At 60.8% G+C, this 57,671-nt stretch carries 52 protein-coding genes (1 of these 52 running past the window's edge); 36 read left to right on the plus strand and 16 right to left on the minus strand.

Features of this window, described 5'->3' with window-relative positions; genetic code table 11:
* Positions 1-140: 140 nt before the first annotated feature.
* Complete coding sequence (locus JTJ32_RS20645) at positions 141-1,634, minus strand: CoA-acylating methylmalonate-semialdehyde dehydrogenase (protein ID WP_099227015.1); 1,494 nt, start codon at positions 1,632-1,634, stop codon at positions 141-143.
* Between the two features lie 81 nt (positions 1,635-1,715).
* Positions 1,716-3,062 (minus strand): omega-aminotransferase AptA, encoded by a 1,347-nt coding sequence (locus JTJ32_RS20650; RefSeq protein ID WP_210043142.1) that lies wholly within the window; start codon positions 3,060-3,062, stop codon positions 1,716-1,718.
* Between the two features lie 112 nt (positions 3,063-3,174).
* Here JTJ32_RS20650 and JTJ32_RS20655 point away from each other — a divergent pair, with 112 nt between their 5' ends.
* From JTJ32_RS20655 to JTJ32_RS20695, 9 genes are all read left to right on the plus strand, one after another.
* Positions 3,175-4,095 (plus strand): LysR family transcriptional regulator, encoded by a 921-nt coding sequence (locus JTJ32_RS20655; RefSeq protein WP_099227017.1) that lies wholly within the window; start codon positions 3,175-3,177, stop codon positions 4,093-4,095.
* 198 nt (positions 4,096-4,293) lie between these two features.
* Positions 4,294-5,691 carry a uracil-xanthine permease family protein gene (locus JTJ32_RS20660; protein ID WP_210043144.1) on the plus strand — a complete coding sequence of 466 codons (1,398 nt, stop codon included), beginning with the start codon at positions 4,294-4,296 and terminating at the stop codon, positions 5,689-5,691.
* A gap of 84 nt (positions 5,692-5,775) precedes the next feature.
* A complete protein-coding gene (locus tag JTJ32_RS20665) occupies positions 5,776-6,438 on the plus strand; it encodes a TetR/AcrR family transcriptional regulator (RefSeq protein ID WP_099227019.1) in 663 nt (220 codons plus the stop codon).
* Between the two features lie 32 nt (positions 6,439-6,470).
* The gene (locus JTJ32_RS20670; protein WP_210043146.1) at positions 6,471-7,064 is read left to right on the plus strand and encodes an IMPACT family protein; all 594 of its coding nucleotides are present in this window, start codon (positions 6,471-6,473) and stop codon (positions 7,062-7,064) included.
* Positions 7,065-7,586: 522 nt separating this feature from the next.
* Complete coding sequence (locus JTJ32_RS20675; protein ID WP_210043148.1) at positions 7,587-9,140, plus strand: ABC transporter ATP-binding protein; 1,554 nt, start codon at positions 7,587-7,589, stop codon at positions 9,138-9,140.
* A gap of 11 nt (positions 9,141-9,151) precedes the next feature.
* Entirely contained in the window at positions 9,152-10,252 is a 1,101-nt protein-coding gene (locus JTJ32_RS20680; RefSeq protein WP_210043149.1) for an ABC transporter permease, read from the plus strand.
* Positions 10,252-11,178 (plus strand): ABC transporter permease, encoded by a 927-nt coding sequence (locus tag JTJ32_RS20685; protein WP_029243539.1) that lies wholly within the window; start codon positions 10,252-10,254, stop codon positions 11,176-11,178. The genes JTJ32_RS20680 and JTJ32_RS20685 overlap by 1 nt, the downstream gene beginning before the upstream one ends.
* A gap of 204 nt (positions 11,179-11,382) precedes the next feature.
* Positions 11,383-12,066, plus strand: coding sequence for an SDR family oxidoreductase (locus JTJ32_RS20690; protein WP_099227024.1), 684 nt, complete (start codon positions 11,383-11,385; stop codon positions 12,064-12,066).
* Positions 12,067-12,291: 225 nt separating this feature from the next.
* Complete coding sequence (locus JTJ32_RS20695) at positions 12,292-13,647, plus strand: 8-oxoguanine deaminase (protein WP_210043152.1); 1,356 nt, start codon at positions 12,292-12,294, stop codon at positions 13,645-13,647.
* A gap of 338 nt (positions 13,648-13,985) precedes the next feature.
* Here JTJ32_RS20695 and JTJ32_RS20700 read toward each other — a convergent pair whose 3' ends face one another.
* Positions 13,986-15,077, minus strand: coding sequence for a calcium:cation antiporter (locus JTJ32_RS20700; protein ID WP_099227164.1), 1,092 nt, complete (start codon positions 15,075-15,077; stop codon positions 13,986-13,988).
* A gap of 271 nt (positions 15,078-15,348) precedes the next feature.
* Between JTJ32_RS20700 and JTJ32_RS20705 the strand changes: the two genes are divergently transcribed.
* The 7 genes from JTJ32_RS20705 (at position 15,349) to JTJ32_RS20735 (ending at position 22,344) form a co-directional block, all read left to right on the plus strand.
* Complete coding sequence (locus JTJ32_RS20705) at positions 15,349-16,269, plus strand: Fe(3+) dicitrate ABC transporter substrate-binding protein (protein ID WP_210043154.1); 921 nt, start codon at positions 15,349-15,351, stop codon at positions 16,267-16,269.
* A complete protein-coding gene (gene fecC / locus JTJ32_RS20710; protein WP_210043156.1) occupies positions 16,270-17,259 on the plus strand; it encodes an iron-dicitrate ABC transporter permease FecC in 990 nt (329 codons plus the stop codon).
* Positions 17,256-18,224 (plus strand): iron chelate uptake ABC transporter family permease subunit, encoded by a 969-nt coding sequence (locus JTJ32_RS20715; RefSeq protein ID WP_099227027.1) that lies wholly within the window; start codon positions 17,256-17,258, stop codon positions 18,222-18,224. Before fecC ends, JTJ32_RS20715 begins: the two co-directional genes overlap by 4 nt.
* 4 nt (positions 18,225-18,228) lie before the next feature.
* A complete protein-coding gene (gene fecE, locus JTJ32_RS20720) occupies positions 18,229-19,020 on the plus strand; it encodes a Fe(3+) dicitrate ABC transporter ATP-binding protein FecE (protein ID WP_210043158.1) in 792 nt (263 codons plus the stop codon).
* Positions 19,021-19,170: 150 nt separating this feature from the next.
* Positions 19,171-20,265 carry a BMP family ABC transporter substrate-binding protein gene (locus tag JTJ32_RS20725; RefSeq protein ID WP_210043159.1) on the plus strand — a complete coding sequence of 365 codons (1,095 nt, stop codon included), beginning with the start codon at positions 19,171-19,173 and terminating at the stop codon, positions 20,263-20,265.
* 74 nt (positions 20,266-20,339) lie between these two features.
* Positions 20,340-21,308 carry an isopenicillin N synthase family dioxygenase gene (locus JTJ32_RS20730; RefSeq protein ID WP_184323480.1) on the plus strand — a complete coding sequence of 323 codons (969 nt, stop codon included), beginning with the start codon at positions 20,340-20,342 and terminating at the stop codon, positions 21,306-21,308.
* A gap of 82 nt (positions 21,309-21,390) precedes the next feature.
* The gene (locus JTJ32_RS20735; protein ID WP_069143484.1) at positions 21,391-22,344 is read left to right on the plus strand and encodes an adenosine deaminase; all 954 of its coding nucleotides are present in this window, start codon (positions 21,391-21,393) and stop codon (positions 22,342-22,344) included.
* 96 nt (positions 22,345-22,440) lie between these two features.
* Here the strand turns inward: JTJ32_RS20735 and JTJ32_RS20740 are convergent, their stop codons facing one another.
* Both JTJ32_RS20740 and JTJ32_RS20745 read right to left on the minus strand, forming a co-directional pair.
* Positions 22,441-23,133 (minus strand): ArsR/SmtB family transcription factor, encoded by a 693-nt coding sequence (locus tag JTJ32_RS20740; protein ID WP_184323481.1) that lies wholly within the window; start codon positions 23,131-23,133, stop codon positions 22,441-22,443.
* Between the two features lie 456 nt (positions 23,134-23,589).
* Positions 23,590-24,495 carry a transcription regulator VimR gene (locus JTJ32_RS20745; protein WP_210043160.1) on the minus strand — a complete coding sequence of 302 codons (906 nt, stop codon included), beginning with the start codon at positions 24,493-24,495 and terminating at the stop codon, positions 23,590-23,592.
* 114 nt (positions 24,496-24,609) lie between these two features.
* On the opposite strand from JTJ32_RS20745, the gene JTJ32_RS20750 reads away from it, so the two are divergent.
* Positions 24,610-25,623, plus strand: coding sequence for a zinc-binding alcohol dehydrogenase family protein (locus JTJ32_RS20750; protein ID WP_099227033.1), 1,014 nt, complete (start codon positions 24,610-24,612; stop codon positions 25,621-25,623).
* A gap of 57 nt (positions 25,624-25,680) precedes the next feature.
* Here the strand turns inward: JTJ32_RS20750 and JTJ32_RS20755 are convergent, their stop codons facing one another.
* Together JTJ32_RS20755 and JTJ32_RS20760 are read right to left on the minus strand one after the other, a co-directional pair.
* Positions 25,681-26,877: a multidrug effflux MFS transporter gene (locus tag JTJ32_RS20755; RefSeq protein WP_099227034.1), complete on the minus strand. Its 1,197-nt coding sequence runs from the start codon at positions 26,875-26,877 to the stop codon at positions 25,681-25,683.
* Positions 26,878-27,113: 236 nt separating this feature from the next.
* The gene (locus JTJ32_RS20760) at positions 27,114-27,311 is read right to left on the minus strand and encodes a heavy-metal-associated domain-containing protein (RefSeq protein ID WP_210043161.1); all 198 of its coding nucleotides are present in this window, start codon (positions 27,309-27,311) and stop codon (positions 27,114-27,116) included.
* A gap of 145 nt (positions 27,312-27,456) precedes the next feature.
* Here JTJ32_RS20760 and JTJ32_RS20765 point away from each other — a divergent pair, with 145 nt between their 5' ends.
* The 3 genes from JTJ32_RS20765 to cueR all read left to right on the plus strand — a co-directional run bounded on the left by JTJ32_RS20765 (position 27,457) and on the right by cueR (position 30,503).
* Entirely contained in the window at positions 27,457-27,837 is a 381-nt protein-coding gene (locus JTJ32_RS20765) for a hypothetical protein (protein ID WP_099227036.1), read from the plus strand.
* A gap of 69 nt (positions 27,838-27,906) precedes the next feature.
* Complete coding sequence (locus JTJ32_RS20770; protein ID WP_210043162.1) at positions 27,907-30,105, plus strand: heavy metal translocating P-type ATPase; 2,199 nt, start codon at positions 27,907-27,909, stop codon at positions 30,103-30,105.
* Entirely contained in the window at positions 30,102-30,503 is a 402-nt protein-coding gene (gene cueR / locus JTJ32_RS20775) for a Cu(I)-responsive transcriptional regulator (protein WP_099227038.1), read from the plus strand. Before JTJ32_RS20770 ends, cueR begins: the two co-directional genes overlap by 4 nt.
* 150 nt (positions 30,504-30,653) lie before the next feature.
* Here the strand turns inward: cueR and JTJ32_RS20780 are convergent, their stop codons facing one another.
* Both JTJ32_RS20780 and JTJ32_RS20785 read right to left on the minus strand, forming a co-directional pair.
* Complete coding sequence (locus tag JTJ32_RS20780) at positions 30,654-31,550, minus strand: PA4780 family RIO1-like protein kinase (protein ID WP_099227039.1); 897 nt, start codon at positions 31,548-31,550, stop codon at positions 30,654-30,656.
* 209 nt (positions 31,551-31,759) lie between these two features.
* Entirely contained in the window at positions 31,760-32,563 is an 804-nt protein-coding gene (locus JTJ32_RS20785; RefSeq protein WP_210043163.1) for an AraC family transcriptional regulator, read from the minus strand.
* A gap of 85 nt (positions 32,564-32,648) precedes the next feature.
* Between JTJ32_RS20785 and JTJ32_RS20790 the strand changes: the two genes are divergently transcribed.
* Complete coding sequence (locus JTJ32_RS20790; RefSeq protein WP_099227041.1) at positions 32,649-33,677, plus strand: bile acid:sodium symporter family protein; 1,029 nt, start codon at positions 32,649-32,651, stop codon at positions 33,675-33,677.
* Positions 33,678-33,684: 7 nt separating this feature from the next.
* Here the strand turns inward: JTJ32_RS20790 and JTJ32_RS20795 are convergent, their stop codons facing one another.
* The 3 genes from JTJ32_RS20795 to JTJ32_RS20805 form a co-directional block, all read right to left on the minus strand.
* A complete protein-coding gene (locus JTJ32_RS20795; protein ID WP_210043233.1) occupies positions 33,685-35,136 on the minus strand; it encodes a DUF726 domain-containing protein in 1,452 nt (483 codons plus the stop codon).
* A 34-nt stretch (positions 35,137-35,170) separates the two neighbouring features.
* Positions 35,171-35,449: a hypothetical protein gene (locus JTJ32_RS20800; protein WP_184323487.1), complete on the minus strand. Its 279-nt coding sequence runs from the start codon at positions 35,447-35,449 to the stop codon at positions 35,171-35,173.
* Between the two features lie 103 nt (positions 35,450-35,552).
* Positions 35,553-36,830 (minus strand): acetyl-CoA C-acetyltransferase, encoded by a 1,278-nt coding sequence (locus JTJ32_RS20805; protein WP_210043164.1) that lies wholly within the window; start codon positions 36,828-36,830, stop codon positions 35,553-35,555.
* 109 nt (positions 36,831-36,939) lie between these two features.
* Between JTJ32_RS20805 and JTJ32_RS20810 the strand changes: the two genes are divergently transcribed.
* The 7 genes from JTJ32_RS20810 (at position 36,940) to JTJ32_RS20840 (ending at position 43,790) form a co-directional block, all read left to right on the plus strand.
* Positions 36,940-38,295, plus strand: a complete 1,356-nt coding sequence (locus tag JTJ32_RS20810) for a 3-oxoacyl-ACP reductase (protein ID WP_210043165.1) — start codon at positions 36,940-36,942, stop codon at positions 38,293-38,295.
* A gap of 30 nt (positions 38,296-38,325) precedes the next feature.
* Complete coding sequence (locus tag JTJ32_RS20815) at positions 38,326-39,183, plus strand: MaoC family dehydratase (protein WP_210043166.1); 858 nt, start codon at positions 38,326-38,328, stop codon at positions 39,181-39,183.
* Between the two features lie 136 nt (positions 39,184-39,319).
* Positions 39,320-39,625, plus strand: coding sequence for a MazG-like family protein (locus JTJ32_RS20820; protein WP_099227046.1), 306 nt, complete (start codon positions 39,320-39,322; stop codon positions 39,623-39,625).
* The gene (locus JTJ32_RS20825) at positions 39,622-40,371 is read left to right on the plus strand and encodes a methyltransferase domain-containing protein (RefSeq protein ID WP_210043167.1); all 750 of its coding nucleotides are present in this window, start codon (positions 39,622-39,624) and stop codon (positions 40,369-40,371) included. Before JTJ32_RS20820 ends, JTJ32_RS20825 begins: the two co-directional genes overlap by 4 nt.
* A gap of 20 nt (positions 40,372-40,391) precedes the next feature.
* Positions 40,392-41,015, plus strand: coding sequence for a DUF4136 domain-containing protein (locus tag JTJ32_RS20830; protein ID WP_099227167.1), 624 nt, complete (start codon positions 40,392-40,394; stop codon positions 41,013-41,015).
* A gap of 19 nt (positions 41,016-41,034) precedes the next feature.
* A complete protein-coding gene (locus tag JTJ32_RS20835; protein ID WP_210043168.1) occupies positions 41,035-41,598 on the plus strand; it encodes a DUF4136 domain-containing protein in 564 nt (187 codons plus the stop codon).
* Positions 41,599-41,759: 161 nt separating this feature from the next.
* Positions 41,760-43,790, plus strand: coding sequence for a pilus assembly protein TadG-related protein (locus JTJ32_RS20840; protein WP_210043169.1), 2,031 nt, complete (start codon positions 41,760-41,762; stop codon positions 43,788-43,790).
* Here JTJ32_RS20840 and JTJ32_RS20845 read toward each other — a convergent pair.
* Together JTJ32_RS20845 and JTJ32_RS20850 are read right to left on the minus strand one after the other, a co-directional pair.
* Entirely contained in the window at positions 43,787-46,555 is a 2,769-nt protein-coding gene (locus JTJ32_RS20845) for a PAS domain-containing sensor histidine kinase (RefSeq protein WP_210043170.1), read from the minus strand. The two genes, JTJ32_RS20840 and JTJ32_RS20845, sit on opposite strands and share 4 nt — an antisense overlap.
* Positions 46,545-47,000, minus strand: coding sequence for a TadE/TadG family type IV pilus assembly protein (locus JTJ32_RS20850; RefSeq protein ID WP_210043171.1), 456 nt, complete (start codon positions 46,998-47,000; stop codon positions 46,545-46,547). Before JTJ32_RS20850 ends, JTJ32_RS20845 begins: the two co-directional genes overlap by 11 nt.
* Before the next feature lie 75 nt (positions 47,001-47,075).
* Between JTJ32_RS20850 and JTJ32_RS20855 the strand changes: the two genes are divergently transcribed.
* Both JTJ32_RS20855 and JTJ32_RS20860 read left to right on the plus strand, forming a co-directional pair.
* Complete coding sequence (locus JTJ32_RS20855; protein ID WP_210043172.1) at positions 47,076-47,576, plus strand: prepilin peptidase; 501 nt, start codon at positions 47,076-47,078, stop codon at positions 47,574-47,576.
* A gap of 120 nt (positions 47,577-47,696) precedes the next feature.
* Positions 47,697-48,491, plus strand: coding sequence for a response regulator transcription factor (locus tag JTJ32_RS20860; RefSeq protein ID WP_210043173.1), 795 nt, complete (start codon positions 47,697-47,699; stop codon positions 48,489-48,491).
* Positions 48,492-48,504: 13 nt separating this feature from the next.
* Here JTJ32_RS20860 and JTJ32_RS20865 read toward each other — a convergent pair whose 3' ends face one another.
* The gene (locus JTJ32_RS20865) at positions 48,505-50,160 is read right to left on the minus strand and encodes a response regulator (protein ID WP_210043175.1); all 1,656 of its coding nucleotides are present in this window, start codon (positions 50,158-50,160) and stop codon (positions 48,505-48,507) included.
* Between the two features lie 403 nt (positions 50,161-50,563).
* Between JTJ32_RS20865 and JTJ32_RS20870 the strand changes: the two genes are divergently transcribed.
* The 6 genes from JTJ32_RS20870 to JTJ32_RS20895 all read left to right on the plus strand — a co-directional run bounded on the left by JTJ32_RS20870 (position 50,564) and on the right by JTJ32_RS20895 (position 57,338).
* Entirely contained in the window at positions 50,564-51,643 is a 1,080-nt protein-coding gene (locus JTJ32_RS20870) for a DUF2333 family protein (protein ID WP_099227053.1), read from the plus strand.
* Positions 51,643-52,188, plus strand: a complete 546-nt coding sequence (locus tag JTJ32_RS20875) for an NUDIX hydrolase (protein WP_210043176.1) — start codon at positions 51,643-51,645, stop codon at positions 52,186-52,188. The genes JTJ32_RS20870 and JTJ32_RS20875 overlap by 1 nt, the downstream gene beginning before the upstream one ends.
* Before the next feature lie 173 nt (positions 52,189-52,361).
* Positions 52,362-52,733 (plus strand): translation initiation factor Sui1, encoded by a 372-nt coding sequence (locus JTJ32_RS20880; protein WP_099227055.1) that lies wholly within the window; start codon positions 52,362-52,364, stop codon positions 52,731-52,733.
* 114 nt (positions 52,734-52,847) lie between these two features.
* Positions 52,848-54,761 carry an arginine decarboxylase gene (speA, locus tag JTJ32_RS20885; RefSeq protein WP_004882932.1) on the plus strand — a complete coding sequence of 638 codons (1,914 nt, stop codon included), beginning with the start codon at positions 52,848-52,850 and terminating at the stop codon, positions 54,759-54,761.
* A gap of 166 nt (positions 54,762-54,927) precedes the next feature.
* Entirely contained in the window at positions 54,928-56,355 is a 1,428-nt protein-coding gene (locus JTJ32_RS20890; RefSeq protein WP_210043177.1) for a type VI secretion system Vgr family protein, read from the plus strand.
* 86 nt (positions 56,356-56,441) lie between these two features.
* Positions 56,442-57,338 carry an alpha/beta hydrolase gene (locus JTJ32_RS20895; RefSeq protein ID WP_210043178.1) on the plus strand — a complete coding sequence of 299 codons (897 nt, stop codon included), beginning with the start codon at positions 56,442-56,444 and terminating at the stop codon, positions 57,336-57,338.
* Here the strand turns inward: JTJ32_RS20895 and JTJ32_RS20900 are convergent.
* On the minus strand, positions 57,335-57,671 hold the 3' portion of the coding sequence (locus JTJ32_RS20900; protein ID WP_099227058.1) for an MATE family efflux transporter. The gene runs 1,004 nt beyond the window's last position; only the last 337 of its 1,341 coding nucleotides appear in the window; its start codon lies beyond the right edge, outside the window; it ends in the stop codon at positions 57,335-57,337. The genes JTJ32_RS20895 and JTJ32_RS20900 overlap by 4 nt on opposite strands.

A 57,671-nucleotide genomic window follows, 5' to 3' on the forward strand; every position in this document is an offset into this window, starting at 1 on the left:
TTTTTCGTTTCCGTCTGCGCCGGAAGTGGGGCGAATTATAGACACCTCAACGAGCGCGTCAACCGTTATTTTCAAAAACCTGAGATCTATTTCACTACCCCCAATAAACACTGAGCCAGATCAATCCTGGTCTCTATCACTTACAAGCTGGGAAACGCGAACTGCGACGCTTCATGGCTCGCCCGCTGCGGCCAGCGCTGCGTAATGGCCTTGCGACGAGTGTAGAAACGCACCCCGTCAGGCCCATATGCATGCAGATCACCGAACAGCGAACGCTTCCAGCCACCAAAGCTGTGATAAGCAACCGGCACCGGCAACGGTACGTTCACGCCAACCATCCCCACTTCAATCTCATCGCAGAACAGACGCGCCGCTTCCCCGTCGCGAGTGAAGATGCACGTACCGTTGCCGTATTCGTGATCGTTGATCAGTTGCATGGCTGCCTCCAGGCTGTCGACACGCACGATGCACAGTACCGGTCCGAAAATCTCTTCTTTATAGATACGCATCTGCGGCGTGACGTTATCGAACAGGCACCCGCCCATGAAGAAGCCTTGCTCATGACCGGCAACCTCAAGCCCACGACCATCAACCACCAGCGTCGCCCCTGACTGAACGCCATCCTCTATATAGCCGCTGACCTTGTCGCGATGCTGCCCCGTCACCAACGGCCCCATGTCCAGGCCACAGGTTGTGCCCGCACCAATCTTCAGGCTCTGGATCTGCGGGACCAGTTTCGCCACCAACGCATCGGCGATCTGATCACCCACACAGACGGCAACCGAAATCGCCATGCAGCGCTCTCCGCACGAACCATAGGCTGCGCCCATCAAGGCACTGACCGCATTGTCCAGATCCGCATCCGGCATCAGCACCGCATGATTCTTTGCGCCGCCCAATGCCTGAACACGCTTGCCCCGTGCAGCACCTTCCTTATAGATATATTCGGCGATAGGCGTGGAGCCGACAAAACTCAGCGCCTTCACTTCCGGCGCGTCGATCAGCGCATCCACTGCCACCTTGTCGCCATGCACTACGTTAAGCACGCCCTTGGGCAATCCTGCTTCATGCAGCAACTCTGCAATCAACAGCGTGGAGCTGGGATCGCGCTCGGACGGTTTGAGGATGAAGCAGTTGCCGCAGACAATAGCCAGCGGGTACATCCAAAGCGGCACCATCGCCGGGAAGTTGAACGGTGTAATACCCGCTACGATGCCCAGCGGCTGAAAGTCGGACCACGCATCGATGTTCGGCCCCACATTACGACTGTATTCGCCCTTGAGCACTTCAGGCGCAGCGCAGGCGTATTCAACGTTCTCGATTCCGCGCTTCAACTCCCCCGCCGCATCTTCCAGTGTCTTGCCATGCTCTTCGCTGATCAGCTGAGCGATACGGCCTTCGTTCTGCTCCAGCAATTGCTTGAAACGGAACATCACCTGAGCCCGTTTTGCAGGCGGCGTGTTACGCCAGACCGGAAAGGCCGCCTTGGCGGAGTCGATGGCCTGCTGAACGGTTTCGCGACTGGCGAGCGCCACCTTATGAATGGCCTGCCCGGTGGACGGATTGAACACATCAGCCGTACGTCCATCGTCGGAAACGAACTCACCGTGGATCAGGTGTTGAATGCTGCTCATGAAAAACTCCAAAAGGGTTTCCGGCAGGCGCGAATTACTCCGCGCCTGCTGCTTATATAAGAAGGATGTCAGCGAAGACGATCAGTCGATGAGGTTCAGCGTTTCGCCCACGGCGTCGAACAGCCGGTCCAGGTCCTGCGCCTTGCTGTTGAAGGTCGGGCCGAACTGCAGGGTGTCGCCGCCGAAGCGTACATAGAAGCCGGCTTTCCACAATTTCATCCCGGCCTCGAACGGCCGCACGATGGCATCGCCGTCACGCGGCGCGAGCTGGATGGCTCCGGCCAGGCCGTAGTTGCGAATATCCACGACGTTCTTGCTGCCTTTGACGCCATGCAAGGCGCTCTCGAAATGAGGAGCCATTTGCGCGGCCTGTTGCACCAGGTTCTCACGCTGCAGCAACTCGAGAGCAGCCAGACCCGCCGCGCAGGCAACGGGATGCGCGGAGTAGGTATAGCCATGCGGGAATTCGACCGCGTATTCCGGCGTCGACTGGTTCATGAACGCCTGATAGATCTCGCTGCTGGCAATCACCGCGCCCATCGGGATGGCACCGTTGGTGATCTGCTTGGCGATGCACATCAGGTCAGGCGTCACGCCGAAGCTTTCTGCGCCGAACATCGAACCGGTACGACCAAAGCCCGTGATGACTTCATCGAAGATCAGCAGGATGTTGTGCTGATCGCAGATTTCACGCAGCCGCTTGAGATAGCCCTGCGGAGGCACAATCACACCGGCAGAACCGGCCATCGGCTCGACAATCACCGCGGCAATGTTCGACGCGTCGTGCAATTCAATCAGCTTGAGCATCTCGTCAGCCAGCGCGATTCCGCCCGCCTCCGGCATGCCTTTGGAATAGGCATTGCTGGCCAGCAGCGTATGCGGCAGATGATCGACGTCCATCAACTGACCGAACATTTTGCGGTTACCGTTCACACCCCCCAGGCTTGTGCCTGCCACGTTCACGCCGTGATAACCGCGTGCTCGCCCGATCATCTTGGTCTTGGTGGCCTGGCCTTTAAGACGCCAGTAGGCACGCACCATCTTGACGGCAGTGTCGGCGCACTCGGAGCCGGAGTTGGTGTAGAAGACGTGATTGAGATTGCCCGGCGTCAGCTCGGTGATTTTTTCCGCGAGCTGAAACGATAGCGGGTGGCCGAATTGAAACCCTGGCGAATAATCCAGCACGCCCAATTGCTTGTAGACGGCCTCCTGGATTTCCTTGCGGGTATGCCCGGCTCCGCAGGTCCAGAGGCCGGAGAGCGCATCGTAGATCTTGCGGCCCTTGTCGTCCGTCAGGTAGCTGCCTTGCGCTGCAACGATCAGGCGTGGGTCGCGCTGGAAATTACGATTGGCCGTGTAGGGCATCCAGTGAGCATCAAGTTTCAGCTGACTGGCGACAGAAAGATCGGACGACTCGAGCATATTCATTGAAACGAACCTCGTGTGTGCTTGAGCAAGCAGTTATTTCAGTTAAGGTGCCATGGAGCCAAAGTCTGGAAAATCTGACTTTCACGATCTTTAGTTTGGTAGAGACTAAACAATGAGCACCCGTCGCACCGATCCTCTGGCGCAAGTCAGTGACTTTGATATCCGACTGCTGCGCCTGTTTAAAAGCGTAGTCGAGGCCGGAGGCTTCTCGGCGGCGGAAAGCGCGCTCGGCATCGGCCGGTCTGCGATCAGCCAGCAGATGAGCGATCTGGAACAGCGTCTGGGTCTGCGCCTCTGCCAGCGTGGGCGAGCCGGATTCTCGGTGACCGATGAGGGTAAAGAGGTCTACCAGTCGGCATTGCAGTTGCTGAGCGCGCTGGAAAGTTTTCGAACCGAGGTCAACGGCCTGCATCAGCATTTGCGCGGCGAGCTGAATATCGGGCTGACCGACAATCTGGTCACCATGCCCCACATGCGCATCACCCATGCCATTTCGCAGCTCAAGGAGCGCGGCCCGGATGTACACATCAACATCCGCATGAGCGCTCCGGCCGAAGTGGAGCAAGGGGTGCTCGAGGGCAAGCTGCATGTCGGTGTGGTGCCTCAGGTCAGCGCATTGCCGGGTCTCGATTACCAGCCGCTGTATAGCGAGCGCTCGCTGCTGTATTGCGCAGTCGGCCATCCATTGTTCCATGCAGCCGATGCTCTGATGGACAGCGAACACCTTGCCGGGCAGGACGCCATTGCACCGACTTTCAGGCTTCCGGCCGAAATTCAGGCCCATTATCAGGCGCTCACCTGCACGGCCAGCGCGTCGGATCGCGAAGGCATGGCGTTTTTGATCCTGACCGGGCGCTACATCGGTTATCTGCCGGACCATTACGCCAGCACCTGGGTCAGGGAAGGCAGGTTGCGTGCGTTGAAACCGGACTCGCGATTTTACGACCTGAGCCTGGTTACAGTGACGCGCAAAGGAAGGCGCCCTCATTTGGTGCTGGAAAGCTTCATGGAAGGATTGGCTGCTACCCGATGAAACACTTCATCATGCCAGCAGCAGAACGCGCACCAGCCGAAGCAACCAGGAATCCTGGCAGCCCCTTGATACCACAGGCGGTATTACACATTCCGTGACAATAACCTGAGCAGGTGGACAGCTTTTTGCATTGGATCCGGATAACGAAACGCCAGCTCATGGCGCCTCTCTCCTGCCCTGAAAGTTCGAGTGCCTGTCATGCAGCCCGAAACATCCGACAACAGTGACCTGATCTACGGCCTCGACGACCGCCCCAAACCACTGACAGCCATTCTGGCCGCGTTGCAACATGTACTCGCCAGCTTCGTCGGCATCATCACCCCGCCATTGATTATCGGCTCGGCACTGGGTTTGAGCGCCTACCTGCCCTACCTGATCAGCATGGCGCTGATGGTGTCCGGCGTGGGCACTTTCATTCAGGCGCGCCGCCCGTTCGGCATCGGGGCCGGAATGATCTGCCTGCAAGGCACCAGCTTCGCCTTTCTCGGCGCGGTATTGTCGGCAGGCTTTCTGGTCAAGCAGCGTGGCGGCAGCCCGGAAGACATCATGGCGATGATCTTCGGCGTGTGTTTTTTCGGCGCGCTGGTGCAGATCGTCCTGAGCCGTTGCATCAGCCAATTGCGCCGCGTGATCACGCCGCTGATAACCGGCATCGTGATCACGCTGATCGGTGTCAGCCTTATCAAGGTCGGCGTGACCGATCTGGGCGGCGGCTTCAATGCGCCCGACTTCGGTTCGCCGCTGAATCTGGCACTCGGGGTGTTCGTGCTGGTGGTGATCATCGCGCTGAATCGCTCCAACACGCCATGGGTTCGCCTGTCGGGGATCATCATCGGCCTGGCCGTCGGCAGCCTGGCAGCGTGGTTCAGTGGCAAGCTCGTTCCTCAGCCTATTCATGACCTGCCGCTGATCAGCATTCCGGTTCCCTTTCGCTTCGGCTTCAGTTTTGACTGGAGCGCTTTCCTGCCCGTCGCGCTGATCTATCTGATAAGCAGCATCGAAACCGTCGGCGACCTGACAGCCAACTGCATGCTGGCCAGGCAACCCATCAGCGGCCCGAGCTACGTGGCCAGGCTCAAGGGCGGCGTGCTCGGTGACGGCGTCAGCTGCATGCTGGCTGCCACATTCAGCGCATTTCCCAACACGACCTTTGCCCAGAACAACGGTGTCATCCAGTTGACCGGTGTTGCCAGCCGCTACGTCGGTCTGTACATCGGCGGCGTGTTGTTCATGCTGGGGTTGTTTCCACACATCGGCGCCATCGTTCAGCAGATTCCCAAACCGGTATTGGGCGGTGCCACGCTGGTGATGTTTGGCAGTGTGGCGGCGGCGGGCGTCCGGATTCTGGCTCAGTCGCCACTGGACCGGCGCAGCATGCTGATCATCGCAACCTCATTCGGCGTCGGCCTGGGAATCGCCTCGCAGCCCGCGCTGCTTCACCATATGCCCAAACTCGTGCAAAACCTGTTCGACTCGGCCATCACCAGCGGCGGCATCACGGCCATTCTGATGTGCCTGTTGATCCCGGAAAACAAGACCTGTGACGACGTGCAGCCAACTGGCCAGGAAGCCGAACCCTTTGAGCATCAACGATAACTTTCCAGTGTCTGTGCTTGCGGGATGGCCGCAGGTGCGTTATCTGTTCGTCCGTTGCGTCCCTTGACCTGCCCGGAATCGCCCATGACCCTCCAAGTCCCCGCGCACAACGCTCACGTTGCCAAGCCAGCCAGCCGCATTCGTCAAAAGAATGAAGAGGCGATCATCAAGGCCGCCGAAGACGAGTTTGCACGTCACGGTTTCAAGGGCACCAGCATGAACACCATCGCGCTGAAGGCCGGGCTGCCCAAAGCCAACCTTCATTACTACTTCACCAACAAGCTGGGGCTCTACATTGCGGTGTTGAGCAACATCATTGAACTGTGGGACAGCACCTTCAACACCCTCAGCGTTGAAGACGATCCCGCAGAGGCGCTGGCAAGGTACATCCGCGCCAAGATGGAGTTTTCGCGCCGCCAGCCTCAGGCGTCGCGCATCTTTGCGATGGAAATCATCAGCGGCGGCGAATGCATGAGCGAGTATTTCAGCCAGGATTACCGGCTGTGGTTCCAGGGCCGGGCGGCGGTTTTCCAGGCCTGGATCGACGCAGGCAAGATGGACCCGGTCGACCCGGTGCACCTGATCTTCCTGCTGTGGGGCAGCACTCAGCACTATGCCGACTTTGCCTCCCAGATATGCCGCGTTACCGGACGCACCCGTCTGACCAAACAGGATATGGACGAGGCCAGCGAAAACCTGATCAGCATTATCGTCAAAGGCTGTGGGCTCAAGCCGCCAGCCTTGTAGAATCCGCACCTTGTTGCCTGCCGGACGTACGCATGTCTTTTACCCTCGTTGGCTCTTGCGAGTTTCGTGAAGAAATTCGCAAAAGTCGCTTTATCACCCTTGCCGCCCCCATCAGCAGCCCGACCGAGGCGCAGGCGTTCATCGACCAAAACAGTGATCCGAACGCCACCCACAACTGCTGGGCCTGGAAACTGGGTGATCAGTACCGTAGCAATGACGACGGCGAGCCGGGCGGTACGGCAGGTCGTCCGATTCTGGCGGCAATCGAAGCGCAGGGTTTCGATCAGGTCGTCGTGCTGGTCATTCGCTGGTACGGCGGCATCCAATTGGGAACCGGCGGTCTGGCCAGGGCCTACGGTGGTGGCGCCAACAAATGCCTGCAGCAGGCCGCACGTGTGGAGTTGGTAAACCGGCTGTCTTTCAACCTTGAGTGCAGCTTCAGCGAACTGGCGCTGGTCAAGGTTCGCCTGGCTGAGTCGAGCGGGCTGGTTGAAGCCGAAAACTTCACCGCCAACGGTGTGGAAATGTCAGTGGCCATCGGCCCGGAGCACATCGAGAGCTTCCAGCGGCAACTGGCTGACCTGAGTCGGGGCAGAATCATTCTGCACAGGACGCCAACGCTGTAATCAGGCCTTCATGCAAACATGCACACTTGCCCACATCTACTGTGCATCCGGCTGTGGATAAGCTGAGCACATACCGCTGCGAGCCTTGTCGGGCAAGCGATACAGACAATTGATCATTTTTTGTACAGCCACGATAAATATGTGCGAAAACGTCGATAAAACAATGTTTTAACCGTGCTTAGCACCTTCGAAACCTAAGCCGTTCGGCGTTATGCCCGGTTCTATGCGTTTCACACAGGAACTGTGGAGCAACCTGTGGATAACAGGTGCAAGGGTCTCGCAGTCGCTTGGCGGCTCACGCTCATCGACAACTGTACGTTTTTTGATCAAGCATAGTGAGCCATCTTGGCCCTCACCGTCGATCCGAACGCCCCGAACTGGTGCTGAAATCACACAGGTGACCGTAGGAAATCCCAAACGGGCCCGCAACAGACTTTATTCCGTGCCGTCCGACAAAAGCTGACTCCCTGGCCAGGATTTTGCTTCATCCACGGGCGACCCACTCCTGCCTCAGAGCCTGACATGTCAAACCACGCGACACCTGCGCGTCTTCAGTTACGCCACATCACCAAACGGTATCCTGGCTGTCTGGCCAACGACGCTGTCGATCTGACCATCCAGCCCGGAGAAATCCACGCGCTGCTGGGTGAGAACGGCGCGGGTAAAAGCACGCTGATGAAGATCATATACGGCGTGACACAACCGGATTCCGGCACCGTCGTATGGCAAGGTCAGCCACAGATCATGCGCAACCCGGCACAGGCCAGAAGTTTGGGCATCGGCATGGTGTTTCAGCATTTCTCACTGTTCGAAACCTTGAGCGTCGCGCAGAACATTGCGCTGGCCATGGGGGCGGCAGCCGGTACACCGAAACAACTGGAACCGCGCATCCGCGAGGTTTCGCAACGCTACGGCATGGCGCTTGAGCCACAGCGGCTGGTGCACAGTCTGTCGATTGGCGAGCGGCAGAAGGTGGAGATCATTCGCTGCCTGATGCAGGACATCCGCCTGCTGATTCTCGACGAGCCCACCTCGGTGCTGACGCCGCTGGAAGCCGAAGAGCTGTTTGTCACCCTGCGGCACCTGGCGGCCGAAGGCTGCAGCATCCTGTTTATCAGTCACAAGCTGGGCGAGGTTCGCGCGCTTTGCCACAGCGCCACGGTGTTGCGAAACGGCAAGGTGTCCGGTCATTGCATCCCGGCAGAATGCTCGGACCTGGAACTGGCGCGGCTGATGGTCGGCGATGCCGAAGGACTGACGGCGCAGTATGAAAAAGTAAGCGGTGCGGCACCGTTTCTGCGGGTCGAGCGACTGGCGTGGCACAACCCCGATCCGTTTGGCTGTTCGTTGAAGGACATCAGTCTGGAGGTGCGCAGCGGCGAGATCGTCGGCATCGCGGGCGTGGCAGGCAACGGCCAGGACGAGCTGCTGGCCCTGCTCAGCGGTGAACAGGTATTGCCCAACACCCAAGCCGCCACGCTGCGGTTCGCGGACACACCGGTCGGCCATCTGCGGCCCGACGCAAGGCGCAAGCGTGGTCTGGCCTTCGTGCCCGCCGAACGTCTGGGTCACGGCGCGGTACCAGACCTGAGTCTGGCAGATAACGCGCTGCTCACGGCATTCCAGCAAGGTCTGGTCAGCAAGGGCCTGATTCAGCGCGGCAAGGTCCGGGCGCTGGCCGACGAGATCATTCGCCGTTTTGCGGTGAAGACGCCCGACGCCCAGGCCGCCGCGCGCAGCCTGTCGGGCGGTAACCTGCAGAAATTCATTCTGGGGCGAGAGATCATGCAGAACCCCAGACTGCTGGTCGCTGCGCACCCGACCTGGGGCGTGGACGTCGGCGCCGCAGCTGCCATCCATCGTGCACTCATTGCCTTGCGCGATGCCGGCGCAGCGATTCTGGTGATCTCCGAAGACCTGGACGAACTGTTCCAGATCAGTGACCGCCTCGCGGCCCTGAGCGGCGGACAACTTTCCGACCTGATCCCGACCGGACAGACCAGCACCGTGCAGATCGGCGGCTGGATGGCCGGTCAGTTTCAACATTCTCACACTCAGGCCCAGACGCCGGGTTAACGGAGCAAAACATGCTGCTTTCTCTGGAACCGCGCGGCCAGCAATCGCGCGCCATGTTGTGGTGCTCGCCCCTGCTGGCCGCCGTGCTGACCCTGGCCTGCGGGTCGCTGCTGTTCATCGCCCTGGGGCTCGATCCGTGGGTGACCTTGCACACCTTGCTGATCGCACCGGTCAGCGACCTGTACGGCCTGTCGGAGCTGATGGTCAAGACGCTGCCGATTCTGCTTTGCGCACTGGGTCTGGCGGTCGCTTATCAGGCCCGCATCTGGAACATAGGCGCCGAAGGACAACTGTTGCTGGGCGCTCTGGCGGGCAGCGCTGTGGCGGTCAACATCATCGAGATGGAAAGCCGCTGGGCGCTGGTGATGGTCCTGATCGCGGGCACACTGGCCGGTGCGGCCTGGGCCGGAGTAACGGCCTGGTTGCGCACGCACTTCAACGCCAATGAAATCCTCACCAGCATCATGCTCAATTACATCGCCCTGAACCTGCTGCTGTACTTCGTGCATGGGCCCCTCAAGGATCCGGCAGGGATGAACTTCCCGGAATCGGCGACCTTTGGCGATGCCAGTCGACTGCCGCTATTGATGGAAGACGGTCGCGCTCACGTCGGCGTTTACTTCGCATTGCTGGCGCTGGTGGCGGTGTGGGTCCTGCTGCAGCGCAGCTTTGTCGGTTATCAGATCAAGGTACTGGGCCTGGACAAACGTGCTGCCGGGTTCGTCGGCTTTCGTGAGAAGCGTCTGGTGTGGCTGGCCTTGTTGATCAGCGGCGCACTGGCCGGACTTGCGGGCGTTTCGGAAGTCACCGGCCCCATCGGGCAGCTGGTGCCACAGGTGTCACCAGGCTACGGGTATGCGGCAATTACCGTGGCGTTTCTGGGACGCCTCAACCCGATCGGCATTCTGTTCTCCAGCCTGTTGATCGCCCTGCTGTATCTGGGTGGCGAAAGCGCGCAGATGACCTTGAACCTGCCGCCCGCCATCACCCAGTTGTTTCAGGGAATGATGCTGTTTTTTCTGCTGGCCTGCGACGTTCTGATTCTTTACCGCCCGCGCCTGAAGATGCGCTGGGCCAAGCGTCAGATGACGCCTGCCGTGGGAGCCGCGTGATGGATATCGATCTACTGAGCAATATTTTCTACGCCATGGTGCGTTGCGGCACCCCGCTGTTGCTGGTCGCGCTCGGAGAGCTGATCTGTGAAAAGAGCGGCGTGATCAACCTTGGTCAGGAAGGCATGATGCTGTTTGGCGCGGTGATCGGCTTCATCATCGCCCTGAGCACCGGCAATCTTTGGCTCGGTGTACTGCTGGCGATGCTGGCCGGCATGCTGCTCTCGGCACTGTTTGCGCTGGTTGCGCTGGTGTTCAACGCCAATCAGGTGGCCACCGGTCTGGCGCTGACCATCTTCGGCGTCGGGCTGTCGAGCTTTGTAGGGGCCGCCTGGGTCGGCAAGCCGCTCAGCGGTTTCGAGCCGGTTGCCATCCCCTTCCTGAGCGATATCCCGCTGATCGGTCGCATGCTGTTCGCTCAGGACTTGCTGGTCTACCTGTCCTTCGCCCTGTTTGCGCTGGTCGCCTGGGCGCTGCTGAAAAGTCGTATCGGGCTGATCATCCAGGCCGTCGGCGAAAATCCCGATGCGGCCAGTGCAATGGGCCTGCCCGTGTTGCGGGTTCGCACCCTCGCCGTGCTGTTCGGCGGCGCAATGGCAGGCTTGGCAGGCGCTTATCTGTCGCTTGCCTACACCCCGATGTGGGCCGAAAACATGAGCGCCGGACGCGGCTGGATTGCCTTGGCGCTGGTGGTCTTCGCCAGTTGGCGCGTATGGCGTCTGCTGCTGGGCGCCTACCTGTTCGGTCTGGCCAGCATCCTGCATCTGGTCGCTCAAGGCATCGGCCTGGCGATCCCGTCCAACCTGCTGGCCATGCTGCCCTATGTCGCAACCATCATCGTTCTGGTGCTACTGTCCCGTGACGCATTGCGCACAAGGTTGTACGCACCGGTTTCGCTGGGGCAGCCTTGGCGGGCGGGGCATTAAGCGCAGGCAGGAGGATTGGACAGGCAGGCTCTGGATCATCAGGCTTGGCTTGAGCAGAACCGTGAGCCAAGCTTGCTCACTGTCCATGGAACAGGCAATTCGTCACTCAACGGTCGGCTTTCAGTCTGAACGAAGTCGGCGACGACGTTGCCGAAACCGATACGGGTTCCCGAATCCTCTTTCAATCTGCCAAGGAGTTTTTTCATGACGACCAAAACCGCGCTCATCATCGGTGCCTCGCGTGGCCTGGGGCTTGGGCTGGTTCAACGCCTGACCGAACAGGGCTGGAAGGTCACCGCCACTGTTCGTGACCCACAAAAGGCCGACAGCCTGAAGGCGGTCGAAGGTGTACGGATCGAAGCAGTGGACATCGACGACACCGCTTCGCTGGAAGTGCTGGTCCAGAAACTCAAGGGCGAAGTGTTCGACGTGCTGTTCGTCAACGCCGGGATCATGGGGCCTAAACATCAGAGCGCGGCTCAGGCGACGGCTGCCGAACTGGGTCAGCTGTTTTTGACCAATGCGATTGCGCCGATCCGCCTTGCCGAACGCTTCGTCGACCATATTCGTCCGGAAACCGGCGTACTCGCGTTCATGAGTTCGGTGCTGGGCAGTGTTGCCTGCCCTGAAGGCGAGACCATGACGCTGTATAAAGCCAGCAAGGCCGCGCTCAACTCAATGACCAACAGTTTTGTGGTGCAACTGCCAGAGCCTCGTCCGACCGTGTTGTCGCTGCATCCGGGCTGGGTGAAGACCGACATGGGTGGCGAGAATGCCGCCATTGACGTACAGACCAGCACCACCGGGCTGGTTGAGCAGCTCAATGCCTATGCGGGCAAGGGCGGGCATCACTTCATTAACTACAAAGGCGAAACGATTGCCTGGTAGGTCATGAAAAGCGGACGCAGAACGTCCTGAGCGGCATTCCCACGCAGAGCGTGAGCATGCCGCCCGTGAAGCTTCCCCCACTCGCACGCGCAACTTGATTAAAAACTGACCACTTCAGTAAAATCCCCGACCTTGCCGAGACGATGTCTGCCTCGCACCCTGGATCAGCAGACAGGGCAACACTGAGCTGGCTAACCCTGAACCCACTTTCAGAGGAGCCGGCCCATGTCCGCGATCCGTATCTGGTTGAAAAACCCCCTTGCCGTGTTCACTGCCAATGACCTTGACGCCCGTGGCGGTCTGGTCGTGGAAGACGGCGTCATCACCGAAATGCTGGCGGCCGGGCAGCAACCCGCCATGCCCTGCGACCAAGTGTTCGACGCCCGCGAGCATGTGCTGCTGCCGGGCCTGATCAACACCCATCACCACTTCTATCAAACCCTGACCCGTGCCTGGGCGCCGGTGGTCAATCAGCCGCTGTTTCCCTGGCTCAAGACGCTTTACCCGGTCTGGGCGCGACTGACGCCCGAAAAGCTTGCGGTCGCCAGCAAGGTCGCGCTCACAGAGCTGTTGCTGTCGGGCTGTACCACCGCTGCCGATCATCACTATCTGTTTCCGGATGGACTGGAGCAGGCCATCGACGTGCAGGTGCAAAGCGTTCGCGAACTGGGCATGCGTGCCATGCTCACCCGCGGTTCCATGAGTCTGGGCGAAGCGGACGGCGGTCTGCCACCACAACAGACCGTGCAACAGGGCGAAGTAATTCTGGCCGACAGCCAGCGCCTGATCGAGACCTACCACGAACGCGGCGAGGGTGCGCAGATCCAGATCGCCCTCGCCCCCTGCTCACCGTTTTCCGTCACACCGCAGATCATGGCTGAGAGTGCTGCGCTGGCTGAAAAGCTCGACGTACGCCTGCACACTCATCTGGCCGAAACCCTCGACGAAGAAGACTTCTGCCTGCAACGTTTCGGTCTGCGGACCGTGGACTATCTGGACAGCGTCGGCTGGCTCGGCCCGCGCACCTGGCTGGCTCACGGCATTCATTTCAATCCGGGTGAAATCGAGCGCCTGGGTTCAGCGGGAACGGGTGTTTGTCATTGCCCGAGCTCCAACATGCGCCTGGCGTCCGGTATCTGCCCGACGCTGGAGCTTATTGCTGCAGGTGCGCCGCTCGGGTTGGGTGTCGACGGTTCGGCGTCCAACGACGCCTCGAACATGATGCTCGAAACCCGGCAGGCGCTGTACCTGCAACGGTTGCGCTACGGCGCAGAAAAGATCACACCGGAACGGGTGCTGGGCTGGGCCACCAAGGGCTCGGCGCAACTCTTGGGGCGTAGCGACATTGGTGAGCTGACGGTGGGCAAACAGGCGGATCTGGCGCTGTTCAAACTCGACGAGCTGCGCTTCTCGGGCAGCCATGATCCGTTGTCCGCGCTGCTGCTCTGCGGCGCAGACCGTGCGGATCGGGTCATGATTGCAGGACGCTGGCGAGTGATCGACGGCCAGGTGGAAGGGCTGGATCTGCAGCAACTGATTGCGCAACACAGCCAGGCTGCGCGAGAGCTGATCCAAGGTTGAGCCTCGGCCCGTGAAGCTGTGAACGGATCGACACCTCCAGCGGTGTTGATCCGCTAGCGTGTCGCTTCCCACAGCCGCCAGGCGAGACATCGTGTCTACAAGCCCGCCCTCTTCAAACCGTCCCGAAGACGACAAAAGTCTGCTGCACCTGCTGCCGGGGCTGGCCTGGCAACTCATGCTGTTGATAGGGCCTGCCGCCCTGCTCACGATGCTGCCGCATGCCCTGGGTCCATTGACTGCCCAAGCCCCCGTGGAGGCGGCTTGCCGACGATGGCGTCAGTTCCGTCGTCGCTATGTCGCCTCAGGAAAAGCTGGGCACGATACGCGTAGAGCCCGGCTCACACCCCCAGACACGACAACATGATGAACGTCGCGAACAACACGAAGTGGGTCATGCCCTCAATCGCGTTGGTTTCGCCGTCATTGAGGTTGATCGCGCTGACCAGCAGGGTGATCGCAATCATCACGGTCTGCACTGGCGTCATGGCCATCTGGAAAGGCTGGCCGCTGTAGAGCGCCATGGCTTCCATCACCGGAACGGTCAGAATTACCGTGGACAGCGACGCACCCAGCGCGATGTTGACCACTGACTGCATGCGGTTGGCCAGTGCCGCACGCAGTGCCGTCAGGATTTCAGGCGACGCGGAAATGGCGGCGACCAGAATCGCAGTCATGACCGGCGGCGCGCCAGTGCCTTCAAGCCCGAGGTCGACGGTCTTGGACATGACCTCCGCCAGCGCACCGATGACCACGACACCGACCACCAAAGTGGCGATGGAACGGGTCAGGTTGACCGGCTCGGCATGCTCTTCGGGCTGATCCTTGCGCTTTTTCTTGTCCGGATAGCTGTAGCTGAAGAAGTAGCTGTGCGGTCCGACCTGCATGCGCAGGAACAGGGTATAGAGCAGAATCATCGCGCCGATGGTGAAGGCCGAATACAGCTTCCAGTTCGCTTCGGGGATGAACTCGGGGACGATCATGGACACGCCCATGGCAGTCATGATCATCACGCTGTAAGTGCGCGCCGAATCATCGTTGTACGACTGCTCGCCATGCTTGATACCGCCCATCAGCGCGGCCAGACCCAGGATGCCGTTGATGTCGAGCATCACAGCGGAATAGATGGTGTCGCGCACCAGCGTCGGTGATGGCTCGTTGCTCATCATGATCGCCAGGATCACGACTTCAACCAGCACCGCCGACAGCGTCAGGATCATCGTGCCGTATGGATCACCCACTTTCTCGGCGAGCATTTCAGCGTGATGCGCTACCCGCAACGATGCGCACACAATGAAGCCGACCAACGCAAGACCGGCCACCAGGGCAACCATCTGGCCATTGCCCAGCAGCGTGTGCTCCATCGGATAGGCGACGAAGGTGGCGATGATCGCCAGTAGTAAAAACTTTTCCTGCTTGAGCAAAGCGCCCATGTTGTTCCCCAAACCCTTGCGACACATCGCCGCGGATGTATATGAAGGTGTCTGTCATTGAAGCCGTTCAGAGTGCAGGGTGTGACAAAAGGTTTCAAAAAATGCCCAGAATGAGAACGACACCCACGCGTAAATGACTTTTGATCCCGTCGTCACGATGTGAAATAGTGCCCGCCGTTTTCTCCGCGACCGTTCTGGCGCGCCTGTTTCGCGACCAGCGTTGCGTGAATGGGTTTTCGCGATTCCGTTTCAGTAACAAAGGACATTCGCCATGCGTGGTTTTCGACTGACATCTCTGCTGGCCGGCAGTCTGCTGGCGGCCCTGGCCTGCTCAATTCAGGCAGCGCCTATCGACATTGATGACGGCCAGCACAAGGTTCACTTGCCCGATGCGCCCAAGCGGGTGGTGGTGCTGGAGTTTTCCTTTCTCGACAGTCTGGCCTCGGTCGGCGTGACGCCCGTGGGCGCTGCGGACGATGGCGATGCCAACCGCGTACTGCCCAAGGCACGCAAGGCCATTGGCGAATGGCAGTCGGTTGGCCTTCGCTCGCAGCCCAATATCGAAGTCATCGCACGCCTGAAGCCGGATCTGATCATTGCTGACCTGGGGCGTCATCAGGCGCTGTACAACGATCTGAACAGTCTGGCCCCCACATTGATGCTGCCGTCGCGCGGTGAGGACTATGAAGGCAGCCTGAAATCTGCCGAACTGATTGGCACAGCGCTCGGCAGAGGCCCACAGATGCAGGCACGTATCGCTGAAAACCGCGAGCACCTGAAAGCCGTGGCGGCGCAGATACCGGCCGACACCAAGGTGCTGTTCGGCGTCGCCCGTGAGGACAGCTTCTCGGTACACGGCCCGCACGCTTACGCAGGCAGCGTGTTGAAGGCCATCGGTTTGCAGGTGCCTGAAGTGCGCAAGAACGCCGCGCCGACCGAGTTCGTCAGCCTTGAGCAATTGCTGGCGCTGGATCCTGGCTGGCTGCTGGTCGGTCATTATCGTCGCCCGAGTCTGGTAGACAGCTGGAGCAAGCAGCCGCTGTGGCAGGTGCTGAGTGCGGTGCGCAACAAGCAGGTGGCCGAAGTGGATGGCGACAGCTGGGCGCGTAATCGCGGGGTCATGGCGTCCGAACAGATCGCCGATGACGCACTTGCAGTTCTCAAGGGCGGCAAGGCCGTGATCAATCCTTAAATGCGTCGCTGGCTGATGGCGAGCTTGATCGCCGCAGGTTGTCTGGGCCTGTTCTGGATGTCGCTGTTCGCCCTGTCGCCTTTCACCATCCGGCAGATCGACGCCTGGAACGGGCTGTACACGCTGGGCCGCGAGGGCGGCAACCTTGCCTACATCGTTGCGCAACTGCGCGTACCGCGAGCCTTGTGCGCGGCGCTGGTCGGTGCCTGTCTCGGCGTGGCCGGAGCCTTGATGCAAGGCATCACCCGCAATCGGCTCGCGTCCCCTTCCCTGTTTGGTGTCACGGCGGGTGCAGCGCTGGGTCTGGCGTTGTTCTCCACTGGGCTGATTGCCCTGCCCTTCCCCGGCGGTGCATTGCTGATGACCTGCGTGGGCGGCGCCCTGGCGTGGATGACAGTGTTCAGCCTCGGCGGCGCGTGGTCGCCTGCCACATCCCAAGGCCGACTGGTGCTGGCAGGCGTGGCGGTGACGGCGTTATGCGCAGCGCTGACCCGCCTGACCGTGATTCTTGTTGAAGCCCAGGCGCAAAGCGTTCTGAACTGGCTGGCCGGTTCGCTGGCCAACGTCGGCGTTGAACAACTGCAGTTGCTGTGGCCCTGCACGCTGATCGGCGTTGTGCTGGCGATTGTCTGCGCGCCGCGCCTGAACCTGATCAACCTGGGCGAGGACGCTGCCCGTTCGCTGGGCGTACGCATCGGCGCGCTGCGCCTGCTGGTGTTCGTGGTCAGTCTGGTGCTGGTCGGTGCCAGTGTCTGCGCCGTAGGCCCCATCGGCTTTGTCGGCCTGATTGCGCCAAACATTGCCCGCCAATGGCTGGGCAACGATTACCGCTGGCTGATCCCGGTCAGCGCAGGATTGGGCGCTGCCATCGTGCTGGCGTCCGATCTGATCAGCCGCGCCGTGGCCTTCCCGGTCGAAACGCCGGCAGGCGTGGTGACGGCATTGATTGGCGCGCCGTTCTTCCTGTTTATGGCGAGGCGCGCACTATGAGCCAGCCTCGCTCAAGACTGCTGATCCTGATCGGCCTGTTGCTGCTGGCACTGTTGCTGAGCCTGAGTGCGGGTACGGTCTGGCTGACGCCCGGCGCGGTGCTCGACCATCTGATCGCCCACGACAGCAAGGACTTCGACGTCTGGAATCACCGATTGCCGCGAGGTCTGATTGCAATTGTCACCGGCTGTGCGTTCGGCCTGGCCGGTGCCATTGTGCAGGGCGTGATCCGCAACCCGCTGGCCTCGCCGGAAATCCTCGGCGTGACGCAAGGCGCGGGGCTGGCGATGACCATCGCAATCATCGGCTTTCCGCATTTGCCCGTCTCGGCGCTGCCGTTCGTGGCGTGTCTGGGCGGGGCGGGCGGGGCGCTGTTGCTGGCGCTTTACAACACCGGAGTGCAGTTTTCCGGTGTGCGCTTCGCACTCTCGGGTGTTGCCATTGCGGTGACGCTGTCGAGCATCACCGAGTTTCTGATTCTGTCCAACCCGCTGGACATCAACACCGCCCTGCTCGCGCTGACCGGCAGCCTGTGGAGCCGCAACTGGCACCACGTGCTGCTGGCCGTGCCGTTGCTGGTTCTGATTCCAATCACGCTGTTGCTGGCCAAGCCGCTCAATCTGATCGGTCTGGGTGACGAAGCGGCGCAGAGCCTGGGCACCGGTCTCAAACGCACGCGCTGGCTGGCGATGGGCAGCGCAGTGCTGCTGACCAGCATGGGCGTCGGGATCATCGGTCCGATCAGTTTCGTCGGCCTGGTCGCGCCGCACATGGCCCGTCGACTGGTGGGGGGTCATCATCAATTCCTGCTGCCCGCCTCCATGGTGCTGGGCGCGTTGTTGCTGGTGCTGGCCGACACGCTCGGTCGCACGTTGATCGCGCCCAGCGAAATCCCGGCCGGGATTCTCACGGCGGTCATCGGCGCTCCGTATTTCCTGTGGCTGCTGGCCCGATTCAAAGGTTGATCTCATGAGCATTCTTCAGGCACAGCAACTCGACATCGGCTACGGGGCAACCCGCATCGTGCAGGACCTTTCATTCAGCCCGCCGCCCGGTAAGGTCACGGCGCTGATCGGGCCCAACGGTTGTGGCAAGTCCACGCTGCTCAAGGCGTTCGCGAGGATTCTCACGCCGCAGTCCGGCAGTCTGAGTCTGGACGGCAAGGCCTACCGCGACCTGTCGGCACGGGATCTGGCCCGCAAGGTAGCGTTTCTGCCACAGGTGTTGCCCATTCCCGAAGGCGTGAGCGTGCGTCAGCTGGTGGCCTATGGTCGCAGTCCGCACAACAGTCTCTGGGGCCGCCTGAGCGGCGCGGATCAGCACAGTGTCGAGCAGGCCTTGCAGCGCATGGAGCTGGAGACCCTCGCCGACCGGCCGTTGTCCGACCTGTCCGGCGGGCAGCGTCAGCGCGCATGGCTGGCAATGATTCTGGCGCAGGACGCCGCCATCGTGCTGCTCGACGAGCCGACCACCTATCTGGACATCAGCCATCAGGTCGAACTGCTGGACCTGATGCGCGCGCTCAGCGCCGAGGGCAAGACGGTCATTACTGTGTTGCACGACATCAACCAGGCCTGCCGTTATGCCGACCATCTGGCGGTGATGCAGGCCGGGCGACTGGTGGCCAGCGGTGCGCCCGGTGACGTATTGAACGCCGAACTGGTGTGTCGGGTGTTCGATGTTCAGGTGCAGATCATGCAGGAACCGGTGGCGGGCACGCCCATGTGCATCGTCGAGCGCAGCACCCGCTGCACCAGTTAGCGGCGAAGGGTCTGTACCCTGCACCGTCGCGCTGCATATCACCATCAGCAAAGCGGTCTGCAACGCGTCTGCGTCATAACTTGTCTTTGTGGTCAGCTATTTGCATTGTCGGAGTATCCCCTCCAACAAGACTGCAAGGAGCAAGACCCGATGCACCTGACCACCCCACGCCGTCCCCTGAAAAAACTGCTGTGCGCCATGACCGCTGTCGTCGGTCTGGGTGCCAGCCTGCTCGCCTTGGCAGCCGATCCGCTGAAAGTCGGCTTCGTCTACATCGGCCCTATCGGCGACCACGGCTGGACCTATCAGCACGAACAGGGCCGCAAGGCGATGGTCGCGGCGCTGGGCGACAAGGTCAGCAGCAGCTATGTGGAAAACGTGCCGGAAGGCGCCGACGCCGAGCGTGTGATCCGCAACATGGCCAAGGGCGGCTATGACCTGATCTTCAGCACCTCTTTCGGCTACATGAACCCGACCCTGAAAGTCGCCAAACAGTTTCCCAAGGTGAAGTTCGAGCACGCCACCGGCTACAAGCAGGACAAGAACATGGGCACCTACCTGGCCCGCACCTATGAAGGCCGTTACGTGGGTGGTTTTATCGCCGCGAAAATGACCAAGACCAAGAAGATCGGTTACGTCGCCTCGTTCCCGATTCCGGAAGTGCTGCGTGACATCGACGCCATCCAACTGGCCTTGAACAAGTACAACCCCGGCACCGAGATCAAAGTGGTGTGGGTCAACTCCTGGTTCGATCCGGGCAAGGAAGCCGACGCGGCCAACGCGCTGATCGATCAGGGTGTGGACGTGGTGTTCCAGCACACCGACAGCCCGGCGCCGATCCAGACCGCCGAACGTCGTGGCGTATACGCCGTCGGCTACGCATCGGACATGGCGCACTTCGGTCCCAAGGCCGTCCTGACTTCCATCGTCAACAACTGGGGACCGCACTACATTCAGGCTGCCGAGGGCGTACTCGCAGGCTCCTGGAAACCTCAGGATTACTGGGGCGGCCTGAAGGAAGGCACGGTTGAACTGCCGATCAGCGATATCGTCCCTGCCGACGTGAAGGCTGAAGCACAGACGATCATCGCCAGCATCGAAAGCGGCGAATTCCATCCGTTCACCGGCCCCATCAAGGACCAGACCGGCACCGTGAAGATCCCCGCTGGCGTGGTCGCGACCAACGCAGAGCTGGCCTCGATGAACTACTACGTCGAAGGCATCAAGGCCGAGCTGCCGAAGTAATCTGTCCGGGTGATCGCGTCCCGACTCGCAGGGCGCGATCACGCTGAAGACCACCCGATTTCCAGGACCGCTTCATGGACCAGCTTCCCATCATCGACATCGCCCCGCTCTACGGCACGGACACTGAGGCCTGGCAGAACGTTGCCAGCCAGATCGACAGTGCCTGTCGCGAATGGGGTTTCTTCTACATCACGGGACACCCCATCACGCCACAGCGGATCGAGCAGGTGCAATCGGCTGCGCGGCGCTTCTTCGCCCAACCGGCGGCGGAAAAGCTCAAGATCGACATAACCCAAAGTACTCACCATCGCGGTTATGGCGCCATCGCCACCGAGCAACTGGACCCCAGTCTGCCGAGCGATCTGAAAGAAACCTTCGACATGGGCCTGCACATGGATGCCGGGCATCCCGACGTGCTGGCGGGAAAACCGTTGCGCGGGCCGAATCGACACCCCGACCTGCCGGGCTGGGAAAGCCTGATGGAGCAGCATTACCTGGACATGCAGGCACTGGCGCAAACCCTGCTGCGTGCCATGACCCTGGCACTGGGCATCGAGCGGGATTTCTTCGACCAGCGCTTCAAGGACCCGGTCAGCGTGTTGCGCATGATCCACTACCCGCCGCGCCACACCGCTACGTCGAAAGAGCAGCAAGGCGCAGGCGCCCACACCGATTACGGCTGCATCACCCTGTTGCATCAGGACGCTGCGGGCGGGCTGCAGGTGCGTGATGTACGCGGCCAGTGGATTGACGCGCCGCCTGTCGAAGGTACGTTCGTCGTCAACCTCGGCGACATGATGGCGCGCTGGAGCAATGATCGTTACCTGTCCACGCCGCACCGGGTCATCAGCCCGCTGGGTGTCGATCGCTACTCAATGCCGTTTTTCGCCGAACCTCATCCGGACACACGTATCGAATGCCTGCCGGGTTGCCAGAGCGAAAGCCAGCCAGCCCGCTATCCTGTCACGACCTGTGCCGAGTTCCTGTTGTCACGCTTTTCTGACACGTATGCCTATCGTCGAGAACCGGAAAAGGCATCTTAGTTGAACGGTCGGTCAGGTTTTACCCTATGCAGCGATGTGCATCTGTAGAATGCCCGCGATCTGCACCTGATGAGAAAAGCACATGTACGACTGGTTGAACGCCCTGCCCAAGGCAGAACTGCACTTGCACCTTGAAGGCTCGCTGGAACCCGAGCTGCTGTTTGCCCTGGCCGAGCGCAACAAAATTGCCCTGCCGTGGAACGATGTGGAGGCATTGCGCAAGGCGTACGCTTTCAACAACCTGCAGGAATTCCTCGACCTGTATTATCAGGGCGCGGACGTGTTGCGCACCGAGCAGGATTTCTACGACCTGACCTGGGCCTACCTGCAACGCTGCAAGGCGCAGAACGTCATTCATACCGAACCGTTCTTCGATCCACAGACCCATACTGACCGTGGCATTCCATTCGAAGTGGTGCTGGCCGGGATCACTGGCGCGCTCAAAGACGGCAAGTCGCAACTGGGAGTCGACAGCGGCCTGATTCTCAGCTTCCTGCGCCATCTGAGTGAAGAAGAAGCCGAGAAAACCCTGACGCAGGCACTGCCGTTCCGCGATGCATTCGTGGCGGTCGGTCTGGACAGCTCGGAAATGGGCCATCCGCCGAGCAAGTTTCAGCGCGTCTTTGACCGCGCCCGCAACGAAGGCTTCCTGACCGTAGCCCACGCTGGCGAAGAAGGCCCGCCGGAGTACATCTGGGAAGCACTGGACCTGCTGAAAATCGAACGCATCGACCACGGCGTACGCGCCATCGAAGACGAGCGGCTGATGCAGCGCATCATCGATGAGCAGATCCCGCTGACTGTCTGCCCGCTGTCCAACACCAAACTCTGTGTGTTCGACGACATGGCCCAGCACAACATCCTCGACATGCTGGAGCGCGGTGTGAAAGTCACGGTCAACTCGGATGACCCGGCCTACTTTGGCGGCTACGTCACCGAAAACTTCCACGCCCTGTACACCCATCTGGGCATGACCGAGGACCAGGCAAAACGCCTGGCGCAGAACAGCCTGGACGCGCGGTTGGTAAAACCGTAACCCCGGAGCGTCATCGTGATCGTGCCGATGCTCCGCGTCGGCATGCAGCCCGGGACGCGCCGCGTCCCGATAGGTCTGACCACACGGTGCCTGAGCTCACGCCGCCGAGGCGATCTTGCTGATCTCTCGCTGCCCGCTCGACGAGACCTGCAAGGTGCTGGATTCTTCGGTCGTGCGCAGCCAGCCCATCTGGATGAACAACTGCAGCAGTCCTGCGCCCAGCGCACCACCCAGGTGCGGACTGCGTTCGCTCCAGTTTGCACAGGCGCAAACGGTTTCGCGTTTGCGCTGGGCCAGCGCCGGAATGTAGATACCGCGCTCGGCGAATTTGGCGATACCCTTGCTCGTGACTTCGATGCGTTTTTCCTGCTGCTCTATCCACCCTGCCCCCAACAGACGCTGATAAAGCTCGGCCGCCATTTCACCCCCCAGGTGGTCACAACAGATCCGCGCACGACGTAAAGGCAACGTGGGCATGGGTTGAGCGACGCTGCGGCTGATCTGGTCGGCACTGACCAGCGATGCACTGGCCAGCGCCTCGACCGCCGCACCGACCTCGGGCGCCGCCAGTCGAAAGAAGCGCTTGCGACCGCGCGCTTCCTGCTTCAACAGACCGCCATTGGCCAGCCGCGCCAGGTGCGCGCCAGCCGAAGAGGTCGAGAGGCCCGCCAGCAGTGCCAGTTCATCGGCGGGGCGAGCAGTACCATCCATCAGTGCCCAAATCATTGCGCTGCGCTTGGGGTCGGCCAGCAATGTCGCAATCTGGCTGATGCAAGGTGCATATTCCATGTGTTCACTCCCTGTTGAAACATTCATCTAGTGCGATGACATATTGACAGCAATCACGCCTCAGTAAAGTTGAACGCGCATCCAACTTGAAATGACAAGTATAAACTCTACGCCCCACAAGCCGATTGGCTAAAACTCTTGTAGTCCGAGCCGCCGTCATGTTCTGGCGTATTACACCGGGCGATAAAAGCATGCTTGCCGAACTCTTCCAAAGCGGCCTGTCGCCGAAAGACCGCTCTGCACAAGGGGCTTCGGGCATACGGCGAGATCAATCGCCTTGAACGCAGACGAAGATCCAGCCGAGAAAGCTGTAGATCCGTTCAATAAGCGCCGAGTTGAAAAACGCTGAAAATGGAAGAACCTTGCACAGTGGGAATGTATTTAAACATTATATTTTCCGAAACTTCCGTAGGCTCATTCTTCTGCTTTTGTAGCCGTATAAACCATGAACGGTTCTTATTGACTTACAGCATGTTGCCTGCATCGCGTACGAAGCATTTCCAGCAGCAGATTGACCGGTTTGCTCAGTTGAGCACGATGCGCGCACAGCAGATTCAAGGGCGCCAGCTCGCCCTTCAAATGGGGCATCAATACCTCCAGTCGTCCAGCCCTGACATCGGCGGCGACGTCCAGCCAGGACTTGTACGCTATACCCTCCCCGGCCACCGCCCAGCGGCGTACCACATCGGCATCGTCGCTGAACCGGTTACCTTTTACCGTCAGGCTCATTTCCCGCTTGCCGTCCTCGAAAGCCCAACGGTCATGAACCCGATCGCCCAGCATGTACAGCAGGCAGTTGTGCTGAGCCAGCTGTTCGATCTGCTGCGGCTGGCCGTGACGCTTGAGGTAATCGGGGGCCGCGCAAAGAACGCGTCGATTACCCGGCAGGACCGGCAACGCGACCAGCGTCGAATCTTCCGGCTCACCGTAACGCAGGGCCACGTCCACCGGCTGACGGAACAGATCGGCGATACGGTCCCCCAACAGCAGCCGCACAGTCAGTTGCGGGTGTTGTTGCTGAAACGCATCCAGCCAGGGCAGCAGCACATTACGCCCCAGGTCCGAAGGCGCCGACAGCTGCAAGACGCCCTCGCAACGATCCTGACTGCTGGCCAGCAGACGCTGACCTTCCTCAAGGCTGCCCAGCGCAGCGCGGGCATAGTCGAGAAAGCCTTCGCCTTCGGCCGTCAGGCGCAGACTGCGGGTCGAGCGCGCCAGCAGCCGAGCGCCCACCTGCTGCTCGACCCGTTTGAGCGCCGCGCTGGCAACGGCCGCCGACATGTCCATGACCCGAGCAGCCGCAGACAGACTCCCCAGGTCAGCAGCCCGAACGAACAATTGCAGGTCATCGAAACGCAGCATCCGAGCGCCTTATTATCAAAGATATATTGAAAGAGCCTGCCGTTTTAGCGGGTTTTATCTTTCCAGGAAATAGCCAATGATCCGTTCATCACTTTTCCAACCGAGGACCCCTTCATGAAAGCCGTCGCTTATTACCAGTCACTGCCCATCAGCCACCCTGAATCCCTGCAGAACATCCAACTGCCCGAGCCGGTTGCCGGGTCACGAGATGTGCTGGTCGAGGTTAAGGCGATCTCCGTCAACCCGGTGGATACCAAGATTCGCCAGAACGTCGCACCCGAGAACGGAGACGCCAAAGTGCTGGGCTGGGACGTCGCAGGTGTGGTCAAGGCCGTCGGCAGCGACGTCACGCTCTTTCAGCCAGGCGACAAGGTTTACTACGCAGGCTCGTTGATCCGTCCTGGTGCCAACAGTGAGTTGCACGTGGTGGACGAGCGTATCGTCGGCCACATGCCCAAGTCGCTGAGCTTCGCTCACGCCGCAGCCTTGCCGCTCACGGCCATCACCGCCTGGGAGCTGTTGTTCGAGCGTTTACAGATCGCCCAGGGCAAGGGTGAAAGCGGACAGAGTCTTCTGATTGTCGGCGCTGCCGGTGGCGTGGGTTCCATCCTGACCCAGCTGGCGCGGCAGTTGACCGCCCTGAAAGTCATCGGCACCGCCTCACGCGCCGAGACCGAAAGCTGGGTGCGTGAACTGGGTGCCCATGAAGTGCTGGACCACAGCAAGCCGCTGAGTGAAGAACTCAAGCGCGTCGGCATCCATGCTGTCACGCACGTCGCCAGCCTGACCCAGACCGAACAGCACCTCGATCAACTGGTCGAAGCGCTCAAACCTCAGGGCAAGCTGGGCCTGATCGACGATCCCAAGTCGCTGGATGTGTCCAAGCTCAAGCGCAAGAGCCTGTCGCTGCACTGGGAGTTCATGTACACCCGTTCGATGTTCGAGACCGACGACATCATCGAGCAGCACAACCTGCTCAATCGCGTCGCCGAACTGGTGGATGCCGGGACGCTGAAGACCACGTTCGGCGAACACTTCGGCACCATAAACGCTGAAAACCTGCGTCGCGCCCACGAGCTGCTGGAAAGCGGCAAGGCCAAGGGCAAGATCGTGCTTGAAGGGTTCTGAAGCAACGGCGCTCGGCGTTGTGTCGGTCATCGCGACAGACACAACGCCTTACTTCGATCAGGCTGACGCGACCTGCGCGTCACGTCTGGCCTGCAGGCGGCGCGTGTACACCGACGCACCGACCGACAACACGCCGCACAGGCTGATAACCAGCGCCATCGGCGTCGCGGTGCCGTCATGCAGCACGCCGACCAGACTCGCGGCAGCCGCCGCCACACTGAATTGCAGACAGCCCAGCAACGCTGATGCGCTGCCCGCCCGCGCCCACTGACCGTTCATGGCGCAGGCCGACGCATTGGGAATGATGCAGCCCAGACTCGCGACACAGACGAACAGCGGCACCAGCAGCGGCCAGAGCGCCTCAGTGCGCAAGCTGGTGATACCGAGCAGCACCAGACCGGCAGCCAGATAGATCCATACCGTGCGTGTCAGCAGGAACGCCGGACCGGTCTTGCGCAAGATACGTGCGTTGATCTGCGCCACCGCAATGAAGCCCGCCGCATTCATCCCGAACAGCCAGCCATAATGCTCGGCTGGCACTCCGTACAGCTTGATGAACACGAACGGCGAACCGGCCACGTAAGCGAACATGCCCGCCATGGCAATACCGCCCGTGAGCGCATGGCCAATAAAGACGCGATCCGTCAGCAGCCGTCCGTATTGCCGCAAGGCACCGCGCAACGGCTGGCGCGGGGTGGTGGCCGGCATGCTTTCGGGCAAACCCAGCGCGACGGCGGTCAGGCACAACGCGCTGAAGAGCGTCAGGCTGATGAAGATCGACTGCCAGCCAAATGCATTGACCAGTACCCCGCCCAGCATCGGCGCCAGAATCGGTGCCAGGCCCATGACCAGCATCAGTTGCGAGAACACCTTGGCCGATTCCACGGCATTGCATTTGTCGCTGACGATCGCCCGAGACAACACCATCCCCGCGCAACCGCCCAGCGCCTGCACGAAACGGGCAGCGATCAGCCACTCAAGGCTTGGCGCGAAGGCACAGGCCACCGAGGCCAGCGTGAACAGGCTGACGCCCACCAGCATGGGAAGGCGTCGTCCAAACCGGTCAGCCACCGGTCCATAAGCCAGCTGGCCCAGCGACAGACCAAGGAAATACGCTGCCAGAGTCAACTGGACGTGTTTCTCATCAGTGGCGAAGTACGAAGCGATGGCCGGGAAGCCAGGCAGATAGAAATCGATGGCCAACGGGCCAAAAGCGCTCAATGCGCCAAGAATCAGGATTGTGCGTAAATTCATCGGGCTTCCATAGCGATGCAGAGCAGCCGGTCAGTTTAACCGGCTTACTCTGCAGAGGACGGAATGCGGCGAAATTAATTCAAGATTTTTCCGTTAGGGACAGCTGACTTAAGGGATAGCTGACGTACATTGACTCGGGCAAAACGTGTCATGACCCACAGCACGCGGACGGAGGACGTCCTCACCCCGTCCTCCGGGCAGATGCAGACGTGCGTGCATGTCAGTCAATGACTGATTCAGGCCAGTTGCGCCTGATAACCTTCTTCGCCAATCAGCCTGATAATGTGTTCGGCACTCAGCGTGCTCGCTACCTTGACCTGCTTGCTGGCCAGTTCAACCTGCACATCGGCGGTCGGATCTTCATTCTTAATGGCTTGGGTGACCGCCCGTACACAGTGCCCGCAAGTCATGCCTTGAACGTTGAATAATTGCATGTGCTGCTCCTTCGAGAGTGGATGACAGGCATCTTCAACCTTGTCATCGTGGCAAGGTCAAGTTTTTGTATTGTCTGCCGGGCTGGCGTTCGGCGTTGTCGTGAGCCAAGCTCCTTCATCGACGTTTACATCAGGAGTATCAGCAATGCGCTGGTCAGCAGTCAGCCTCTTCAGCATTCTCGGTCTGGTCGCCGCCGCACCCACCGTTCAGGCCGCTCAGGATTACGGCATCCTGATCATTTCCCGAGAGCGTCTGGAAGTGGCGACCTCCTGTGAAATCGGTATCTACATCCAGGATCAACTGGCCGGGCGACTGTTCCAGGAGGACTCGGTGTCGTTCAACCTGCCGGCCGGCCCGGTGTCTGTGCGCCTGCGCACGCTGCCGGGCAAAATCGTGGGCTGTGAACCGGGAATGGAAGCGCCAACCAACACCACTATCCAGATGCACGCCGGGGACATCCTCAAGTACCGCATCGCTACCAGCCTCAAAGGCATGTACCTCAAGAAAGCCGACCTCAACTATTGATTCGCGCTTGACCTTGCCCATGTGGCAAGGTTGATCCTTGCAGGCATACAGCCTCAGGGAGTGAACGAGATGCAAGACACCCTCACCTTCGACCTGCCCATCAGCGGCATGACCTGCGCCAGTTGCGCAGGCCGGGTCGAGCGTGCCCTGGCCAAGGTGCCGGGGGTCAACAGCGTGACGGTCAACCTGGCCAGTGAACGCGCCCACGTCCAGGCCGAGCCCCGGACGGATCCACAGACCTTGATCAGCGCCGTCAGCCACGCCGGTTACGGCGCGACCCTGCTGCGGGACGAACGCGTAGAGGCCGACCGCAAGGCCGGCAACCTGCACCGTGAACGCTGGGCATTGCTGCTGGCGATTGTGCTCGCGGTGCCCTTGGTCGTGCCAATGCTTCTCTCGCCGCTGGGCGTGCACTGGATGCTGCCCGCCTGGGCGCAGGCCGCGCTCGCCACACCGGTGCAATTCGTTCTTGGCGCGCGTTTTTATGTGGCGGCCTGGAAAGCCTTGAGGTCGGGTGCTGGGAACATGGATTTGCTGGTCGCCATCGGCACCAGCGCCGGTTACGGCTTGAGCCTCTATCAATGGCTGACCGCTGCACCAGGCACCACGCCACATCTGTATTTCGAAGCCTCGGCCGTGGTCATCGCTCTGGTGCTGCTGGGTAAATACCTGGAGAGTCGCGCCAAACGCCAGACGGCCAGCGCGATTCGTGCCCTTGAAGCGCTGCGTCCGGACCGTGCACTTCGAGTGGTGGACGGCGTTGAACAGGAAGTCGCCATCAGCGACCTGCAGCTGGAGGATCGCGTACTGGTCAAACCGGGCGAGCGTTTTCCGGTGGATGGCGATGTCATCGAAGGCCGCAGCCACGCCGACGAGGCCCTGATCACCGGTGAAAGCCTGCCGGTAGCAAAGGAGCCCGGCGACCGTGTGACCGGCGGGGCCATTAATGGCGAAGGCCGGTTGCTGGTCAGGACCACGGCGCTGGGCTCGGAAACGGTTCTGGCGCGCATCATTCGTCTGGTGGAAGACGCCCAGACCGGCAAGGCGCCGATTCAGCGACTGGTGGACCGGGTCAGCCAGGTGTTCGTGCCGGTCGTGCTGCTGATCGCCTTTTTCACCCTGGCGGGCTGGCTGCTGGCGGGCGCTTCGCTGGAAGTGGCGTTGATCAATGCCGTCACCGTGCTGGTGATCGCCTGCCCCTGTGCGCTGGGCCTGGCCACACCGACCGCGATAATGGCAGGCACCGGTGTTGCTGCGCGCCACGGCATTCTGATCAAGGACGCCGAGTCGCTGGAGCGTGCCCACGAGGTCACTGCCGTGGTCTTCGACAAGACCGGCACGCTGACCTCCGGTACGCCCCGGATCACCAACATGATTGCGCTGGAAGGCAATGAGGAACAGTTGCTGCAACGGGCTGGTGCCTTGCAGCGTGGGAGCGAGCATCCCCTGGCCAAAGCGGTACTGGATGTCTGTCACGAATGGCAGTTGAAGCTGGACGAGATCGAAAACAGTCATACGCTGAGCGGACGGGGTATCGCAGGCACGGTTCAAGGCCGCGAGCTGGTATTGGGCAACCGACGTCTGCTGGAAGAAAGCGGCCTGCCGATGGGCCATCTGGCGGAATCGGCGCGCATCTGGGAGGCTGAAGGGCGAACGCTGTCCTGGCTGATCGAACAGGCACCCGCCCCGCACGTCATCGGCCTGTTCGCCTTCGGTGACTCGCTCAAGCCGGGGACGGACGAGGCGGTGCGTGAGCTCAATGCCCGTGGCATCACCAGCCACCTGCTGACCGGCGACAATCGCGGCAGCGCTCAGGTGGTCGCCAAAGCGCTGGGCATTCGCGACGTCCACGCCGAAGTCCTGCCGGCCGACAAATCGGCAACCGTCATGCAGTTGAAAAGCCACAATGTCGTGGCGATGGTGGGCGACGGCATCAACGACGCGCCCGCTCTGGCCGCAGCCGATATCGGCATTGCGATGGGCAGCGGCACCGACGTCGCCATGCAGGCCGCCGGTATTACGCTGATGCGTGGCGACCCGCGTCTTGTGCCTGCCGCGCTGGACATCAGCCGCCGCACCTACGCCAAGATCCGCCAGAACCTGTTCTGGGCGTTTGTCTACAACCTGATCGGCATCCCGCTGGCAGCGTTCGGCTATCTCAATCCGGTGCTCGCCGGGGCGGCTATGGCGTTGTCCAGCGTGAGCGTTGTGAGCAATGCCCTGCTGCTCAAGACCTGGAAACCCAAAGACCCGGGAGACACACCATGAACATCGGCCAGGCAGCCGGAAAAAGCGGCCTCAGCGCCAAGATGATCCGCTACTACGAATCCATTGGCCTGTTGCCGGCGGCGCATCGCAGCGACAGCGGCTATCGAATTTACAGCACGGAAGACCTGCACACTCTGGCGTTCATCAAGCGCTCGCGGGATCTGGGCTTTTCGCTGGAGGAAGTCGGCAAGCTGCTGACCCTGTGGCAGGACCGCCAGCGCGCCAGTGCCGATGTCAAAGCCCTCGCCCGCCAGCACATCGTCGAGCTGAATCGCAAGATCGACGAACTCGCCGGTCTGCGCAACACCCTTCAGGACCTGGTGGAACACTGCCAGGGCAACGACCGCCCCGACTGCCCGATCCTCAAGGACCTGGCGTCAGGCGGGTGTTGTTCGTGATGTGACGCAGCGCGTCACGGAATGCATGCCCACGCTGAGCATGGGCAAGATCGACGTGCTTGAGGCCTATAAGGGCGTTCACACGCTCCCGCGTGATAACGCCGCCCAGAACGCTCCGCATCCGCGTTCAGGCTGACGCGGAGTTGTCTGTCACTGCAACCAGGGCGGCGGCGGTTCTTCGGTGGATTTGCCCGGCGGGGCATCGTCGGCAGCGCGTGCGGCCTGACGACGGGCTTCGTCCAGACGGGCGGCTTCGATTTCGCGCAGCACGCCGCCTACATCCGCTTCGTCCTCCGGCTCGTCGAATTCACCGGTCAACACGGTCGCAGGCGATAACGTGCCGGCCTCGTAATATGACCACATTTCCTTGGCGTACTTGGTCTTTCTGAGTTCCGGCGCAAAACGGCCGAAATACAAGGCCATGTTGCCGACATCGCGTTCAAGCATGCTGAACGCATGGTTGTTGCCCGCCGCATCTACCGCCTGCGGCAGATCGATGATGACCGGACCGCTTGGGGCCAGCAGCACGTTGAACTCGGAAAGGTCACCGTGCACCAGACCGGCACACAGCATCAGCACGATCTGCTCGATAAGGAACGCGTGGTACTCGCGCGCCTGATCCGGTTCCAGCACCACGTCGTTCAGACGCGGCGCGGCATCGCCATACTCGTCGGCCACCAGCTCCATGAGCAGAACGCCTTCGAGAAAGTCATACGGCTTGGGCACTCGCACGCCCGCACTGGCCAGACGGAACAGTGCTGCCACTTCGGCGTTCTGCCACGCATCCTCGGTTTCTTTACGGCCGAACTTCGAACCCTTGGCCATCGCCCGGGCCTGTCGGCTGTTGCGTACCTTGCGGCCTTCCTGATACTCGGCCGCCTGACGGAAACTGCGTTTGTTCGCCTCCTTGTAAACCTTGGCACACCGCAGCTCTTTGCCGCAGCGCACCACATAAACAGCTGCCTCTTTACCACTCATGAGTGGGCGCAGCACCTCGTCGACCAGACCGTCTTCGATCAGGGGTTCAATGCGTTTAGGAGTTTTCATCAGCTTTTATTGTGGGTCCTTTGTGGCCAGATACGCGATTGTTGCCGTTATACGGCAATCCTCCGCCAGCGAGTAGAGGGAAAGTCTTTTGAATTGCGCGGATTACTGCCGTAAATCCACGCAACACCCCGGTTTCAAGCACCTTTCGTGCCGCGTAGTGCGGCAAAGATAATGCGCAGCAAAACGTGTATCGCTTGAAAAGGGCTGCACTATTTGAAGAGCTCGCCAGGCGTATGACCGAACAGCCCTTTGAAAGCGGCAATGAAAGCAGAGGTGGAATCGTAGCCACATGCGAGCGCCGCGCTGGTCACGCTGCTGCCCGCTTCCAGAGCATTCAAGGATGACAACAGCCGCGCTCGCTGACGCCAGCCACGAAAGCTCAGTCCCGTTTCACGCTGAAACAGGCGCATCAGGGTTTTCTCCGAAGTGCCCAGACGTTCGGCCCAATCGTGCAACGAGATCACCTGATCAGGCGCCTCGATCAACTCATTGCACAACCCCAGCAGGCGAGTGTGGCGAGGCAGTGGCAACGAAAAGCCGATCTCCGGCAGGTGCGCCAACTGATCCAGCAACACCTGCACCAGACGCGATTCAGAGCTGTCGTGCTCGGGATAGCTCGCAGGCAGCAGGCAGAAATGCTTGATCAACTCACGCGCCAGCGGCGTGACCTCCAACACGCGGCATCGCTCGGGTGCCCAGCGGGAGTCTTCGCGGCGGATGTAAAGGCTGCGCATTTCGGCACGCATGGACGTCACCACCTCATGCTCCAGACCCGCCGGTATCCACACGCCCCATTGCGGGGGCGCGAAGAAGCTGCCCTCGGCCGTATGCACACCCAGAACCCCACTGATAGCGTAGGAAAACTGCACCCACTCATGACGGTGCAACGGTGTCCAGGAGCCCGCACCCAGGCTTTCGGCACGCGCGTATACAGGGCGCGGCAGATCCGCAAGCGCCGGTATCTGCCGCTGCCCCTCGAGCGAGCGGCGGTCAATCTGTCCGTTGGAAGGCATGTTATGACCTTATGTCGCAAGACGGCTGTTGGTCGACAGAGTAGCCTGCGCACATCTCTGTTTACAAAAGTGACCCGAGCGTTCGATGCAATCACTCAAACATTTCAAGCGCGTCGCCACCGACTGGTTCCTGTGGGGCATGGTGCTGGCCACAGTGCTGGCGTACTTCTTCCCAAGGTTCGGCGCGACCGGCGGCAGCATGCATGCCGAATACGTCATCAACGTCGGCGTATTCGTGGTGTTCTTTCTGCACGGAGTCAATCTGTCCAGCGAGCAGATCAAAAAGGGCCTGAGCAACTGGCGACTGCATGTGATGATTCAGGCGTTCACCTTCGTGGTGTTCCCGGTTATCTGGCTGGCCTGCGACCAACTGCTGGGCTCGCATGTTCCGGCGCTGCTGATGCTGGGTTTCTTCTACCTGTGCGCCTTGCCCTCAACCATTTCCTCGTCCGTCGCCCTCACCGGCAGCGCGGGCGGCAACGTCCCCGCAGCGATTCTCAACGCCAGCATGTCCAGCGTGCTGGGGATTTTCATCACACCCTGGCTGGTCAGCCTGGTGGTCGGCAGTGGCGCGGGCGGGATCGATCTGGGTGACACGCTGTTGAATCTCAGCGCCCTGCTGTTGCTGCCGCTGGTGCTGGGCCAGTTGCTGCGGCCATTGCTGGGCACATTCTTCGCCCGTCACAAGAAATACACCAACATCATCGACAAGCTGGTGATTCTGCTTCTGGTTTACGCAGCCTTCTGCAATTCGATGATTTCCGGAATGTGGCAGAGCCAGGGCAACAGCGTAATCCTGACTGCCTTCATCGGCACCGCCGTGCTGCTCGCGGTTATCTTGCTGATGACCACCCGCACTGCACGCCTGTTGAAGTTCGATCACGCGGACAAGGTCGCTGCGGTGTTCTGCGCGACCAAAAAGTCGCTGGCCGCCGGTGCGCCGATGGCTGCGCTGATTTTCGGCAGCAATCCCGGGCTGGGCCTGATTCTGCTGCCGATCATGATCTACCACCCGATGCAACTGATCGTCTGCTCGGTCATCGCCGAAAATTACGCCAACCGTCATCGCCAGCAACTGTCGGAAGCGGCGCTGGAGGAAGCGCGGGCCGCATGAGGACGCGCTACATCAGCGCGTCGTCGTCGAGGGTCACGCGCGCGTAGAACACGATCGCTACGGTCGGGATCAGCGCGGAATAACCGGGTTTGAGCGCCGTACTGAAGCGCGTCAGCACGCGCTGAACAGGTGCCTGACGAATCGCCGCCAGCAGACCCTTCAACGAACCGGGCCGACGCTCGGGCGGTTCAAGGGTGGCGACTGAACGGCTCGCCGATTCAACGGGCAGGTCCTCGCTGCCTGCGGGCTTGAAGATCGACCCTACCGTCAGACGTTCGGCAAGGGTATCGACATGCCGGGCGTACACCTCCCACGGCATCGCCCTGACACTGGCGAGCGGCATCTCCGCCAGCGGGTGTGCGGCGGTGAAGGCATGTTGAAAGAAGGTCTTGAGCAACAACTCTTCGACTTCGACCACTGTGGCGCAATGATGCAACGCATCGCCCAGATCGTATTGCCGCGCCAGCATGCCGAGTACGCGGGTATACGAGATGCCGCGACGGCGCGCCGCGTTGACCACACAGTGACCGGCGACCAGCTGGAATTCGCGGACGAAGGCGTAGGTGCGGTCTTCTTCCGAGTCCTTGAGCTGCGTCCAGCGACTGGTGCGCAAGTGCCTGATCGCCGCGTCCAGCAGATGATCCGGTGAGCGGGCCAGCACGCTGTGCAGATAGGTGTCCTGCAATACCGGGTCCTGATTCGTCAGTTGCAACGCGACATCGTCCAGATCCATGCCTTCGCAGCCGCTGAAACAGGTAGCAATCAGCACTTCCTGCAGACGGTTCCAGTAATGGTGGTGGCGATATCCCTGCATGTAGACGTTCTCGAAGTGCTCGACCGGCCCGCGCCCCAGACTCTTCTCGCCCAGATTGAGCAACAGCACATGGTCTTCGCTGGACCAGGCGTTGATCAACCGCCCGGATATACGCCGTTTCAGGACCTTGGCGTCGTCCGCTGAAATACGCACCGCCGCGGCCATGAGCAGCACATCGCCGATCACCAGGCCGTGCTCCGGCGGCCGGTCCAGCCCCTTGAGCGCACTGATCAGCAGCCGTCCGCCCAGCGAATGGCCGATCAGGTTGACCCGCGTCACGTCCGGATGCTGTTCGAACAGGTAACGGTCCAGTTGCGCCAGCAGCACCTTGCCCATGGCTTCGGCGCGGGAGCGGATGCGTGAAAAGTGGTACGCGCGATCCCCTGCCAGCGCAGCGGCACCGGCCAGTGGGTGCATACGGGCGGCGGCCACCAGCAGGCCACGGGAGCGATTGTCCATTTGCGTGAAATGGCTCGATGGCCAGAACGCCAGAATGTTCACACTCTGACGTAGCGCCGCCGGAATGCTGTTGGCCAGCAGGCGTCGGTCATTGAGGTCGTGCCCCGACGAATAGCCATGAATGAAGATATTGGCAACGCTGCCCGAGGGTTTGGGCAACGTCAGAAACTTGAAATGATTGTCCACGTTGTCCTGTTTCGCCTGACCGTGGCGCTCCCGTTCAATTTCTGACAATGAACCGCTTGGCGATCAGCATGATGAGCCGCAGGCAGAACGCCACACCTGTCAGCGAGATGACGACCTTGGCGACCAGAATGAAATAGTGTTCGACGTCTTCGGAGATCAGACCGATCAACAGGCCCATGCCGCCGATCAACAGACCAATCAGCACCAGCCCGATGTAAGGACGCAGCCAGCGGGATCTGGAACCCTTGTCGAACAGGTAAAGCAAGGTACCCACCAGAATCAGGAGTACCGCCACGCCAATAATGAGTCCCATCCTTCACCCGTCCATGCTGCAAAACCGTACAAGGCCTTGAAGCCCCGCAGTCGTCGATTATGCCGACGACCCCGGTCTATTGCCATCGGCGTGATGACGGGTGTCAGCGCTCCAGAATCGCCGTCACGCCCTGCCCGCCCGCTGCGCAGATGGAAATAAGACCGCGCCCGCTGCCTGCGGCGTCCAGCAGTTTGGCCAGATTGGCGACGATCCGTCCGCCGGTCGCGGCGAAGGGGTGACCGGCAGCCAGCGAGCTGCCTTTGACGTTCATCCTGCTGCGGTCGATGGCTCCCAGCGGCGCATCCAGCCCCAGGCGCGTCTTGCAGTAATCGGCGTCTTCCCAGGCGTTGAGCGTGCACAACACCTGAGCCGCAAAGGCTTCGTGGATTTCGTAGTAATCGAAGTCCTGAAGCGTCAGACCATTACGGGCCAGCAGACGCGGCACGGCATAAACAGGCGCCATCAGCAGGCCTTCCTCGCCCCTGACAAAATCCACCGCTGCCGCTTCGCCATCACGCCAGTAAGCCAGCACCGGCAGGTCGCGCTCCCTGGCCCATTCTTCGCTGGCCAACAACACCACCGAGGCGCCGTCGGTCAGGGGCGTGGAGTTGCCCGCCGTCAAAGTGCCTCTGGCACTGCGTTCAAAGGCTGACTTGAGGCTCGCAAGTTTTTCCAGTGTCAGGTCAGGGCGCAGGTTGTTGTCGCGATTGAGCCCCAGATACGGGGTCATCAGGTCATCCTGCCAGCCCTCGGCATAGGCGGCAGCCATCTTCTGATGGCTTTCCAGCGCCAGTTGATCCTGAGGCGCACGCTCGATACCCCAGTGCTGCGCCATCAATTCGCAATGCTGGCCCATCGACAGGCCGGTACGCGGCTCGCCATTGCGCGGCAGCTCCGGCTTGAGGTTGTGCGGACGTAACTGCATGAGCGCCTTGAGCTTGTCGCCTGTGCTCTTGCTGCGATTGACCTGCAACAGAATGTTGCGCAGCTCCTCGTTGACCCCGATCGGCGCATCGGATGTGGTATCCACGCCACCGGCGATGCCGCACTCGATCTGCCCGAGCGCGATCTTGTTGGCCACCAGCAACGCTGCTTCAAGCCCCGTGCCGCAGGCCTGTTGAATATCATAGGCCGGGGTCTGCGCCGACAGCCGGGAGCCCAATACGCATTCGCGGGTCAGGTTGAAGTCGCGGGAATGCTTGAGCACCGCGCCAGCTACCACTTCGCCCATGCGCAGCCCGTGCAGGTTGAAGCGTTCGATCAGGCCTTCCAGCGCTGCGGTGAGCATGTCCTGATTGCTGGCCGTGGCGTACGGACCATTGGAGCGGGCGAACGGAATACGATTGCCACCGACGATGGCGACCCGGCGAGTCTGCGTCATGGAACACTTCCTTTCTTCAAACGGATGGATGAACAGCGTAGATGAGCAAGAACAAACGTCGTTCGGCTGTGGTCCATTCCTTTGAACCCCGACCCGAGGAGAGTGTTCCATGCCGTCAGATCGCTATATCGATTTCGCCAATTCCGACGTAGGCCGTCGCCTGGTGAAAGCCGTCGGTCTGCCGACTCCGACACGCCTGGAGCGCTGGCAGGCCGGACGCCTGCGGCCCATCGAAGGCACGCTGCTGATCAGCGCAGGCCCGCTGGCCGATCAGGTTCGAGGGTTTGCCCATCGCCTGACCGACTCGCTGTACAGCTTCGGCAGTGACATGCCCGGCGCAACCGCCTGGGTCGCCAACCAGGGTCCCAGGCTCAAGGCTGTGGTGTTTGATGCCAGTACGCTGTTAAGAACCGATCAGCTCAGGCAGCTGCGCGATTTCTTCCAGCCGCTGCTGCGCTGCCTGGACACCTGCGCGCATGTGGTGATCCTCACCCGGTCGCCGCAAGCGCTTGAAGATCCGCTGGCGGCCAGCACCCAGCAGGCGATAGAAGGTTTCAGCCGTTCATTGGGTAAAGAGCTGCGCAACGGTTCGACCGTCAAACTGCTGCAGGTGGATGAAGGCGCCGAAGATCAACTGGAAGGCGCGCTGCGTTTCTTCCTGACCCCCAAGAGCGCGTTCATCTCCGGCCAGTTTCTGCATCTTACGCATTGCGACTCGCAGGTGCAGGACTGGAGCCGTCCGCTGGCCGGACGCAAGGCACTGGTAACGGGCGCGGCGCGGGGCATTGGCGCATCGATCGCCGAAACCCTGACCCGTGACGGCGCTCAGGTCATCCTGCTGGACGTGCCCCAGGCCCGCTCCGATCTGGAAGCGCTGGCCTCACGCCTCGGCGGAAAAGCCCTGGCGCTGGACATCTGTGCCCCGGATGCGGCTGGCCAGTTACTGGAGCACCTGCAAGGTGGCATCGATATTCTGGTGCACAACGCAGGCATCACCCGCGACAAGACGCTGGTCAACATGCCCGAAGATTTCTGGGACTCGGTGCTGGCCGTCAACCTCAACGCGCCCCAAGTGCTGACACAGGCACTGCTGGATCACGGCGTCCTGAATGACAACGCTCGCGTGGTGCTCATGGCCTCGATCAGCGGCATCGCGGGTAATCGGGGTCAGACCAACTACACCACGAGCAAGGCCGGTCTGATCGGTTACGCACGCGCCATGGCACCGGGCCTCAAATCCCGTGGCATCAGCATCAACGCGATTGCACCGGGCTTCATCGAAACCAAAATGACCGCCGAAATGCCTTTCACCCTGCGTGAGGCTGGCCGGCGCATGAGTTCGCTCGGTCAGGGCGGTTCGCCGCAGGATGTCGCCGAAGCCGTGGCCTGGTTCAGCCAGCCAGGCACCGGCTCGGTCAGCGGTCAGGTACTGCGTGTCTGTGGTCAAAGCGTGATCGGGGCGTAAGACCCCGCATCGAGTTCAAGGAGAAGGATGATGACTGCCCACTGGCTTTATCTGGATGCATTGCAACCGCTGCCGAACCTGTTCTTTCAGGCAGCGCTGCGCCGCAAGGTCACGGGCACGCAATTGCCCGACCTGGGCTTGCGTAGCTGGGTATCGGTGGATGCCGACAAGCTGGCGGCCTATCGTAAGGTCTGCGCCTTCCAGGACAGCAGTCTGTTGCCACCGACCTATCCCCATGTTCTAGCGTTTCCATTGCAAATGCAGTTGATGACCTCCAGGGACTTTCCGTTCCCGCTGATGGGGCTGGTCCACATCGCCAACCGGATCAGCATCCATCGCCCGCTTGGCGGCATCAGCCAGCTCTACGTCAGCGTGCAGGCCACCGACCTGCGTCCGCATCGCAAAGGCGTGACCTTCAAGCTGGTGACACATATCGAAGACAGCGTCGGCCTGCTCTGGGAAGAAGACAGCACCATGCTGTGCACAGGGGTCAGACTTGACGGCGAGATGGACGAATACATCGAGCCGGGCTATCTACCCGTGATCGAGCACACCACCTGGCAGGCCTCGTCCCACATCGGGCGCGACTATGCGCGGGTGTCCGGCGACTACAACCCGATTCACCTGAGCGCGCCGAGCGCCAAGCTGTTCGGCTTTCCCCGCGCCATCGCCCACGGCATGTGGCTCAAGGCACGCACACTTGCCGCGCTGGATGATCATTTGCCTGCTTCCAACGTCGACATTGCCGTGCAGTTCCAGAAGCCGGTGCGCCTGCCCAGCGATGTGAAGCTGTTCGCCAGCGCGGCCGGTTCTCATGGGCAACTGCGCCTCGAAGGTCAGCCGGATCTGGTTCACATGGTCGGGAGTTGGCAGCCTGCTGTAGAGTGATGAGAGCTTCGTGCTGCTTCGCTTCTCACACACAGCGTTTTCTTCAGCCTGTCCCTTATCCAGGCTGAACAAATCCAAAAGCCTGCTTGCCTGCCAGCCGGTTCAGCCTGAAGCTATGCGCCTTCAGGAGAGCATGATGAACCTCGACGAATTGACCCAGCGGTTGCACCGCATCCGCGACCAGAACGACTGGAAACAATTTCACAGCCCCAAGAATCTGGCCATGGCCGCCAGTGTTGAAATGTCGGAGCTGGTGGAAATCTTCCAGTGGCTGCGCGAAGACCAGTCCCGCGAGCTGTCCCCTGACCAACTGGCCCACGCCGGGCAGGAAGTGGGCGACATCGTCCTCTATCTGTTGCTGTTGTGCAGCGAACTGGGGCTGGACATGGACGAAGTCGTACGCAGCAAGCTGGCTGACAGCGAGCGGAGATTCGCCAAGTGAGCGACCGCCATTTCGATCAACTGGCTACCCGTTTTGCGGAAAAGATTTACGGTGGCGCCAAAGGCGCGATTCGTCTGGCGGTGCTGCAGGCGGATCTGGAAGAAGCGTTGCCCGAACGGCCGCTGCGCGTGCTGGACATCGGCGCAGGCCTTGGCCATATGTCATTGTGGCTGGCCGAGCGCGGTCATGAGGTGACATTGGCCGAACCCGCCGAACCGATGCTCGAGGGCGCTCGCCAGCGCTTTGCCGAGGCCGGACAGACGGCGACCTTCATCCAGACCCCCTGGCAGGCGCTGCCCGAACGGCTGACCGATACTTACGATCTGGTGATCTGCCACGCCGTCCTGGAATGGCTGGCCGAGCCGCACACCATCCTGCCGGTGCTGCATCAGCTCACCAAAGCGGATGGCTGGCTGTCCCTGGCGTTTTACAACCGGGATGCGCTGATCTATCGCAACCTGCTCAAGGGCCACTTCCGCAAGATGCGCACGAATGACATGGCCGGTGAAAAGCAGAGTCTCACGCCACAGCAGCCACTCGACCCTCGGGAACTGGCGACGCAACTTGAAGGACAGTGGCGAGTCGAAACCCAGAGCGGCGTGCGTGTATTCCACGACTACATGCCGGTCGAGTTTCAGGCCAGGGCCGAACTGACAGGTCTTTTGGAAATGGAGCTGGCGCACCGACGCCATCCGGCGTTCGCAGGTCTGGGTCGTTACCTGCACTGGATTTGCCGTCCGGTCTGACCTTTTTTGCGGAGAACATCATGAAGCACCGCCTCGCCTTGATCGTTCTGTTTCTGGCAACCGGCGCCTGCCAGAGCAACAATCCGTACGTCGCCAACTCGATGCCTATTCCGCCTGCCCCACCTCAGGCGGCGCAGACGCTGGACCTGAGCGCCTATCCTGCTCCGCCACGCGATTACGGACGCTATCAAAGCTGGGCGTGGCTCAACGGCCAGTTACCGCCCGGCACCGCCTGGATGGATTCGGCGCAGGTCGCTGAAGCGGTAAGCACCGGTCTGGACCAGCGAGGCCTGCGCCCTGCCCGCAATACGCCTGCAGATCTGTACGTCAGCGCGGCAACCCGTCAGGAGACACGCCTGCGCCAGGTCCGTGAGGATTACGATCCGTATTACGGCGGCGGTCTGGGTTACGACGGCTATCGGCGCGGCTACGGCCCGGGCTATGGCGGTTACGCCAGCGTGCCGGTGGTGCGCACTTATCAGGAACGTGTGATGGTGGTGCAAATCAATCTGTTCGATGCCCGCACTGGGCAACCGGTCTGGAGCACCAGCGCCGACGCGCGCAGTGGCAATGATCTGTCAGACCGCAGCAAAGCGTTACGTCAGGCCGTGCAACAGGCGCTGACCGAATACCCCCCACGGTAACCCCTTTCGGAGCACTGCCATGTTTCGCCGCCTTGTGTTGTTGTCGTGCCTGCTGCTGATGACTGCGTGTCAGAACAACCAGGTCAATCGTGATTTCGACGCCCGGCGGGACTTCGGCGGCTATCGCAGTTGGGGCTGGAAAGAGCCCGGTGTGCAGTATCAGCCGGATGACCCGCGCCTCAAGAGCGACCTGACTGAACAGCGCATACGTCAATCGATCAGCGACCAACTCGACCAGCGCGGGCTGCGCATGGCGCCTGCCGGAGGGCATGCCGACCTGAAGGTTCAAGCCTGGCTGATCGTCGAGAACCGCCAGCAACTGGTCAGCACCAATTACGGCGCAGGCTTTGGCCCTTGGGGCGGCTACGGCTACTGGGGCGCGCCGATGAACACCGAAACCCGCAGCGTGGACTACAAGGTATCGACTTTGCAGATCGACCTGTTCGACGGCAAGGACGGCAAGCTGGTCTGGCGCGGCAGCACTGAACGCATCGTCGGCGACAACGCAGGCAACCCGAGCGACCGTGAAACCGCCGTCCGCGCGACCGTTGCAAAAATCCTGGAGCAGTATCCACCGCGCTAGCCGGCTCCATGACGATCGTGCCAACGTTCGTCCGGGGACGCGGAGCGTTTGAAACGATCAGCGATCCCGCCTTGATGTGCATACGCCAGCACACCTCCAGCCCGTTGACTACACTCCCTGACAACAGGTGAGTGGGCGACGGCGATGCCGAAGGAGTGCTGATGTCTCCCCTGAATCGTTACGCCGCGATGCAGGATCGGCAACGTGGTGCAATTGGCCTGATGGCGGCGCTGACGCTGGTGCTGGCGTTGTTGTGCACGCTGATGGTCATCGACAGCGGCAGGCTGTACATGGAAAAACGCTCCCTGCAACGGATCGCTGACGTTGCGGCGCTGGAAGCTGCCGGGCGCAAGGGCAACTGCGTCATGGGCGCGAGTGCTGCCAATTACGCCACTCAGAGCGCCATACGCAACGGTTTCACGCCGGGCAGCGATGGCCGCACGCTCGTCGCCACGTGCGGCACGTTGTCGGTGAATCCCCAGAGCCGCAGAGTGTTTACCGCCGACGCCACGCAGTCACAGGCCATTCAGGTCGTGGTCAGTCATCCTGTGCCGCGCAGCATCGCCGCCGGCATCGCTGCACTGTTTGACAGTGCACCGGAGTCACCCGACATTCAGCTCAGCGCCACCGCCGTCGCGGCCAGCGCGTCTCCACTGGCCGCACTGACCATTCGCAGTGCCGCCATGACAGTCGATAGCGCCAAGGCAGCGGTGCTCAACCCGATTGTCGGAGGGCTGCTGGGCGGGACACTGAACCTGGGGGTCGCCAACTGGCAGGGCCTCGTCAATACCGACCTGAACCTGCTCAACTACCTGAACCGGCTCAAGCTCGACCTGAACCTGACTGCCGTCGGTTACACACAAGTGCTCAACACCACAGTTTCCGTCAGCCAACTGGTTCAGAGCGCCATCAATGTGCTGGACCCCGGCGGTACGCTGAACGCCACCGCAGCCATCGCCGGTTTGCAGGCCATCAAGACTGCGGCCGGAGCAACCACCGTTCTGCTGGGCGACTTGCTGGCCGTGCAAGGCAGCGCCGATATCGCAGCGTTGAATACCAACCTGCGGTTGCTGGATCTGGTGCAGGGCCTGGCGCAGCTGGCCAATGACAAGAACGGCGTTTCAGCTGCCACACAGATCAACATACCGGGCCTGGCTCAGGTCACGACGCGTATTCAGGTCATCGAACCACCGCAACTCTCCGCCATCGGCGATCCCGGCAGGATCGACCCGCTCAACCCCAGGACCGGTGCCAATCGCATTTACGTGAGAACGGCACAGATGCGTGCACTGGTCTCCATCAACCTGCCGGTTCTGGGCACCATGACGTCACTGGCCAATACCGCAGGCTCGGTGGTCGGCAGTCTTACGCCACTTCTCAACAGTGCCTTGAACCTGAATCTGGCGGGCGTGGTGACCTCGGCGACCTGCGGCCTGGGCCTGACCAGCTGTATGGTCTCGGATATAAAATTCCTGGACAGCGGCACGCCAGCGACCGGCCCCAAAATAGACCTGAGTCTCTCGCTGGCCAGCGCCGACAGCTACATCACCGGCTATACCTGCACCAGCAATACCATCAAGACCTTGACCGTCCACACCGATGCCGCACTGGTCACCGCCAAGCTGGGCCAGATAACAAACTCTTCTGCCTTTCCGGCCAGCACCGATCCATCAGCCGTCACGGCGATACCGCTGCCTGTGGTCGATATTGGAACCATGACCTGTCAAAAGGTATTGGGCCTTCTGGGCAACTGCACCGCCCGCACACCCTTCGGCGGCGGCGGCATCGGCCTCAGCTTCGATACGGTCAGCCAGTCTCCTCTGGGAACGTCTGCCGTGACCACCACGACGTTCAGCTCGCCCAACCTGCCGGAGATCAGCAGCCCGCCCTACTTTCTGACCAATGCGACTTCGGTCAAACCCAGCACCGTTCTCGATGGCGTCGTCTCGGGCGTCAAGGTCAATGTCTACAAGCCCGCGACGAGCACCACGCTGGGCAATCCGATCACCGGTGCAGCCACCCTCCTGAGCAGCCTGACCAGCGCGCTGGATGTCATCGTCGAGAATACCCTCAAGCCCGTGTTGACCTTAGTCGTCGACCCGCTGTTGGCGGCCCTTGGCGTGACACTGGCACCCGCCGATGTGGGCGCCAATCTGAGCTGCAATTTCGGCCAGGCCTATCTGGTGATCTAACCGGCGTTGAAGATTGGCAGCTCGACGCGAAACCGCGCGCCTTCGCCGACGTTGCTGACGCTCAACTGGCCTCCCATCTGATCGACGATGCCATAGCTGACCGACAACCCCAGCCCGGTGCCGACACCGACGGGCTTGGTGGTGAAGAACGGCTCGAAAATCCGCTCCAGCAAGCGCGGGTCGATACCGCCGCCATTGTCCTGCACGACAAGCCGGATGATGTTTTCGTCCCGCTCGACCTCGACACTGATCCAGGGCTCGAAATCGCGGTCCTTTTCGCGACGCGAAAGCAGGGCGTCCCGGGCGTTGACCATCAGGTTGATGAGCACCTGCTCCAACTGATCGACATGCCCGCGCACCTGCACCGGCGCGCTCATCTCGCCGATGCGCAGTTGCACGCCCTTGCCTCTCATCCCTTCTGCCAGCATCGACACCGTGCCTTCCACCGCCTGGGCCGGATCGAACAGTTGCTCCTCGATTTCCGAGCGCCGCCCGAATACGCGCATGTGGTCGACCACCCTAGCGGCGCGCTGCACCTGTGTGTCGATGCGGTTGAGCTTTTCGGTGAGGTACTCGATATCCACGTCACCTCTGCCCAGCCGCTTCAACACGTTGATCACCGCCATGCGCATGACATTGAGCGGCTGATTGATCTCGTGGGCCAGCCCGGTCGACATCTCCCCCAGCGTGGCCATCTTGGCGCTCTGATTCAGTTGCATGCGAGAGCGGCGCACGTCCGTGTTGTCGCGACCCACGGCCTGAATCTCGATCAGCCTGCCCTGCTCATCGAAAACCCCGCGATCCGCCCAGATCCACCAGGCGTATTCACGGCCGGGCAATTCAATGCAGATTTCCTCCGTGCTCATCGGTTCTTCAAGCGTGAGCTGGCCGATACGGCGGATGAACGCCTCACGCTGCTCGTCGGACATCCAGTCGCCCAGATTGATGCCGGTCAGTTGCTCGGGCGTACATTCCATGTAGCTGGCCAACGGTTTGTTACCAAAACTGAGCACCAGATCCGGCGTGTAGCGGCAGATCATCGCGGGCGAGTCCTCGACCAGAATCCGGTAGCGCTCCTCGCTTTTGCGCACCTGTTCGGCGGCCAGCGTGGCCTCGGTGACGTCCAGCCACAGCCCGACCGCCTCGACCGGCATGCCGAGGTCGTCACGCAGCAGACGGGCTTCGTCCAGCAGCCAATGGTAGCTGCCGCCCTTGTCGCGCAATCGATAGCGACGGCTGACGAATCCTTCACGCAACAACTGGCGGCTACGCTCGAACCAGATATCGCGGTCTTCAGGGTGAATGTATTCGGCGAGCTGGCCCTCGACACACTCGGCCAGCGTCCAGCCCAGCAACGGCGTCAGGCTGTCACTGAAAAAGCTCGGCTCAAGGTTGCCATGGTCATAGCGCTGCACGTAGATCACGGCGGGTGAACTGGCGATCAGATTATCCAGTCGCTTGTGCGCGGCAGCAGCATCGGTTTCCTGATTCTTGATATCGCTGACATCAAGCATGAAACCCAGCACACGCTGCACCTGCCCACTGATCAAGGCCTGACCCTGGATCCGGAACCAGAGGGTTTCCTGGGCGGGATCGGCCTGAGCCAGACGCACGCACAGCAGCATGGGCGTACCTTTGTCACGCAACTGGGTCAGGCGACTGGTCAGTTCCTGACGGTCCGCCGGATGAATCAGTGCCAGCCAATCCTGGCGCGACAGGCTTTCGACCCGGTCACCCAGACGCAAGCTGCGCGCAAGCTGCGGTGCCAGCAGGATCTCGTCCGTGCCGGGCAGCAATTCCCACCAGCCGGTACCCAGCAGGTCCTGAAGCACGGCCAGACGTTCGACGTGATGGCGGTTGTGCTGCTCCGACAGCCTGAACAGCACCGGCCCGGCCAAGGCCGAACACAGGTTCAGCCACTCCCGTTCGCCCAGATCGGGCACCTGCTGTCCTGCATCGTAGAAGCCGAACAACAGCCAGGCCCTGGCCACGCCCTCACGGCTGTGCGGCATCAGAAAACCATCGGCGTTGGCGAACGCGCTTTGCAGCGATGTGGACGGCGAGCCCATACCAAAGGACAACTGGTGCGTGACGTTGGCATCAAGGGCGTCCAGTGCACTGCCCAGACGCTGGCCGGCCTGCCACAACTCCGGCGCTGTGTGGGCGTTGTAGTGGCAATAGACCCGCCAGCCAGCACCGCCGGCTTCCGGCAGAACCAGGGCCACGCAGGGTATGCGCCAGAGCTGCGCCAGTTCTTCGAGCTGTTCGGTAACGACGGCCTTGAGCCGGTCAACGTGGCACACACGCACACGCTCGGCGATCTGCCCGGCCACGCGCAGGCATTGCTGGCGGCTGCGGGCAGCACTGGCCTCTTCCATCAGGTCACTGATGTCCAGCAACTGCAGAAGCCAGTCCTTGCCGTGCGCCTGAACCCAGCCGCGTGCGTGCAAGGTATGGGCGTCGGCACTCTTGAAGTCCAGGTCGAGCATATGCCCCAGCCATTCCTGCGGCACACCCTCAATGACCAGCGCGCTGTTGGGCAACAGCAGGCTCATCAGGCGTTGCGACGCAGCCATGGGTGCCGCGATACCCAGCCGCGAAGCCAGATGCGGGCTGATGCTTTGCACCCGTCCGTCGTCGTCCAGCAACAGGTACAGATCTGCACCGATGGGATCAGGTTCGCTGATCAACGGCATGGGTTGCGGGGCGGAAGGTGCTTCGGCACGACCCAGCCAGCGACTCAGACGACTTTTCTCAAGGGACAAGTTGCAGGCTCGCTTGGGCAGAGAGGTTAGCGGGCAGGCGGGGTATTTCTCCGATACCCGGCAGGGTCAGAAATGGCAGGACCTGCGCCAGTCTGGATTTGGGATAACTGATATTGGTCGTCAGCACACCGGCGGTGTAGGTCACCCGCACATTGGCATTGCTGAACCCCAGCGAAGCGGGCATCCATGACAGATGGTTCATGACCGCCGTCTCGGCCTGACTCACAATCAACTGGTTATAATTGACGGCCGTTGGACTCAACGCCACGCTGCGACGCACGGCTTCACTGGCAGCCGCATTGAAAGACTGCATCATCAACAGCGGCAGGCTGTAACTTACGACACCGTAGAACACGCCGAAAAAGATCACGAACACCACCGCAAACTCGATAGCGGCAGCGCCCCGTTGTCTGCGTGGCGAGGAAAAATGCGGGCTGGCTTTCATGTCAACGTCTACCCTGACATTTACGACTTCACATCAGCATAGTTTCTTTCAGGAAAACAGGACGCCTTTTACCGAATGGATTTATTTTTTCTGTTTGTATGGTTCGGCCTGTGCGCCGAGCAGGATGCGCGGCAACGGAAAATTTCCAACTGGCTGACACTGGGTATGGCAATAATAGCGGCCGGTTATCTCCTGTACAGCGGCCAGACATGGTTGGGCGCAGCACTTGGCGAAGCTGGCTGGGCGGCCCTGACCGCTCTGGCACTGACCTTACCGGGCTATGCACTGGGCAAGCTGGGGGCCGGGGATGTCAAACTTCTGACCGCTCTTGCACTGGCCACGGACAGCCTGTACCTGCTGGGCACTTTTATTGGCGCAGGCATTGCAATCGCCCTCTGGAGTGTGTCGGTCGCTACGTTATGGCCCCTTGCAAACCAGCACTTTACGCGCCGTTATTTGCATCTGGCCCCGCAGACGACAAATAAATATCCCTTCTCCCCCTTTCTGTTGATCGGACTTCTGTTAACGGTATTAATTATTCGTCTATCAAAGAATGCACTATTGCCATGTACATAATCACAAAGTACGGCTAGGGTTATTTGCAGGCGCCCATGAAGACCGAAACATAGCAGCCTGCGCCGCATTTAATTCCGCTGAAAGGATTCAGGCTTCAGTTTCCCACTGTTGCTGACCAGCATGGAGTTGCACGTGAACACAGACTCGTCGTTGAAGATATTGGTGGTGGATGATCAACCTCTTGTTGTCGAAGAACTGTGTGAGTACCTCGAAAACAGCGGTTATCACTGTGTGCCCTGCCTTTCCAGTGCGCAGGCCATGGAGCAGTTCAACCGGGACGACAGTATCGGGATCGTCCTGTGTGACCTGGACATGCCAGGCATGAACGGCATCGAAATGGTTGAAGCAATGAAGCGTGCGGGCGGCAGGAAACACCTGTTCGAAGCCATCATGCTCACCGGCAAGGCCGAGAAGAAGGACGTCATCAAGGCGTTGCGTGCCGGGATCGCGGATTACTATCAAAAACCCGTCAATCTGGAGGAGGTACTCGAAGGCGTGCAGCTTCAGGTCGAGGCATTGGGCGAGCGCCAGCGAAACCTTCATCAACTGGGGCTGCTCAACGAAAAGCTCCAGTATCTGGCAGCGTCCATTGACGACCTTTACCAGAATCTCGATCAGACCCGGGCCGGCTCCTCGATTGAAGGAGAGAGAAAGGCTGAAACTGTCGTCGACCACGAGCCGCCGACCCCGGATATAGTTGCCGGGCTGTCGCCCCGCCAGCGCGATGTCGCCAGGCTGGTCGGTACGGGCCAGACCAACTACCAGATTGCCTGCGAACTGGGCATCACTGAAAACACTGTAAAACTCTATGTCTCGCAAGTCCTGCGCCTGACCCGCATGCATAACCGTACGCAACTGGCGCTGGCCCTTTCACCCGGCAATACGAGCGCATGGCAGCGCGCCAGCGTGACCTGACAGCCGGATGACATCAGGCTTCGATTTCAGGAAGCATGACGTGGTACGGCGCGTCCACCAGCGCCGAATGCACCTGATTACGGCCGGCATGCTTGGCGCGATACAGCGCGCTGTCGGCCTGGGCCGCCAGACTCAGGCTGTCATCATGCACACCGAGCGAAACAACGCCCGCGCTGAACGTGCAGAACAGGTCCGCAGGCTGCGCCGGGTAGTGGATTTCCGCGAAACGGTGACGGATTTCCTCCAACACCTGGTGAGCGCTCTGGATATCCGTATCCGGCATGACGATGGCAAACTCCTCTCCCCCGTAACGCCCGATGAAATCGGTCTTGCGCAGGCGTTGCTTGAGAAACAGCGCCAGGCTCTTGATCACCCTGTCACCCATGGGATGTCCGTGGCTGTCGTTGACCTTCTTGAAGTGATCGATATCGAGCATCGCGAAGCACAGCGGCTTGCCTTCGCGGCGCGAACGAAAACTGCAGTCCTCCAGCAATTGCAGGATATGCGTGTGGTTGTAAAGCCCGGTCAGGCTGTCGCGCACCATACGCGCTTTCAGACTGCGGGCCCGAGCGGCGCGGTTGCGCACGGTGGTGATCAGGTGACGCGGCCTGATCGGCTTGGTCAGGAAATCGTCACCCCCTTCACTCATCGCATCCAGTTGCTTGTCCTGATCATCTTCGGCGGACAGATAAATGATCGGCACGCTGACATAACGGTCATTGTGGCGGATGACCTTGGCCAGTTCCGTGCCCGTGCAGCCGGGCATGTACATGTCGAGAATGATCAGGTCGGGCTGGAAGTCGGCCAGTTCAGCCATCGCCTGAATGGGGTCCAGCAAGGTGCGCGTGACGATGCCCGCCGCGTTGAGCACACGCTCGGTGTGCGTCGCCTGCGCACGCGAATCATCAATGATCAGCACCTTGTAAGGCTCGTACTGCGCCACACAGGTGAGGATTTCGATCTTTTCCAGCAGACTCGAAGCCTCCAGCGCGCCGGTCAGAAACTCCTGGCCACCGGCACGCACCGCAGCGAGCCGGGTCGGAGTGTCGGTTTCATTGAGACTGAAGAACAGCAGCGGCAGCTTTTGCTCGAGCCCTTCCTGAACCTGAGACGCCAGCTTCAAGCCCTGACCAAGTCCACTGAAATCGACATCCATGACAATGGCAGCCGGATGGCGGTGGGTCATGGCGGTCTGAAACTCCGACACACTGTGCAACGACAGCGCGGACAGGCCGAAGAATTCCAGTTGCTTGGCCAGCCGCTCTGCCCGCTCATGGTCCTGCAGCACCACATAAACCGGTTTGCGCAGCGGCGGCAGCGCCGTCTGCTCCAGACGATCACCGTGCCGCAGCCCCGTGCGCGACAGGCGCTGCATCAAGCGATTGAGGTCGGTAATGACATTGCTGTTCAAACGACCCCGATTGGCTTCGACCGCATTCAACGCTTCATTGATATCGCGAGCCAGAGCGATATGCTCGGTCTGCTCGAAACGCTCGGCAAAGCGCAACAGCCGCAAGGTTGAATCCTTGAGCTCAGCCATGTCACCGGCCGACCACTCGGATTTTTGCAGCCGCTGCCAGGTTTCAAGGATCTGACGTGCCTGATGAATGACCCGTTGGGCAAAATGGTGCTTCAAGCGATCACGGCTGGGATCTTCGGGCTCGTTCATATCAAGGCTACTTTGGGTTCGCAGAGCGAAACGGTTGATGGCGCTATGCTAGCACCTTCGATACGACACCTGAGTGCCGCAAGTCACTTATTTGACAACAAATAAGTGGCGCTATGCCATTACGTATAACTATCCCTGTATAGCCAATAGCTATCACTGGTTTTTGCGGCCTGCCCGAGCCTGATATCGGGTCTTGGCGAGCCATGCACCGTTTTTTTGTCAGACAACATGTAATCGCCCGGATAAGCGCGTTTTCTGTAGCCCGACGGCGATGACATTACCGGGCAATACCAGCGGCACAATCACGAAAATCCGCCTCGAATACGCTCGTTCATTGCACCTTGAGGTAAGGTTACGGTCGAACGCCACGTAGCATTCAACTCAAGATCGAAAGGACCCCACCATGCTGGATTGGAAAAACCGCGCAGGCAGCGCGGGTGAGCGTACCGCTGATACTGCATCGGTCAAACGACGCGGCTATATGGGCAACCTGTTCTACAGCCGTGCGCTGGGTGCCCTGGTCTTGATTTATCTGCTCGTCTGCCTGGCGGTCGGCTGGTACTGGAGCAAGGAGCCTGCGCTGTTCCCGGTGCAGCAGAATGCCCAGGCCGCCGCCGAGCGCGAAGGCAAACCGATGGTCATCGGCTACACCACGGTCGAAACCCTGAAAAGCGTCGCTCAAACACTGCTGGACAAGCGCGGTGGCTACCTCTCCAACGACCGCATGCCTCCGGGCCTGTGGCTGGACAATATCCCGAGCTGGGAATACGGCGTGCTGGTGCAGGTACGCGATCTGAGCCGTGCGCTGCGCAAGGACTTTGCCCGCTCCCAGTCGCAATCGGCTGAAGACGGCGATCTGGCGCGTGCAGAGCCGCTGTTCAACTTCAACAACCGCAGCTGGATATTGCCGTCCAGCGAGTCGCAGTACACCGATGGCATCAATGCCCTGAGCCGTTATCAGGCGCGTCTGTCCGATCCGAATCAGAAAGGCGCGTTGTTCTACGCCCGTGCCGACAACCTGAACAACTGGCTGGGTGATGTCGGAACCCGTCTGGGCTCGCTGTCGCAACGCCTGTCGGCCAGTGTGGGCCGGGTCAAGCTCAACAGCACGCTGAAAACCGAGTCCATCGCTTCGGTCAAACCGGGTGAAGTACCGCAGGTAGACGAAGAGATCGTCGAAACACCGTGGCTGGAAGTGGACAACGTGTTCTACGAAGCACGCGGTCAGGCTTGGGCACTGTCGCATCTGTTGCGCGCCATCGAAGTGGACTTTGCCGACGTACTGGCCAAGAAAAACGCCACGGTCAGCGTGCGCCAGATCATTCGCGAACTGGAAGCGTCGCAGGAGCCGCTGTGGAGCCCGATGATTCTGAACGGCAGTCCGTTCGGCGTGTTCGCCAACCACTCGCTGGTCATGGCCAACTACATTTCGCGGGCCAATGCCGCGGTCATTGACCTTCGTCAATTGCTGAACCAGGGTTGATGCCGATCCCTTCGAACGAGGCCGCGCACCGCGCCGCCTCGGACGCCGAGCAGATTGCCTGGGTCGACGAGCACGACGCGCTGTTGGGCGCACGCCCGCGGGCCGAACTGCGCGAGCAGGGTCTGATCGGCCGGGGCACGTACATTCTGCTGTTCAACTCGGCGGGCGAGTTGTGCGTACACCGTCGCACGCTGAGCAAGGCTATTTATCCCGGTTACTGGGACGTGGCAGCAGGCGGCATGGTGCAGGCGCATGAAAGCTACGCCGAATCCGCCGCTCGTGAGCTGGAAGAAGAACTGGGTGTGCACGATGTCGCGCTGCAGGCCCATGAACGGTTTTTCTTCGACCAGCCGGCCAACCGGATCTGGTGCGCGGTCTTTTCCGCCGTCTGGGACGGCGCCTTGAAACTGCAGCCGGAGGAAGTCATGGAAGCGCGCTTCATGTCCGTCCCAGAGGTGTTGCGTCAGGCTCAGGAAAAACTGTATTGCCCCGACTCGCTGGCCGCCTTGAAACGCTACCTGAAGCAGGTCGCAAATGTTCAGTAAATTGGCGCATCCAACCCCTTAGCAACTGGCTGTTTTGCCGTTACACTGCGCGACCTTTTCAAACTGGACCGGCCTTGTCGGTCCAATAGCGCTGCCCCTGCCAGAGTGGGGCTTCGCGGTCGATGGCTCCAGCGAGCCCGACCCATCGTCAGTCCTCAACAAGAGGATTTCCCGTGGCTAAAAAAGCCGCTTCCCTCGCCGCCCTGGGTGGCCTGGTATTTTCAACCGACGCCGGGCGTCACTGCCCCGACTGTCGCCAACCTGTTGACGACTGCACCTGCAAACAGACCGCCATTCCCGACGGGGACGGCATTGCCCGCGTTCGTCGCGAGAGCAAAGGTCGCGGGGGCAAAACGGTCACCACCATTACCGGCGTACCGCTGGCTGAAGACGCGCTCAAGGACCTGGCAAAGGCCTTGAAGCAGCGTTGCGGCACAGGGGGATCGCTCAAGGATGGAGTGATCGAGATTCAGGGCGATCACGTCGAACTGCTGCTGGCCGAATTGACCAAAAAAGGCTTCAAGGCGAAAAAGTCGGGCGGTTGACCGAACCCGTCAGCCTGCGAACGGCTGACCGGAACAAATACCGTCATTTCCACTCTTTACACTGCGCCCAGCCGGCTATGAGCTGGCGCTACGACTTCTTTATAGGGGACTTCGATGTCCGTACGACGTACACGCAAAGACGATGGCAGCCAATGGACCGTGGCGGACAGCCGCAGCGTTTATGGCATTCGCCATTGGGGCGCCGGTTATTTTGCGATCAATGAAGCCGGTCGCGTTGAAGTTCGTCCCAATGGGGCTGGCAGTTCGCCTATCGATCTTTACGAACAGGTCGAAGACTTGCGCAAGAGTGGTCTTTCCCTGCCATTACTGGTGCGCTTCCCCGACATTCTGCAGGACCGCGTCCGGCAGTTGACCGGTGCGTTCGACAGCAACATCGCGCGTCTGGAATATCAGAGCCAGTACACCGCGCTCTACCCGATCAAGGTCAACCAGCAGGAAGCCGTGGTCGAGAACATCATCGCCACTCAGAACGTTTCCATTGGTCTGGAAGCGGGCTCCAAACCTGAGCTGATGGCTGTGCTGGCGCTCGCCCCGAAAGGCGGCACCATCGTCTGCAACGGTTACAAGGACCGTGAATTCATCCGTCTGGCGCTGATGGGCCAGAAGCTGGGCCACAACGTTTTCATCGTCATCGAGAAAGAATCCGAAGTCGAACTGGTGATCGAAGAAGCCGCCGAGCTCAAGGTTGCGCCTCAGGTTGGTCTGCGCGTGCGCCTGTCTTCTCTGGCGTCGAGCAAGTGGGCTGACACCGGTGGCGAGAAATCCAAGTTCGGCCTGTCCGCCGCGCAATTGCTCTCGGTGGTCGAGCGCTTCCGCAAGGCCGGTCTGGATCAGGGCATTCGCCTGCTGCACTTCCACATGGGCTCGCAGATCGCCAACCTGGCCGACTACCAGCACGGTTTCAAGGAAGCGATCCGTTATTACGGCGAACTGCGCAACCTCGGCCTGCCGGTGGACCATATCGATGTGGGCGGCGGTCTGGGCGTGGATTACGACGGTACTCACTCGCGTAACGCCAGCTCCATCAACTACGACATGGACGACTACGCCGGTGTCGTGGTCGGCATGCTCAAGGAGTTCTGCGACGCGCAGGGCCTGCCGCATCCGCACATTTTCTCCGAGAGCGGCCGTTCGCTGACTGCCCACCACGCCATGCTGGTGGTGCAGGTCACCGACGTCGAGAAACACAACGATGAAGTGCCTGAAATCGCCGACAAGGAAAGCCTGCCGGAAACCGTGCAATGGCTGGTGGATCTGCTGGGTCCGACCGACATCGAGATGGTCACCGAGACCTACTGGCGCGCGACGCACTACATGAGCGACATCGCGACCCAGTACGCGGACGGCAAGATCACGCTGGCGCAGAAAGCGCTGGGCGAGCAGTGCTACTTCGCGGTCTGCCGCCGCTTGCACAACTCGTTGAAAGCACGTCAACGTTCGCATCGTCAGGTGCTGGATGAACTCAACGACAAGCTGGCCGACAAGTACATCTGCAACTTCTCGGTATTCCAGAGCCTGCCGGACACCTGGGCCATCGGCCAGGTGTTGCCGATCCTGCCGCTGCATCGCCTGGGCGAAGAGCCTGTGCGCCGTGCCGTACTGCAGGACCTTACCTGCGACTCCGACGGCAAGATCAAGCAATACGTCGACGAGCAGAGCATCGAGACAAGCATGCCGGTCCACCCGTTGAACGAAGGCGAGGACTACCTGCTGGGTATCTTCCTGGTGGGCGCGTATCAGGAAATTCTCGGCGACATGCACAACCTGTTTGGTGACACCGACTCGGTGAATATTTACCAGAACCCGGACGGCAGTGTTTACCACGCAGGCATCGAAACCCACGACACCATTGAAGACATGCTGCGCTACGTGCACCTGTCGCCGGAAGAACTGATGACCCACTACCGGGATAAGGTTGCCAGCGCCAAGATCACCCCGCGTGAACGCACCTACTTCCTCGACGCCCTGCGTCTGGGTCTGACCCGCTCTTCCTACCTGTCGTCCTGAACCTGGACGGCTGGTCGTTCCCATCCGGGAACGACCAGCCGTAACAGCCCCATGTAAGCCTCTTCCTGTCAGTCCTGTAGGCAGCTTCCTTTTCTGCGTGCCACCTCTTTACCGCACGGTCTTCTCCGCCAGAATCGCCGACCGCAATTTCGGTAGAGAACACTCCATGCCCGACCCAGCCAGCGCACCCTTCTTTCGTCTGGAGATTGCAAGCCTGCGTCGCCATTTCAGCGTACTGTCCTTCAGCGCCACCGAGGCGATCAGCCAGCCGTACGTGTTCCAGCTGCAGGTCAGCGGTGATGAAGTCGATCTGGCAAGCCTGATGTACACGTCCGTTTTTCTGAGCTTCAACGGTGGCCCGCAAGGGTTTCACGGTCAGATTCAGGGCGCGACACGCGAGCATTACCGACAGGGTCCTGCGTGCTATCGGCTCACTGTTGGCCCGAGGCTGACGTGCCTGGCCCACCGCCACAACCACCGGGTCTTCGAGCAGATGAGCGCGACACAAATCATCGCTCAGGTGCTCAAGGAGCATGGGCTGAAAGACAGTTACCGGTTCGACCTGAAAAAGGAGTGCCAAACGCGCAGAACCTGTTTTCAGCACAACGAGTCCGACCTGATGTTCTTGCAGCGGCTGTGCGCCGAAGAGAGCATTCACTACCACTTCCATCACTACCGACGTCGTCACGAACTGGTGTTCAGTCATGGACTGCGCGGGTTTCGGCGTGCCCCCATTGCGGCCTGGAGTCAGTTCGAGCATCAGCCGCGCGTCACACAGTTTGCCGTGACGCCGACAGGCTCGAACACCGAGGACGACCGCAGGCAGCAGCGTGCGCAAGGTGAAAGCACGCTGCCCTTCGTTACCAGCGGATTGTTGCTGCCGCTGGCCGGACTTCCTGAGCGCGACTGGAACCACATGTGGCTGATCACCGGGGTCGAACACCGCTTCAACGATCAGGCAACAAAGAGCGGCTCGACCAGACAGCCCTATTCGAACCGTTTTCAGGCAGCGCCCTGGGAAGCCGGCTTCGTCTCGGATGCACCCTGGCCATGGCCCGTCGTCGCCAGAATGCAGCGTGCCTGGCTCACGGGTGCTGCGGGCGAATTGCAGGAGCGCGATCCGGACGGACGGGTTCAGGTGCAGTTCGAATGGGCCCGACAGGGTCCCGATGCGCGCCATACGACCTGCTGGCTGCCTGTCGATCCGGCACTGCGACTCTGGAGTCGGGGCGGCGTGCAGGTGGTCGTTGAGTTCAAGGTCAACAATCCGGACAACCCGACGATCATCGCGACCCTGCATTCCGGCGCCGCGACACCTCTGATGCTGCTGGGAGCAGAGGACGTACAAAACACGCCCTGCGTACGACTGCTGCTCGATTGGCAAAGCGTACCGGGTGAAAGCCAGAGACTGAGCCTGGAAGACGGATCGAAAATTTACCTGGAGCGTGACAGCGAGTTGCTGCTGCAGGTTGGCGCCAGTCAGGTCAGGTTCGACTCGGAAGGGATGACACTCATCAGCCCGCGTGTCGTGCTCGACAGCGAACGACCTGCCGGCGAACCGGGTGATGGTGATGAACCAGAGTTCACTTACTAACGTATCGTGGTGATGTAACTATAGAGCGCCAACGCGGTCCGAGCCTGGATTGCCTTATCCGCCCGCCCCTTGATCGAGACTTCACCATGCCCCGAGCGATTTTCCGTACGCTGCTGACTGGTGCCCTGCTGACGCTATTGTCGGGTTGTTCTGTGTTCACAGTGCTCAATACCCTGACCCCTGCCAAGGGTGTTCATGAGGTGCCCGATAGGGCGTACGGCCCGGAGGCGCGTAACCGGCTCGATATCTACGCCCCCGCATCGAACGTCGAACAGGCACCGGTGGTGGTGTTTTTCTACGGTGGCAGCTGGACCCGTGGGGAACGGGCCAACTACGCCTTCGTCGGCAGAGCGCTGGCTGAACGCGGCATCGTGGCCGTCATTGCCGATTACCGGCTGTACCCTGAAGTCAGCTACCCGGACTTCGTCGAAGACTCGGCCAAAGCGGTGGCCTGGACCCGAAAGCACATAAAGACCTACGGCGGCGATCCTGACCGACTGTTTGTGATGGGTCACAGCGCGGGCGCCTACAACGCTGCCATGCTGGCACTCGATCCGCGCTGGCTGGCCAGAGAAGGCGTCTCCAATCACATCATCAGTGGCTGGATCGGTCTGGCCGGTCCCTATGATTTCCTGCCCATCGAAGACCCCGAGATCCAGCGTGCGTTTCTGTTCCCGAACACGCCACGCGACTCGCAACCCATCAACCATATCAACGCTGGATCACCCCCGGCCTTGCTGATGGCATCCAGCAAGGACAAAGAGGTCGACCCGAAACGCAATACCGGCGGGCTGGCCCTGAAACTGCGTGAGGCGGGGCTGCCGGTCCGCGAGCTGTATTTCTCGCACACCACTCACGGCTCGCTGGTCGGCGCCTTCGCCAAACCCCTGCGCAGTCTGGCACCCGTGATCGACGAGGTGGTCATGTTCGTGAACAGCCCACACCCGACGGCGGTAGCGTCCAGCCCGGTGACCGCGCCTTAGCGGACGAACCAGCCGTCATTGCGCGTAAGACGCAGGGCAATGCTGCCCAGACTGATGCCGCGTAAGAGTGTGAATGCCAGAAAGGTCAGCCACAGCGCGTGATTGCCATGGCTGGCCGCCAGATAAGCGACGGGAGCAATGGCCGCTGCGCTGATCAGCATCGCGTTGCGCATCTCACGGGCACGGGTCGCACCGATGAACAGCCCGTCGAGCAGATAGCTCCAGACGGCCAGCAACGGCATCAGCGCCAGATACGGCAGGTACACCATGGCGGTTTCGCGCACTTCAGGAATGTCGGTCTGTAAGCGAATGAACCACTGACCGCCCGCCAGA

Origin of the sequence: Pseudomonas alliivorans (assembly GCF_017826695.1) — a bacterium.
GTDB classification, from domain to species: domain Bacteria; phylum Pseudomonadota; class Gammaproteobacteria; order Pseudomonadales; family Pseudomonadaceae; genus Aquipseudomonas; species Aquipseudomonas alliivorans.

Coding starts and splice junctions, on each gene's coding strand:
- JTJ32_RS20785 (WP_210043163.1), bottom strand. CDS start 32,563: ATGCCTTCCAACGGACAGATTGACCGCCGCTCGCTCGAGGGGCAGCGG.
- JTJ32_RS20805 (WP_210043164.1), bottom strand. CDS start 36,830: ATGACGCAGACTCGCCGGGTCGCCATCGTCGGTGGCAATCGTATTCCG.
- JTJ32_RS20855 (WP_210043172.1), top strand. CDS start 47,076: ATGGATTTATTTTTTCTGTTTGTATGGTTCGGCCTGTGCGCCGAGCAG.
- JTJ32_RS20815 (WP_210043166.1), top strand. CDS start 38,326: ATGACTGCCCACTGGCTTTATCTGGATGCATTGCAACCGCTGCCGAAC.
- JTJ32_RS20725 (WP_210043159.1), top strand. CDS start 19,171: ATGCACCTGACCACCCCACGCCGTCCCCTGAAAAAACTGCTGTGCGCC.
- fecC (WP_210043156.1), top strand. CDS start 16,270: ATGCGTCGCTGGCTGATGGCGAGCTTGATCGCCGCAGGTTGTCTGGGC.
- JTJ32_RS20750 (WP_099227033.1), top strand. CDS start 24,610: ATGAAAGCCGTCGCTTATTACCAGTCACTGCCCATCAGCCACCCTGAA.
- JTJ32_RS20735 (WP_069143484.1), top strand. CDS start 21,391: ATGTACGACTGGTTGAACGCCCTGCCCAAGGCAGAACTGCACTTGCAC.
- fecE (WP_210043158.1), top strand. CDS start 18,229: ATGAGCATTCTTCAGGCACAGCAACTCGACATCGGCTACGGGGCAACC.
- JTJ32_RS20830 (WP_099227167.1), top strand. CDS start 40,392: ATGAAGCACCGCCTCGCCTTGATCGTTCTGTTTCTGGCAACCGGCGCC.
- JTJ32_RS20650 (WP_210043142.1), bottom strand. CDS start 3,062: ATGAATATGCTCGAGTCGTCCGATCTTTCTGTCGCCAGTCAGCTGAAA.
- JTJ32_RS20755 (WP_099227034.1), bottom strand. CDS start 26,877: ATGAATTTACGCACAATCCTGATTCTTGGCGCATTGAGCGCTTTTGGC.
- JTJ32_RS20685 (WP_029243539.1), top strand. CDS start 10,252: ATGGATATCGATCTACTGAGCAATATTTTCTACGCCATGGTGCGTTGC.
- JTJ32_RS20865 (WP_210043175.1), bottom strand. CDS start 50,160: ATGAACGAGCCCGAAGATCCCAGCCGTGATCGCTTGAAGCACCATTTT.
- JTJ32_RS20760 (WP_210043161.1), bottom strand. CDS start 27,311: ATGCAATTATTCAACGTTCAAGGCATGACTTGCGGGCACTGTGTACGG.
- JTJ32_RS20850 (WP_210043171.1), bottom strand. CDS start 47,000: ATGAAAGCCAGCCCGCATTTTTCCTCGCCACGCAGACAACGGGGCGCT.
- JTJ32_RS20875 (WP_210043176.1), top strand. CDS start 51,643: ATGCCGATCCCTTCGAACGAGGCCGCGCACCGCGCCGCCTCGGACGCC.
- JTJ32_RS20770 (WP_210043162.1), top strand. CDS start 27,907: ATGCAAGACACCCTCACCTTCGACCTGCCCATCAGCGGCATGACCTGC.
- JTJ32_RS20740 (WP_184323481.1), bottom strand. CDS start 23,133: ATGGAATATGCACCTTGCATCAGCCAGATTGCGACATTGCTGGCCGAC.
- JTJ32_RS20780 (WP_099227039.1), bottom strand. CDS start 31,550: ATGAAAACTCCTAAACGCATTGAACCCCTGATCGAAGACGGTCTGGTC.
- JTJ32_RS20745 (WP_210043160.1), bottom strand. CDS start 24,495: ATGCTGCGTTTCGATGACCTGCAATTGTTCGTTCGGGCTGCTGACCTG.
- JTJ32_RS20690 (WP_099227024.1), top strand. CDS start 11,383: ATGACGACCAAAACCGCGCTCATCATCGGTGCCTCGCGTGGCCTGGGG.
- JTJ32_RS20860 (WP_210043173.1), top strand. CDS start 47,697: ATGGAGTTGCACGTGAACACAGACTCGTCGTTGAAGATATTGGTGGTG.
- JTJ32_RS20730 (WP_184323480.1), top strand. CDS start 20,340: ATGGACCAGCTTCCCATCATCGACATCGCCCCGCTCTACGGCACGGAC.
- JTJ32_RS20840 (WP_210043169.1), top strand. CDS start 41,760: ATGTCTCCCCTGAATCGTTACGCCGCGATGCAGGATCGGCAACGTGGT.
- JTJ32_RS20665 (WP_099227019.1), top strand. CDS start 5,776: ATGACCCTCCAAGTCCCCGCGCACAACGCTCACGTTGCCAAGCCAGCC.
- JTJ32_RS20705 (WP_210043154.1), top strand. CDS start 15,349: ATGCGTGGTTTTCGACTGACATCTCTGCTGGCCGGCAGTCTGCTGGCG.
- JTJ32_RS20765 (WP_099227036.1), top strand. CDS start 27,457: ATGCGCTGGTCAGCAGTCAGCCTCTTCAGCATTCTCGGTCTGGTCGCC.
- cueR (WP_099227038.1), top strand. CDS start 30,102: ATGAACATCGGCCAGGCAGCCGGAAAAAGCGGCCTCAGCGCCAAGATG.
- JTJ32_RS20870 (WP_099227053.1), top strand. CDS start 50,564: ATGCTGGATTGGAAAAACCGCGCAGGCAGCGCGGGTGAGCGTACCGCT.
- JTJ32_RS20695 (WP_210043152.1), top strand. CDS start 12,292: ATGTCCGCGATCCGTATCTGGTTGAAAAACCCCCTTGCCGTGTTCACT.
- JTJ32_RS20890 (WP_210043177.1), top strand. CDS start 54,928: ATGCCCGACCCAGCCAGCGCACCCTTCTTTCGTCTGGAGATTGCAAGC.
- JTJ32_RS20715 (WP_099227027.1), top strand. CDS start 17,256: ATGAGCCAGCCTCGCTCAAGACTGCTGATCCTGATCGGCCTGTTGCTG.
- JTJ32_RS20790 (WP_099227041.1), top strand. CDS start 32,649: ATGCAATCACTCAAACATTTCAAGCGCGTCGCCACCGACTGGTTCCTG.
- JTJ32_RS20835 (WP_210043168.1), top strand. CDS start 41,035: ATGTTTCGCCGCCTTGTGTTGTTGTCGTGCCTGCTGCTGATGACTGCG.
- JTJ32_RS20670 (WP_210043146.1), top strand. CDS start 6,471: ATGTCTTTTACCCTCGTTGGCTCTTGCGAGTTTCGTGAAGAAATTCGC.
- JTJ32_RS20675 (WP_210043148.1), top strand. CDS start 7,587: ATGTCAAACCACGCGACACCTGCGCGTCTTCAGTTACGCCACATCACC.
- JTJ32_RS20660 (WP_210043144.1), top strand. CDS start 4,294: ATGCAGCCCGAAACATCCGACAACAGTGACCTGATCTACGGCCTCGAC.
- JTJ32_RS20680 (WP_210043149.1), top strand. CDS start 9,152: ATGCTGCTTTCTCTGGAACCGCGCGGCCAGCAATCGCGCGCCATGTTG.
- speA (WP_004882932.1), top strand. CDS start 52,848: ATGTCCGTACGACGTACACGCAAAGACGATGGCAGCCAATGGACCGTG.
- JTJ32_RS20810 (WP_210043165.1), top strand. CDS start 36,940: ATGCCGTCAGATCGCTATATCGATTTCGCCAATTCCGACGTAGGCCGT.
- JTJ32_RS20700 (WP_099227164.1), bottom strand. CDS start 15,077: ATGGGCGCTTTGCTCAAGCAGGAAAAGTTTTTACTACTGGCGATCATC.
- JTJ32_RS20645 (WP_099227015.1), bottom strand. CDS start 1,634: ATGAGCAGCATTCAACACCTGATCCACGGTGAGTTCGTTTCCGACGAT.
- JTJ32_RS20895 (WP_210043178.1), top strand. CDS start 56,442: ATGCCCCGAGCGATTTTCCGTACGCTGCTGACTGGTGCCCTGCTGACG.
- JTJ32_RS20820 (WP_099227046.1), top strand. CDS start 39,320: ATGAACCTCGACGAATTGACCCAGCGGTTGCACCGCATCCGCGACCAG.
- JTJ32_RS20655 (WP_099227017.1), top strand. CDS start 3,175: ATGAGCACCCGTCGCACCGATCCTCTGGCGCAAGTCAGTGACTTTGAT.
- JTJ32_RS20800 (WP_184323487.1), bottom strand. CDS start 35,449: ATGGGACTCATTATTGGCGTGGCGGTACTCCTGATTCTGGTGGGTACC.